Raw genomic sequence first — 55,779 nt, forward strand, 5'->3', positions numbered from 1 at the left:
GTTCCTGCATCTAAGTCAACATCTTCCCATGCGAGTGCGGATAATTCTCCGGGGCGTATGCCTGTGTAAAAGGCTACTGTCCATAAGTTTTTAGATTGTAAGTTGGTACAGGCTTCAATAAATCGACCAAATTCATCTTGGCTAAATGGATCTGGGGGCGTTCTCGACTTCTTTAATTTTTTAATGGAAGTCGTTGGATCTTTATCAATATACCCGTTTTCATAAGCAAACCGCAGAACACCTTTGATACAAACAATATAATCGTTTACGGTAGCAACTGTTCGGCCTTTTTTAATTACCTTCCTTTGACGCGCTGGCCTGTGATTACCTGTAAGTAACTCGTTTCTAAGAAAGAGTAAATTTTCCTGAGTTATTGCATCAATGTGCTTCTTTTCTCCTAAGATCATTGCACATGTATCTAATTTACAAATATAACGATTATATGTGTTAAGTGATATTTCTGGCTTTTTTAGTTCGAGCCATTTACTAAACATATCTTTGACGGTTATTTGTTTAACGGTTTTAGTTGAAAAATTTCCGGCATTTTTAGATTCAGGGAAACGATGATAATAATCAAATATGCCACTTCTTATTTCGTACTGAACAGATTGCCTTATTTCCCCTGCTTGCTTTCTATTTTTCGAGGTGTCAGGCAATCCAGTAGCTTCCCTGTATCGCTTACCTTGATATATGAACCAGATCCTGAGAAAACCACCATGGTTTTCAACACCGGTTGGGTACACGATACTTTTTGACATGTTAACTTTCCTTTTAGCAACAAGAGTTATTAAGACCCAGTAGCAGGAAAGAATGGAGCAGGCGTTTTTTTCCTTTCATAGCGAGGTTGTGATTTGTTTTGCATGGCTATCCATTTATTAATATTGGGTAAGTTATATGCAATTCCGCTATTGTCTTTTGGTGTGCCATCTGTAGCGACAAACAACCATTCTTTACCTTGTCTCCAAGACTTCTCTCTAAAGCTACGGATCTTGCGAATTGAGTAACCAGTACAAGCTGATAAAAGCTTTTCTGTTACCCATTCATTGGGCGCCACTACGATGAACTGCTTCGTATTTTGGTCACCATCTTCAAGATCTCTCATGCTGTTAAAAGACATAATTACCTCCACATATCTGCCGCATACAGATTTACAAATTAGATATCGTCGTTAACTGGTTTGATTAAATGCTGGTGGATAATAGACACATACTTAGCCTGATGGATTGCATCAGCTAATGCATTGTGTTGTTCTCCTTCAAATTCGAGTGTACGCTTAGGATCAATACCAGCATTACGGCCTAGCTCTACAATTGTTCTAACACAGCGATTGTTCCAATGTTTCCAGAACGGATCTAAACCGACAGCATCATATGCGTTACGCAAAATAACATTGTCAAAATCAACGCCATTACCCCACACCTGAACATCATCAGTTAGAACTCTCTCGGCAAAAAGATTTAGGTCGGCTAGTGATTCTTCTAACTCATAACTAACACCAACAATTTCCGATCTAGCTTCAGCGCTTTGCTTTATCCACCAAAGGACGGTATCAGCATCGATATGAAGACCTGCACGCTCGCAACTTCTTAAATCGACAACTTGGTAAAATGTAGGCCCAATCTCACCAGTTGAAGGTTCAAAAGCGACTGCACCAATAGAAACAATGGCTGCATTGTTATGTGTGCTCATTCCTTCTAGATCTACCATTAAGTGTTTATATTTCATTTTTAGTCCTTATTTATCCAAGCGGTATAGCTTTGCTATTTTGAATTGCTGCTCAGGTTTATTTCTTTGTAGGATATTAAGCTGGTGGCTCAATTCCTCTCCATTCGTTTTTGTTACTCGGTTAAAGTGCAAGCAACCACTGCCATCCTCAATAGTGAATAAAACAGGCTGCAAGTTATTAATACGCTCTAATTCTTTTTGCATTTCAGAATATTTATCAGCTAACTTAACTACCAAACTAATCAAGGTTAAGTTTTCCTGCTCCCTTGCATCAAGTAACTTATGCCATTCAGCATCGTCAGCGCAGAAGGCTTCAATTAATTTAGTGCTTTCTTCATTTGTTTGAGATATTTTCTCAACATACTCACACAGATCAATTAACTGGTCACTCCATACAGAACATTTTGCAATTTGATATCTACGGGTTAATAAAGCATCTGCTTTCAATTCTTTGGCTAATTCAAGCATCTTATTATTCATAATCACACTCTCTTAAACTCAATAACCCACACCCACGGATTACTTTCATAATTACAGTCAGGTTTACTAACTGAATCCCATAAGTGACGAAACCAACAAAACGCATCAGTACTACCGCCAGTTAACGCCCTTTCCAGCGGGTATCCCTCGGCTTTAAAATCATCGTCGCTAGCTGCTTGTAATCGCTCTACTCGAACATCAGTAATTTCTAGCGTGATACGTGAGTGGCAACGTTTCATTCTAACTGGGGACTGCCATTTAACAGGAACATCTGTCCCACAGGCAGTTCTATACCTAACAGCATTTGGCTTATCTGCTTTATAAACAAAAAACTCACCAGTACCACCAAGGCAGTCGCGTCGCACTTGTAATCCAGCAGTTTCGCGAACCCAAAGGCGATCACCAACTCCACCGTGTGGACAGGCTATACCAGCAATGCCAGCCCATACCCCTTCGTTATCCTGCATCATATCTTCGATATTAATCATGGACTGGCATATATTACTAGGCCACCAAGTACCACCGTTTTCATTTGGTCTTGGCTGTGGTTTCATGATTATACGAATTTGAGTTTTACGGCCATCAAGGATGGCGCGTACCATTTCAGCATTAAAAATAATTCCGCGCTCTTTCATATCAGCCACCTATGCGTGTAGCAGTTCTAATGCGCTCATAAACCTCACTAGCTTGGATCCGTTCATCACCAACATCACAGGCGCAGAAATATTCAAATGCAGCTTTTTCAGCTTCTTTATGTGCTCTGAGGAATTTTGCCTTTAGTTTTGCCACATCAGGCCTTAGCCACGAACAAGCAGGGCCATCTTCTGATTCAAAAATACCACCGATAAACCAACCATCACCTTGCGGTTTGCTCGGTACCCACCCTGAGATATCGCAATCACCATCTATAAAATAGCGTTTGAATGTTGGGTGGCTTTCATCAATATCGCCATCCATATAGACATTACAGATTTCAAGGCAATTGTTATCAAACCATTGTTTTAAATATTCACCGTCTTCACTTACAGGAATTTGAGAGTGAGCCCAGTAGCCAAGTTCATCGCGTTCTACTAATTCAGGTTTAATAGACATATGCACCCCCTACACAATAATTCTGTAAACTGAATTAACTGTTTGTATATAACCATCAGCAAGATAAGTATCGATATTAACTACTGGTGATGTATGTATTTGAGCGCCATTAAAGAAGCGTTTTTTTGTGTCATTGTAAACATGGCCATCAGCACCATGGGCGTTAACTGATTCGAGCAATATATCTGCATCAAATTTAATTTCATTAGACATAATTAATACTCCACACAAAATTTAGATAATAAGAGTCCGTCTCTTAATAAAGAGAATTAATTCCTTGGTGTTGGCTAAATAGTTACTCTGATTCTTCTTTGTATTTTAATAATTCGATTAATAGCTCGATGGTATCTATCATATAAAACATAAATAAAGAATTTACATGCCGATGACGAAAAGCTCTATCTCCATCACAATAAACTTCACTAGTTGGTTTTATTCCCTTGAACTCGAAGTTATCACTTAATTTAAAGACAATATCTAGCGTTGCTAATTCCATTAGGCTGACACGAAATCCATTTGATAAACTCTCACTTAATTCGCGTTGAACATAGCACAGCTCAGCGTCGTATTTAACAGATTCTAATTTCTTCTCAACTTTCCTTTGCAGTAAGTAGAAATTACAAGGATATAATCTCCCTCCAAAGCTGTCTGCTGGCGGCTCGTTGTTTATGTAGTTAATTAGGCGAGTTGTTATACCGTTCTTAGCATCATCAACATGGATTGTTTCTGTTTTTACTGAACCACAAACCTTAATTAAACATCTAACAAGCGCTTGGTGCTCTGGTTTGCGAGTGCTCGATACAATAAGAAAACCTTTTTTAACATGGTAAAGAGCAGTGATGATTTTTGTTTTAGTTAAAGCAACTTTAAGCATTTCCTCTATAGCTATTCGCTTTACTTCCGCTTCATTTAAGTCATTAGCGCCTTGCTCTTTCAATTTCTCAATACGCCTATTAACTTCAAATGCAATAGCCGCTTTAGGGATTATCTTTTCATCAATACGAAAAGTAATAATATAGCCACCTTCAATTGGTGTAACTAATTCACCTGTAATTTTATTCGGAATAAAACCATAGCTAATAGAATGTGACTCTAAAATATCAACAAAGAGTAATTCTTTTAAATGATTTTCTAAAACGTCAGCGCTGGGTAATTCAGCTTTAAAAATAACACAGCTAGTAATTGGAAAACGTTTCATTTGTTTTTTCCTCAAATATAATTAACTCCACACAATAAATAAGACCACTGACAAATAATGAATATATTTACCTAGTATGAACACTGAATATCAGTGGCCTTATGTATTATGAAAAAGGGCGGCACAACACCGCCAAAAACCACAAGGGTCAATCACTAGCAGTGGTAATACTATTTTCAGCTAAGATACGCTGATAAATTTCTTCACGATGTACAGCAACATCTTTTGGGGCTTCAATACCAATCCGCACTTGGTTACCATTAAGCCCCAAAACAGTCACTTTAATATCATCACCAATCATTAAAGTTTCACCGACTCGACGAGTTAAAATAAGCATTCCCATACTAAACACTCCACACAATTTATAAGGTTGCCTGAACTAACTTATCCACATCAGGCGGCTGTGGTATTCTTGGAAGCCCTACACAACCAAGAGAATTTTTTATGAGTAACTTAAAAGGCGTTATAGTTCATATTGAACACCGTATCGGTTGGGTTGCTATCCGTGATGAAATCGGCGAAATAACCATTGCTGAACTTATTGGTGGTTATGACGTCGAAAAAGGAAACATCATCACAGGCAATCTACATTCCGAAGGTGGCGAAACCTTTTATAATCTCTCTACAGATGAAGAGCTTGATGTTTACGTTGAATACATTCACCTCACGGAAGCTCAGGCCATTCTAGCTATTCAAAAGTGCGGTCGATAAACCGACGAAACATTGCACAATTTTTCAGAGTCCAGTTACATTGCTCGGCGGAGATTGTTTTCTCCGCTGGAATGTCTGGATTTAGCTCGCGTAATGTACGACCTCTTTTCGCTGCCCCTTCAAGCTGCTCAACCTTATTAAGTAATGCCTGTTTAACGTCTAGGCACTTGCATTTACCATTATCAGAATTGCACATGCCTAATACCCCACACATTTAAAATTCAGTCAAGCACTAACAGTAACTGCACACATATCCATGCACTCTGCAATTTCTTCGTCGAGCTTTTCGAGTTCAGCTTGCTTGTTATCACGGTCAGCTTGCAGTCTTTTAAGATGATTAATTAGTTTAGCCTTTGCCAGTATCCACTCGCGTACATCATCCTGCGACATTGGCACACTAAAAGTAACAATTGGTTCATTTGAATTGGTTTGCATGATATCCACCTAATGATTGTCTCGATGGAATAAATATAGCAATGAGTATTAATTATAGCAATAAGTATATTTTATTTGTTTTAATATGGACTGTATTTGATTGAAATTAAAGAGATTATTTTTTTATGTTTATAATAATACGAAAGGCTATCAGAATTTTTATAGAATAATTCTTGCAAATTTTACTTGAGAATATAAAGTATAAAACAATTTACTGTATAAATACACAGTAAATAACCAAAAGCTACAATGTTATATTCGAGAGGAATGAGACGATGGTGATAGTTTTGGTGAGAAATGGGGTTGGTAAGTATAGAGAGGTGCTTGTTAGTAAAAAAAAGAAAACAAGCTATCTCCTGAAATCACGAACAAGAAAGACAACTACACCGATAAATAGTGCAGAGGATAAATCAATCAATGGCACTCTATTATCATCAACTGACAGGAAGCCGTGACTACCGCCATCTAAAAATTTATATACAGAAATAGAATTGTTGACCTGTGCTATCACCAGATCCCCCGTTCCTGGCGTTATCTCTGTATCGACTATAGCAATACTCCCGTTAGGTGCCTCAGCGCACCCTGTATTGCGACTAAGGACATATGCACGGTAAGACGGCAATGGCTTGCCCATAGGGGATAAAACGAAATCGTCAGTCTCGCCAGTCTCATCCCAAACTGAAATGTTAAGAGATTTGTCTAACCTAAATTTTTGCTCGTTATTAGGCCCTTCCATTTCTCCAATGCCGTTCGCCAACCAATCAACATTCACGCCAAGCGCATTGGCTATATCAACCAATTTAACAGAGCCTTTAGCTTTCCCATTAACTAAACGCCAGATAGTAGGTTGAGCAACACCCGATGCTTCAGCTAAAGCACCCTGAGTCATATTGCCCCTATATTTCATAGCCTTTTGAAGGCGTTCAGACAGTGTCGTTTTCATGAATGCGAATTTATAGTCATGCGTATTAAAAATCAAATTCTTATTGCTATTGTATAAATTAATACTCATTGCTATTATTTGTCTCACGACAATACTAAAAGGGTTAAAAAATGAAAAACAAAGCAATTCAAAAAGCGATTGATATTGCTGGGGGGCAAAAAAAGCTAGCTGACTTATGCGGCGTTAGCCAACCAACAGTTTGGCGCTGGCTTCATGGAGGTGGCGTAGATGCAAGATTGGTTATGGCTATTGTGAAAGCCACCAACAATTCAGTTTTACCTCATGAGATAAGGCCAGACCTTTATGAGCTAATTGGCACAGGCAAACAATAGCAAAACCAACTAACTGAGTTAACTACCAACAAAACAACGGAATTGTAGATATGTGCAAACAAACATTAAAAGAAGTCGTAAAAGAAATGTGCAAGGCATTCCCTGGTGGTCGTTCAGCGATGGCGGGTGCTTTGGGTATTTCTGAAACTACTTTCAATAACAAGCTATATGAGAAAAACGGCTGTCGTTTCTTTGAAAATGATGAACTTGAAGCGATTGAGGAATTATCAGGCACTAAGTTGCTGGTGGAATATCACATGGATCGTCACTCGATGGTTCCTGCAACTAAAGTTGAGCCTGAGAATTTAGATACAGTCGAACTCTTTGAAATACGCATGAATCTTGGCGCTATGCAAGGTGCGTTATCTGTACTGATTCAAAATAGCATTTCTGATGGAGTTCTTACTGACGAGGAAATTAAGGCAATAGATCGCAAGTTGGCAAAGGTGTTTGGGTACGCTGCAGGGTTTATTGAGTCATTAAAAACGGTTTATGGGATTAAACAATGATGAGCATGTTCAGAAAGGGGGACGCCCCAGATATGCGGTCCGAGGCGTCGAGTGCTAATAACAACTTGTGTGGAGTAACTAGCATGAGCAGTGTAACGAATTTACGCGGTAGAACGCAAGTGAGAGTTTCTATCCGTGATGGTCGTTTTGTCTATGAACTAAAGGTACCAGAAGGACGGCAGGAGACCAACTACAAGTTTGTTGAGTGGTTGGTAGATGATTTTAATGCAAGTTGCGGGAGAGGGGATCATGTCCAATGAAAAGCATAAAAACCTTAATCGTTACTTCCGAGATAAGCGAGGCCGTATTGTCCATGTTGTTGAGTGGGACAAACCAAGGCAACGGGTTGTTTTCATGCTCGATGACTATGAGCATCCCTGTTTTGAGCCCCTCGAACAATTCAAAAAATATTACACAGAAGTTAAGTAGGTAACAGCATGAGCGTAAAACTATCAAGTTATGTATGGGATGGCTGCGCAAGTGCAGGTTTAAAGATAACCTCTGTTGCGATAATGGCCCGTCTCGCTGACTTTTCAAATGATGATGGTGTTTGTTGGCCATCAGTACCGACAATTGCCCGGCAAATAGGTGCGGGTGAAAGTACTGTGCGTACCGCTATTAAAAACTTAGAAAAAGCCGGTTGGTTATCAAGCGAAAAGCGCCGTAAAGGTAATCGTAACGCAAGTAATATCTATCAATTGAACGTTGATAAATTAGCTTCAGCGGCAATGGCTGCACTTTCTCAACCGCCAGTTTCTGACGTTTCAGATTCTGACGCATCAAAATCTGTTGCATCAAAATCTGTCCCGTCAGAATCAATCAAAAATAATCGTTTTGACCCGCCAGAATCTGGGGGCGATCCGTCAGTAACTTCAATACATGATCCATCAGTAACTAACTCTTCGTCGCAGAATTCTAGCGAATCCAGCGACCAGTCAAAAATTGATTTTTTAAATCGTTACCCAGAAGCGGTGATTTACAGCGCTAACTTCCAAAAATGGGGCTCAGCCAATGACCTCAAATGCGCCGAATGGTTATTTGACCGCAAGTGCGAGGTATTCAAAGACTTAGGGCTTAAAGCTCCTAAGGAGCCTAATTTTACCGATTGGGCTAACGAAGTTCGCCTGATGGTCAGTGTTGACGAGCATAGTCACAAAGAAATTTGCCAATTCTACAAGCGTGTTACCCAAGACGATTTCTGGAGGAAAAACGTTCAGTGCCCAAGAACACTGCGCAACCAGTGGGATGACCTCACATTGCGCCTTGCTGGTGAGCAAAAAGTTAAAGTCGATGCTGTTGAGCGTGATGAGGCATTTACACGGATCATCGGCTCCCGCTCAAAACCTCAAAATCGTATTGAAGAAATTGCAAGTGAGTTGGCTGGGAAATCGGGCGTTCGTCGCATGACTGATTTTGTAGGGCGCAAGGCATGGGCAGGCATTTGGCAACAGGCAGCAGAACAAGCAGCGAGAGAGGTGACAGCATGATGCGTAGTGAAACTAAAACAATTTATGGCGTTGACGTGCTAGGCATGATTGCCATGTTCAAGCAGCTACGTAAATGGCGCACGATTCGCAAGCTTCGTAACAGATGGAATCAATCCCGCCGTGATTTAGTGACTTGCAGGAAGTTTCGCCACTTAAATCATCATGTTGACCATTTTCAAGTTCAGCTGCGTTATAAGCATATGCGCGAGTATGTTAAATCCCACCAGCAGCGAGGTGCTATCTGATGAATAAATACATTCAAAGCCTCGAGGCGCTTAAAGCTAAACCACGACATAAGCTTAATGAAATTGGGGATCAGTGGTGTACACCCGATGAATTGTACTGGGGTATCAGCTCGATATATGGCTTATTCAAGCTTGATTTATTTACTGACGGTAAAAATACCAAAGCACCCAATTTTTATACAGCAGAAGATAATGCATTAACTCAAGACTGGTACGAAAGGTTGAAAGAGACTGGTGGTGCTGCTTTTGGTAACCCTCCATATTCACGTAGTTCATATCATGAAAAGCAAGCCATAACGGGCGTTAGTCATATTATGAGCCACGCTTTTGCAATGAGAGAAAAAGGTGGTCGCTATGTTTTTCTGTTGAAAGCAGCAACAAGTGAAAGTTGGTGGCCGAAAAATGCAGATCATGTCTGTTTTATTACTGGGCGTATTGGTTTTGACGTCCCTAAGTGGTTTAACCCAGCCGATGATAAGCAAAAACCATCTGGTGCAATGTTTGCTGGGGCAATAGTTGTTTTCGATAAAACATGGGATGGGAAACCATTTGATTATATCCAGCGTGAAGATCTAGAGGAGCGAGGCAGGATATTCATAGAGCAGGTTAGGTGGTTAGCTAAAAAAATGGGGGTGGCAGCGTGAGAGTCGACACTTACCAACAATGCATTGAAATAATTAAAGCGGGTCGTCAATTCGACGCCTTTAACACAAATCACCTCAAAAGCATGTGTGGGTACCACAAGTTATTATCCAGAAGAATGCTTGTCATCCTAATTGATCTTGGGTGTGTCAATTACCTTGGTGAAATGAAGAAGGACGGTAAGGGTCACGCAATAAGCCATTATCAAGTGACGCCATATGCTATCACCAAACTAAAACAGTCAATTGAGAAAGAGAGGAAAGAAAAAGAGCGCCAGAAAGCTATTAAAGCCAAGGCAAAGCTTAAAGCACAGCTTAAAGCGCAGCCACCAGCTAAGCCTAAAAAAGTAGACGAAATCAAGAAGTGCGAGCCTGAGCCTCAATTCGAGTGTGGCATTAAAGTTGTTGAAAAAGCTTACGTAGGCGATATGGGGAATCAATCACTTAAACAGTTAGATCAGTTACTGGCGGGGGTGAGGCCATGAGTGCAGATGATAATGTTATTCAATTCAAAGCGCCTAGTGATGCAATTCCCACTATCGACACGGAAGTAAAGGGAAGAAAAAGCAGACAGCAAATGTACTGTAAGCATCATTCACTAGTTATCGATGAAGAGCATAGAACAGTTGAATGCAACGATTGTGGCTGTGTTGTCGAGGCTTTTGATGTTCTGTTAGCTAGGGCGAATAATGCCGAGTCAGTAATCCGAGGTATGAGTGAATTATTAAATAAGCGTGACGAACTGCGCAAATCAGTCGATGGGCTTTTGAGGGAAGAAAAGAACACTAAAGCCAGATTGCGAAGCGCCAGAACAGATTTAATGTTTATTGAAAATAAAAAGCTTCAGCATGAGGGGAAGGTTGGATGAAAAATAAAATGCCAGAAATCCATCAATGCAAATGCGGCAGTGAAGATCTGCACATTCAAACCCTAGAATATCGCACTTGGTTTTATGTTTATTGTCATAGCTGCGGAAAAAAAAGCCCTGCAGTAAACGATAGAACTGAAGCTGTAAAATTATGGAATGAGGTGGTATCAAAATGAATTCTTCAATTACATTAATACTCCCATTCCCTCCAAGTGTTAATGCTTGCTGGCGGAACATAAACGGTAAAACGTTAATCAGTGCAAAGGGGCGTGCATTTCGGGCTAGTGCAATAGCTGCTATTTATACTCAATTAAGGCCAAGGCCTAGGGTAATTACTGAAAATGTATCCGTCATTGTGAAGATGTTCCCACCCACTTATCACAGAAGGGATATTGATAACTATCTAAAAGCACCATTTGACGCCATAACCCATGCCAATATTTGGAAAGACGATGAGCAAGTTAAGCATGTTGATATCACTTGGTGTGAGGTAGTTAAAGGTGGTCGATTTGAAATTGAGATAAGGCCCCTCAATGCAGAATTGGAGAAAATATCATGAGCCACCAATGGATATTAACTCCAATATTAATACCTGAGCTTAGCGCGGTGATATTTAGACCAGGAGCACATTTAAATACATTCAATGGAAGAATGTTGCTCATGACTTTACCTGAGGAGCTAAAGCATAAACCATCAGGCCTTATCTCTCTTTCTGACCAATACCTCAGCGGCGTAGCTGGTGATGAACGGGTATCAAAACCTGTATTAAATTTAACCATCGATCCCGAGCCACCAGCTAGTTTCATGAAAAAGCCAAAACTACTGCGCTGGACAAATGATAAATACCTACAGTGGGTTAAATCACAGCCGTGTTGTGTTTGTGGCGCCACAGTGGATGATGCTCACCATTTAATCGGTTACGGGCAAGGTGGAACAGGCACTAAAGCCCATGACTTGTTCACTATTCCATTGTGTCGTATTCACCACAGCGAGTTACATAAAGATCCAAATGGGTGGGAGCGGGAGCATGGAAGCCAAATTATTTTGTTATTTAAATTTCTAGATCGGTCTATCGGTCTGGGTGTTTTCGGTTAATGCGTTGTGCGGAACGCAGGAGACTTTTTGCATGAGAGATATTCAGTTGGTTTTACAAAAATGGGCAGGTTGGACGAGTGATAATCCGGGAATCGATTATTCCCATATTGCTGCGGGCTTTAAAGGCCTAATTGCAAACAAAGAACCAGCAAGAGAATCATGTAGTGATGATGATGGGATAATTATTGATAGTGTTATTGCGAAGCTACGGCAGGTAAGAAAAGAGGAAGAGCTAGAATTAATTGTTTTGCATTACCTTTATGGGGTGTCAAAACGCAATATTGCTAAGGAATGGAAAATGAGTGAGGGGCGAATTAGGCAAATGATGCAAGTTGCTGAAGGCTTTGTGGATGGTTGCTTAGCCATGCTGGGTGTAACCCTAGAAATGGACTCTGAGGTTATTAACAAAGTAAAAGCGATAGATAGTAAAAAAGTATTAGTGCGCTACGCAAATTCGATGTTATTGTGATAAGAGTGAATACGTTGTAACCGAACTTATAGAATGAAACCTTGCCATTTGTGCAGGGTTTTTGCGTTATAAGCAAATAGAACTTGCTGTTACCTTTGCTCAGAGTTACATGTGTAGTTATGCACAATAACTGACCAAAGGTTTAAAAATATCATGTTAAAACAGAGTGATATCACAGAAGAGGCAAAGATAGTTTTAGAGGTTGTTCCGCACTCCTGGTGGGCGACAATAGAAGAAATCTCAGGTTACACTGAATTAGCAAAATCACGCTGTCAGTTGATATTAACGCAACTAGCGATAGCGGGATTAATCAAAGAAAACATCGAAGAAAATACATTTCAAAATATCTAGTACTGTGAAAATGGGCGACTGTAAAAGTGTTGGTAGCACTCTTACAGTCATTCGCCCGTTCCGGTAGATCACGGACAAACTAAAGCCCACTGCTTATGTGCACAAAGCATGGTGGAGCTTATCAAAAAAGGTTTCCATGATCTATGAAAAATACTGTAAATTTAAACAGTGTCAATTTAGTCAATGATGACTCACTCAGCTACATAAAAACACTTCCCGATAATTGTATTGATTTAATCGCAACTGACCCGCCATACTTTCAAGTAAAAGCGTGTAGTTGGGATAATCAGTGGGAAAATGTCACTGCATATTTATCGTGGCTTGATGAAATACTTGCGGAATTTTGGCGCGTTCTGAAGCCAAACGGCAGCTTATATATGTTTTGTGGCTCAAAGCTGGCGGCTGATACGGAAATATTAGTGCGTGAGCGGTTCGACGTTTTAAATCACATCATATGGGCTAAACCATCAGGACCATGGCGACGACAAAACAAAGAAAGTCTGAGAAGTTATTTCCCAGCGACAGAGCGGATCTTGTTTGCTGAACACTATCAAAGCCCCTATAAGGGTAAAAGTAGTGGTTATCTTCAGCGGCGCAGAGAATTGAAAGAAAACACGCTGAGGCCATTAATTGAGTACTTTAAACAAGCAAGGGACTCATTAGGTATAACAGCTAAGGAAATACATCAGGCGACTGGAAAGCAAATGGCATCGCACTGGTTTGGGTATAGTCAATGGCAATTACCAAACGAATCAGACTACTTGAAGCTACAAGAGCTATTTAACAAAGTAGCGGTAAAACAGTTCAGCGACAATCCATTAAGCCGCCAGCACGCTGATTTAGTTAGTGAACAAAAACTACTAAGGCGCGAATATCATGAATTATCTCAGCAATACAAACTATTACGCCGTCCTTTCTCCGTGACCGTTGATGTTCCTTATACAGATGTGTGGGTATATCCACCTGTACAATACTACCCGGGCAAACATCCATGTGAAAAACCTTCAGCGATGATGGAACACATTATTAATAGTAGTAGCCGCGAGGGTGATGTAGTGGCTGATTTCTTCATGGGTTCTGGCGCCACAATAAAAGCGGCATTAAAACTTAATCGTCGTGTTATTGGGGTAGAGCTTGAAACTGAGCGATTTGAGCAAACTAAGTTAGAAATAGAGCAGAATACAGAGCGACAAAAGCTGTAGTGGCTTACAGCAGCCAGCCTGAGCTAAATCAGGCATCACTTCTTATTTTATCCCCTCAAATGAGGGCGAAAAAACAGAAATTCCCACAATCACAATTAACGGAACACTCCGAAGGGGGTGGATATGCGTATGCACGAAAAATACTCAAGCCCTTTTTCTTATGCTCTCGGAGTGATTACCACAGCGGCAGGGGCATTATCTCTAGATCAATGGGCGGTGCTCATCGGGATTATATGTACTGTCGCTACCTTCTTGGTGAATTGGTACTACAAACGGAAAGAATTCAAATTAAGAGAGGCTAACAGTGGCAAAAATACCAAATAAAATAAAAATTGCCGCTGCAGCTGGTGGTGGACTGATGGCTTTAACTGTTGCAATGGTTACAGAATTCGAGGGGTACGAGGCCAAACCTTACCGTGATGTAGTTGGAGTTCTTACCGTGTGTTACGGGCATACAGGCTCTGACATTATCCCCACAAAAACCTACACAAAAGCCGAGTGTGATGCTCTGTTAGAAAAAGACTTGGCAATTGTCGCTAAGGCCGTGAATCCTTTAATTAAGGTTGATATCCCTGATTACACAAGGGCTGCACTGTACTCATTTACATATAACGTCGGAACAGGCGCTTTCTCGCGCTCTACGTTACTTAAAAAACTTAATGCTGGTGACCAAGCTGGCGCATGTAATGAACTTAAACGTTGGATATATGCTGGGGGTGTCAAATGGAAAGGGTTAATGACAAGACGAGAAGTAGAAAAAGCCGTATGCCTTGGCGAGTTCGCTTATGCATATCCGCTTTCATTATCGGAATCCCCATCCACTTGGCAACTGGCGTATATGTACTCAGAGACGATACCTGCAGTATTGATAAGGTAAGCTTAGAAAAGCGCTGCCAAAAAGCTATCGACCACTATAAGGGTAGGCAGGTGAACTTATGAAGATAGATAATTCATTCTGGTTATTTATTATGGTTGTCGGTCTAGGCTGGTGGGCTGTCACTGAACATGAAAGCAATTCACTGTTGAAAGATGACAACTTTAAGAAAAGCAAAATCATTGCTACTCAGTCGCTTCAATTCAATCGGTTTAATCAAATAGCTACCACAGCTTATCGCCATGGCATTCAGGCAGAAGCCAAATCACAGGAGAAAGTCATTGAATATCGAGAAATACTCAAAAAAGAGCTTACTTGTGATTTGCCTGTGCCTCAGCCTATTGCTGATGGGTTGCTCAAGTATACCTACGAATTACGGTCAATGTACGCCGATCCCCAAAACGTTAACCGAGCCAGTACTAGTACCACTACCACCAGCACCAGCACCTTAACTTATTGCCAAGCGGTGCTATGGATTGACCCTTTATTATCAGCGTTAGATAAGGCCAATGAGCAATTAAAAGCTATTCGAGGGATTGAACGGAGTAGGGAGGAGTAATCTAGCCTCAATTCCTATTCAAAATATAATTAGAACCGAGTCAATATTAAATAAATTAACTATTCTCTATACCCTCCAAGCCTAGTATCATAAAGTTAAATTATGGTGATTTGTACTAGCTCAGGACGAGATTGACTCTCATAATCCCGTAGCTTCTTATTTGAGGACTTAATGTGGATCAATGTGGCAATTATTTTTTAGAGGATTTGCAAAGGTTAGGGCGCGGAGGCTTTGGGGAGGTTTATGAGGTTAATGTATACAACTTGCAAAAAACACACTCAAAAAGATACGCAAGAAAGTATTTCTCCCCATCACCAGAAAATAACAATACAAAGTTAAAAGAAATTGCTGATTTGAGGGAAAGGTTTTTAGTTGAGATCAAAACACAGTGTACTCTTAATCGAATTAATTATGATTCCATAGCGCCAATAGTGCTGTTCAGTACAGCTGGAGACAAACCTTATTTTGTTATGGAGAAAGCTGATTGTAACTTGGTCGAGGCTATTAAGGCTGGCATGTCAGCTGAAGATAAAATTAAGTCAGTGATACAAATAATTCTGGGCATTAAGACCATACATGACCATGAATACGTTCATAGAGACTTAAAGCCTGCAAATATTCTTCAATACAGTGATGGAAGATATAAAATCAGTGACTTTGGGTTAGTTAAGGATTTAAATCAGGTTAGAGCTGAAATAAAAACAAAATTTCAACCAAATGGAATGGGAACTGATGGATATAGAGCTCCAGAAATAACGGAAAGTGGTTTGTTTTCAGTCCAATCAGATATTTTTGCCATAGGGCAAGTTATTAGTGATATATATTCAAGTGATCGCACTGACAAACTAAAAAAAGTCATATCAAAGTGTAGGGAGCATTGGCCAGAAAATAGGTATGTAGATGCTAATGAATTGTTAGTTGATTTCTGTAAAGCTATGGGGGTAGCGCCGTGAATAGAATAATTGACATATCCTGTTTCAGTGAGGCAGCTAAGGGCAAGCTTGTAAATGAGGATTATTTCTTACCTCCTACATACGATTATGACTCAAATATTGTCTTTGCTATAGCAGATGGGGTTGGATCGACAGAGCATGCTGATTTAGCCTCAAAAAGTGCAATACAAGCAATCCAAAAGCTAATTGCGGAACCAAATTTCAATATAGATAAAGCGTTCATTTACGCTAAAGAAGCTATAAATAAGTTTGGTTTTAGTGTGGCAACTACACTAACAATTGTGCATATAGTAAACTCAGTGATCCACGTGGGTCATGTAGGTGATTGCCGACTTTATTTTAAAAATGAAAATAAATTAATCCAACTAACTAAAGATCATACAAAGTATCAAGAGCTATTAGACTCTGGTGAGCACAGTATGAGAAACCTTCGGAATCATAAGGAAAGGTTATCAACTATTCTTACAGCAGCTCTATCTAATGACATAGAATTGCAATATGACTCTTTTGATAAAAATATCTTGGATATTGCTGATAAGGAAAATGTTATATTAACTTTAATGTCAGATGGAGCATACAAACACTGGGAATCAAGACCTAGATTTTCGGAGAGAACAATGGGATTACCATCTGCATTCTCAGCTAGCTTAAGACGAAGAATTGAAAAAGATATTATTGATGATTACACGTTCTTAAGCATCAAAATAAGAATACATTCATAATATATTTGTTATTTGAATTATATATTTAAGCCATCAGTTAATAGCTGGTGGCTTTTTTGTTTGAGGCAATTACAGAAGCCATCAACAGATGGATGAGTTGTTACCAGATGATACCGATAAGTCAGCTGGGCCTCGCAAGTTACTTTAGGCTAAAGATTGCCTTGTGCGGGCTAAATTAGGTTAGTTGTAATAAAAAAATCCCCTTTTGCGAAAAGGGGAAAGGATTTATTTAGTTTATTGAACTAATTTTTGATTATGAATACCCAAATGTCGTAAGGGCGTGCGCATGATACCAACACAAGTTAAATAATCTAGGTATAAATTGTTACGAAATACGGAAAAGAATATTGAAAAACGCGTATGCAAATAAAAAAAAGCCTACACAGCGGTAGGCTAGGGCAATCGCTGAAAACCTGAGACAGCTAAATCTAAAGCTTTGTGGGCGCACAGTGAGGTAATGTATGGGCAGTCAAGGTTTTAATAATCCTAATCAATTCAGAGAACAACTGGACAAGCAACTAAATGATGGCGATACAAATGTTAAAGGGTATCAACCCAAGTGGTCTAGCAATTCCAAGTCACTCTCGCCACCAAAGAAACCTTAAACTCATTAGATTGATTAATTTTACGCATAATTCAAAAGGTACTCCTGAGGGGGTACCCTTACCACGAGGCGGCATGCGCGCGGAAAACGGCTCGTTTTCAATTTTTCATGCTGTCAGCAGCAGGTGATTTAACCTTTTGATTTAATTTGCAAATATCGACATTGAGGTGACAATTTTTAAAAAGAGTTGTCACCTCAATGTGTTATATCTATCTGATAATAAATAAAAATATCAGTTTTCACCTGACAGAGTGAGGTGTCAATGTCCAACATCAGCAATCTGGGGGACGCCTACAACTGGAGCGTGGCTAAGATTGCTGAAGCATTCGGCTTAAATCGCGGAACAGTTAAAAAGCGATTGCTCGATGCAAATACTCCCATTGCCAATATTGTGCGAGGCAATCCCGTTTATGCCTTGCGAGATATTGGACCGATACTTTTCGGTGCCGACCCCGATGTAAATACAAATAACCTTCAAGATCCCACACTGATGCCACCTAAAGAGCGAAAGGATTGGTATCAGTCTGAAAATGAAAGAATTAAGTTGGAAACTACGCTTAAACAACTGGTTCCCGTTGCCGATGTGCATTTGGAAATGGCGGTACTGGTTAAAGCAATAACCCAAGTTTTAGATACATGGCCCGATAAATTAGAGCGAGATAAAGGTTGGAATGCTGAACAGCTCACTGAGGTGCAAATCATTGTCGATGAATTACGGGATATTCTAGCTGCTCGCGTGATGGATGCGGAGGATTTTGACGAATGACAGTAAATTATGCCTCAGCATCAACAGTAAGAAAGGATGTTGCATCCTTACTAAAAGCGCCACGTAGAATGCCAATTGCTCAGGCAGTGAAAAAATACATGCGGGTGCCCATGGGTGAAGGCTCTTCCATTCCGTGGGATGACTCATTAACCCCCTATATTATTGAACCCATGAATTGCCTTTCAGATCGCCGCTATGATTCGGTGATATTTGTTGGTCCAGCTCGTACGGGGAAATCACTGGGGTTAATTGATGGTTGGATTGTTTATGTCATTGTGTGTGACCCTGCGGATTTTCTTCTCATTCAAATGACAGAAGAAAAAGCGCGAGAGCACTCTAAAAAGCGATTAGACAGAGCCTTTCGCTCTAGTCGTGAAGTGGCTAAAAGACTAAGCCCACACCGAAATGATAATAACGTCCATGACAAAACATTTAGGGCAGGAAATTACTTAAAAATTGGCTGGCCATCCGTCAATATCATGTCCTCTTCGGATTATCGTTTTGTTGCTTTAACGGATTATGACCGATTTCCCGAAGATGTTGACGGTGAAGGGGATGCTTATACGCTAGCTGCAAAGCGAACAACCACATTCATGTCCGCAGGGAAAACACTGGTTGAAAGCTCCCCTGGTCGAGAGATAACAGACAGTAAGTGGCGACGAAATACACCTCACGAAGCTCCGCCAACAACGGGCATTTTGTCACTTTATAATCGTGGCGATCGCCGCCGCTGGTATTGGCCATGCCCGCACTGTTCGGAATATTTTTTGCCCATTCGAGAAAATATGGTGGGTTTTAATGAGGGGGATGACCCAACAGTGGGCAGCAAAGCCGCTCGATTACAGTGTCCACACTGTCTGGGGCTCATTGAACCTGATCAGAAAAGAGCGCTAAATAATAAAGGTATTTGGCTCAAAGAGGGGCAGTCTATTGACCAAAATGGTGTTGTGACAGGTGAGCCAAGGGAGTCGCGTATTGCTTCATTTTGGATGGAAGGCCCCGCAGCCGCTTATCAAACATGGGAAAAGTTAGTTTATAACTTACTCAATGCGGAGCAAGAATACGAGCGAACTGGTAGTGAGGAAACACTAAAGTCTGTTATTAATACCGACTGGGGACAACCTTATTTACCAAAAATCAGTCAAGAGCAGCGAAGCGGCGATGATCTTAAAGCCCGAGCAGAGTATTGGGACTATGGCTCAGTGCCTAATGGCGTTCGTTTTCTTGTTGCAACTATTGACGTTCAGGGCGGTAAAAAGCGGCGTTTTGTCGTTCAGGTCACAGGCTATGGCACCAGAGGTGAGCGTTGGATAATTGACCGATTTGATATCACTCATTCATTAAGAACAAACGAAGATGGTGAATCACTGCCCATTAATCCTTCATCTTACGCGGAGGATTGGGATGTTCTCATTACGGATGTGCTCGATAAAACTTACCCAATTCACGATCATGACAACGTTGAAATGGGCGTCCATTGCATGGCAATAGATACCGGTGGGGAAGAAGGGGTAACTGATAACGCGTATAAATTTTGGCGACAATGTAAGAAGGAAGGGTTAGCGAGGCGGGTTTATTTATTTAAGGGGGATGGTAAAGCGAAAAGCAAGCTAATTACTAAATCCTACCCTGATAACACTAACCGTTCAGATCGCCGAGCAAAAGCGCGGGGTGATGTACCTATTCATTTATTACAAACCAATGAACTTAAGGATCGCATTTCTGCTCATCTTGGGCGAGACACCGTTGGCCCTAACTATATTCATTTCCCAGATTGGCTTGATAATTCTTTCTACGATGAATTGACGTATGAAGAGCGCGACAGTAATGGAAAATGGAGTAAACCAGGCAAAGGGGCTAACGAAGCTTTTGACTTGATGGTCTATGCGCATGCGTTGGTAATTTTGCTTGGTTACGAAAAAATCAAATGGGAGAACCCGCCTAAATGGGCTCGGTTGCCGGATATCAGTGATGTTAAACCATCTCGTCCAGCGCCTAATCAACCTCCTCAAAAATCAACACCAATTCAAACAGAAACACAAGAAACCACGCCTAGCGCAAGCTCGGCATGGGCTCCTGTGTCTGCAACTTCAGGGGGATGGGTATGACCCGTGAACAAATCAAAGAAATGCTAGATGCATATTTAAAAGCAGAAATGGAAATACTGCAGGGGAAGAGTATTACATTTAACGGGCAGTCAATGACAATGGAAAACCTTAGCGAGATCCGTAAGGGGCGAGAATATTGGGAGTATCGATATTCACAAAGTAGCGCCGCTAATCGCAAGTCACCTGGTTATAAATTAGCGAGGTTCTCATGAATATGTTGGAGAAGGCGATTGCGGTATTTTCACCGTCATGGGCGAGTCAACGAGCCAAGTCACGTTATGCCATTCAAGCTTATGAAGCCGCCAATCCTTCTCGACTTCATAAGGCGCGTCGAGAGAACCGAAATGCAAACCAATTAACGCAAGTTGGTGGTAAATCCTTACGTGAGCAAGCGCGATGGCTAGATAATAATCACGACCTTGTGATTGGTATTCTCGACAAAATGGAAGAGCGCATTGTTGGTAGCAAGGGGATTATTGTTGAACCACAGCCACTATCACTTACAGGGCAGATCCATGATGACCTCGCCAAGCAAATCAGAACGGCATGGTCTGAATGGTCCATTCGTCCAGAGGTGACAGGACAATTTACCCGTCCAATGCTTGAGCGTCTTTTGGTTCGAACATGGATCCGTGATGGTGAAGTTTTTGCTCAATTAGTCAGAGGAAATCAGAAAGGGCTTGATAAGCAAGCGGGTATTCCATTTTGGCTTGAAGCACTTGAGCCTGACTTCGTTCCGATTCATTTGGATGATACCGGGAAAAATATCCGACAGGGGATCCAATTAAATGATTGGGGCCGCCCACAAACTTACTTTGTTTATAAAAACTTGTTAACCGCAGGCCAGCAGATGGGGGAGCTTAAATCTATCCTGACGGAAAACATGCTGCACTTGAAATATGTGCGTCGATTACATCAACTGCGCGGTAATAGTTTATTTTCCGGCATCTTAATGCGTTTAAGTGCTCTAAAAGACTACGAAGATGCAGAGTTGACGGCCGCACGTATCGCCGCCTCTCTAGGGATGTACATCAAGAAAGGTGATGCAGGGACTTACGATGATGAGCGGGAATATGAGGACCGCACTATCGATATTGTTCCCGGGATTATTTTTGATGAATTACGGCCCGGTGAAGATGTTGGCATGATCAAGTCTGATAGGCCCAATCCAAACCTTGAAAACTTCCGGAATGGTCAACTTAGAGCAGTTGCAGCGGGAAGTCGCGGTAGTTATTCCAGTATCGCACGGGATTATAACGGGACATACAGCGCGCAGCGGCAAGAGCTGGTGGAATCATTTGAGGGGTATTACATCTTGCAAGATACCTTCTGTGGCTCAGTTAGCCGACCTGTTTATCGACAATGGTTACAGATGGCTATCGCTGCAGGCGTCATTGTGGTTCCGGCTGATGTTGACCGCAGCTCACTGTATAACGCGACTTACAGCGGACCAGTTATGCCGTGGATAGATCCACTTAAAGAGTCAGCGGCATGGAAAACACAAATTCGAGGAGGGGCGGCAACAGAGAGTGATTGGGTTCGCGCTAGAGGTGGTAACCCTGCAGAAGTTAAACGCCGCCGCAAAGCGGAAATTGATGAAAATGAACGGCTTGGATTGGTTTATGACACAGATCCCGCCAATGACAAAGGTAACGACAATGCAGACGATAAACACACATCTCATGCGACCAAAAAACAGCACGACGATGAGTAAACCGCTAATGTCGGCACCGGAGAAGAGCTGGTTTCAAATGAAAGCGACCAGTGAGACTTCAGCCGATATTTATATTTATGACGAAATTGGCATGTGGGGGATAAGCGCCCGGCGATTTACCGAAGATTTAATTTCCCTCGGTAATATCAACCACATCAACCTTCATATTCATTCGCCCGGCGGTGAAGTTTTTGAGGGCATCGCTATTTATAACCAACTGAAAAACCACAATGCCACGATTACGGTTTATATCGATGGATTAGCGGCTTCTATGGCGTCAGTTATTGCCATGGTGGGTGATGAAATCATTATGCCAACCAATGCCATGATGATGATCCATAAACCTTGGGGCGTGTCGTGGGGTGATGCTAATGATATGCGCGATTACGCTGATCTACTCGACAAGGTTGAAAACGTCTTAATCCCTGCCTACATGGAGAAAACAGGGAAAACCAAAGAAGAAATTGAAGCCATGCTCGGTGAAGAGACATGGTTAACGGCAGAAGAGTGTGTGGAACACGGTTTTGCTAATACTGTGATTGAGCCGGTTAAAGCCATGGCCAGTCTTTCATCTAAACGCATTGAGGAATTTAAATCCATGCCGAACTCATTAAAAAATACGTTAAAAAACAGTCTCGCTAATCCGCGAAACACAACAACACCAAGCGCACCGGTGGCAGAGCCTGCACCACAATCACAAAATCCAACTAATACACAACAGCCAGATACGGCAAGCATTCAAGCGCAAGCACGACAAGCTGAACAAACGCGTATGAATGACATTAAAGATTTATTTGCGATGTTTGGCGGTAAGCATGACAGCGTCATGGTTGAGTGTCTGACAGATATCAACTGCACCGTCGAGCAGGCAAAAGACAAAATTTTAGATTTGGTTGCTAAAGAAGCGACACCAACAAATAAAAATAATTACGGTGCTCATATTTATGCAAATAACGGCAATATCGTAGGTGATAGCGTCCGTGCATCATTGATGGCACGTGCGGGTTATGATGAAACCCAAGCCGATAACCCATATAACTGCATGACGTTACGTGAATTGGCGCGTATGTCATTAGCTGATCGCGGCGTGGGTGTTGCGAGTTACAATCCAATGCAAATGATTGCGATGGCTTTTACGCATACAACCTCTGATTTCGGTAATATTCTCCTCGATGTTGCCAATAAATCCATTTTACAGGGATGGAATGAAGCAGAGGAAACTTTTGATTTGTGGACGAAGAAAGGCCAACTCAGTGACTTTAAAACCGCAACGCGTGTCGGGATGGGGGGCTTCAATTCACTTCGCACAGTTCGTGAAGGGGCAGAATATAAATACGTAACGACCAGCGACAAAAAAGAGACGATTGCACTGGCGACTTATGGAGAGTTGTTTAGCATTTCTCGTCAAGCCATTATTAATGACGACATGTCCATGCTAACCGATATCCCAATGAAATTGGGGCGTGCAGCAAAAGCGACGATTGGTGATTTGGTTTACGTTATTTTAACCAAAAATGAAAAAATGCGGTCCGATAACAAACCCCTCTTTAGTGCTGATCATGGCAACACGATCAAGGGAGGGATGGATGTTGATACTATTGGTAACGGTAGAACCGCTATGCGTAAGCAAAAAGAAGGTGAACGTACGTTAAATATTCGCCCTGCCTTTATGCTTGTGCCGACCGCGTTAGAAATCGCCGCCATTCAGGTAGTAGGTTCAGGCAGCGTAAAAGGCGCAGATGTGAACGCTAATATTATTAACCCAATCCGTAATATCGCTGAAATCATCACAGAGCCCCGTCTGGATATCAACAGTGATACCACTTGGTATATGACCTCAGCAAAAGGTACTGATACCATTGAAGTTGCTTATTTAAATGGTGTTGATACGCCTTACATCGACCAGCAAGAAGGTTTCACTTCTGACGGTGTAACCACTAAAGTCCGCATCGATGCAGGCGTTGCCCCTGTTGATTATCGCGGTCTGGTGCGTGTCGAAGCGGCATAATTCGTATTAAAAATACAATACTCTCGCCCTAACGGGCTTTTTTTATACCTAAAATCTGGCTCTTCGGGGCCAGAAGGAGAAGTTATGGCTAAGAATTATCAACAACAGGGGCTAACTGTTGAAGTTATCAATACAGGCACAACCGCTATTCTCAGTGGAGATTTGGTCATGGTGGGCGCATTGGCTTGTGTCGCAGCGACAAATATTGAACCTGGGGAGACGGGTGATGGTTTTGCAGAGGGTGTCTTTTTACTAAAGAAAAAGGCAGGCGTTGCATTAACCGCAGGTCAAGCGGTGACAGGTGATAAAGGGATTGTTGCGGATAAAGGTGGCGTTCCTGTTGGTATTACATGGGGGGCGGCTGAAGCGGGTGCGGAGTTAGTACCCGTAAAGCTTAATATTTTTCCAGCAGCCGTGGCAGCAGGCGGTTAATTTATGAGTGCGTTTGAACGGTTTGCAGAACGCATGGACGCACTCACTGCAAAGCGAATGGGGAAGCCCATCATAATTAACGGTGTTGGTTATATTGGGGTGGAATCTCATTTCTTACCTGACTTCGGCCCTGTTACGGGGGATGGGCTTTCTTATGTCATTTTTTCTGATACGTACAAGCCCGGGAAGAATGACAGTGTCATCGCAGATGGTCTCCATTATAAAGCCACTCGCCGACAAAGATTCAACGGTAAGTGGATGATTTTTTTAGAGGTTGATGACGATGAAGGGGAAGGATGAAGCGGTTCGTAATCTTGGCATTATCGTTGATAAAGTGACGCCGATTGCCACGGCACAGGCAATAAATCGGATTGCGGCAAGAGCCGTTAGCCGCAGTGTCAAACAAGTTTCCAAAGAAGTCAAAATCCAACAAAAGATCATCCGTAAGCGTGTAAGGCTTAAGAAAGCCAGTGTAAAGCAAGGCACCCCTAAAGCGCGGATCACAGTAAACAGAGGTAATTTACCTGCGATTGTGCTCGGCACGGCGCGTGTTCAATTATCTCGTCGTCGGGGAGTCGATAGGCGGCATGGCAGTGTTTTAAAAGTGGGTAAATTCACCTTTAAAGGTGCGTTTATTCAGCAGCTAAAAAATGGTAAATGGCATGTCATGCAACGGCTTAGCTTAAGCCGTTACCCGATTGATGTTGTCAAAATTCCCGTATCCAAACCGTTAACAGAGGCCTTTGAAGAGCACGCTATTAAAGTTCGTGAGGAGGATATGAGCAAAGAAATGCAATACGCCTTGAATAACCAATTACGGCTTTATTTTAAGGGGGGATAATGATTAAGCACACCAAGATCCGCCAGTTGGTGATTGAGGGACTCAAGACTAGCCTCCCAAAATTATCAACTTATGACGGGCGACCCGTTAACTTTGATGAAAGTGAGCTGCCTGTCGTCGCTGTTTATTTAACAGAGCCCCACCCTGATCCACGGTACCTTGATAGCAACCAATGGACCGCCATCCTTCATATCGAGCTTTTTTTAAAAGCCGCCAAAACTGACTCTGATTTAGATAACTGGGTGGAAGAAAAGCTATATCCAGCTATCGAAAGCATGAGCAGTTTAGGTGATGTATTAACCGATATGACCCCGAAAGGGTTTGATTATGATCGCGATGATGAAATGGCGTTATGGGCTTCGGTTGATATCACCTACCAAATTGAATATGACATGTAAGGAATTTTACGATGGCAAAAGTACCAAATCCATTAGCTCCCACCAAGGGGGCAGGTACCACACTTTGGGTCTATACCGGCACGGGTGACCCAACCCAAGATCCCTTTAGCGAAACGGGCTTTATTCGATTAGCTAAAATTAAGTCACTGGAGCCGGGAGAAATCACGGCGGCAAGTGAAGATGATAGCTATCTTGATGATCCTGATGGGGACTGGGAAAACACTACTCAAGGTGAGAAATCCTCAGGTGAAACCAGTATTACTCTTGCTTGGTTACCGGGCGAGGAGGGGCAAAAAGACCTGATTGAGTGGTTTGATGAAGGCTTGCCGCGCTTTTACAAAATTTCGTACCCGAATGGCACGCTGGATTTATTTAAAGGCTGGATTAGCGCCTTAGGTAAATCCATTCCGATCAAAGAAACCATGACGCGTACGGTAAAAATTAAAAATACCGGTCGCCCAACAATGGCGGAAGAAATTACACCGAAGCCTGCGACTAGAACGGCTGCGCAACCTAAAGAATAATCAACTGACTAACCTAATGAATAGCCACAGAAATGTGGCTTTTTTTATATGCATTTCACTCTGTGCACCACATGCACACACACTTAAAACATCGAACCGTTATTTAGGAATGAGCCTTTGAGGAAGTCAGTTATAGCTGATACTGCTTCGATGGGCTGATCTCCTATGTGGCAAGGGTTCATTACTAAGTAAGGACAGTATCATGACTAAATTAACAGTCATCAATAATGTTATATCTGAACAACCAACTATGACTAGCTTGGAAATGGTTGACTATATCAATGCTGACAGAAAGGCAAAGGCTGAAGCGGAAGGTTTAAAATTCCCATGCAAGGAATATAAAAAGCTTTCACATAAAAACTTTATGGCAAAAGCGCCAAGGGTTTTAGGTGAAAGTCAATCAGCTAAATTTTTAGCCGATTACATTGATAGCAAAGGTCGGTCATACCCGTGCTTTAAATTCCCAAAACGAGAAGCTTGTCTAATGGCTATGAGTTATAGCTATGAACTTCAAGCGCAAGTATTCGATCACATGACTGAGCTAGAAGCTGAATCAGGGTTTGGATTTACCATCCAGCAACTACAACACATGTTAGCTGTGGCAAGGAAAGCTTCTGATGAAGATTCAAGTGATGCTGGTCGGCGATTACGTAAGCGCCAAGATGATTTGGTTATTTTAAATCGAGCGGAAAAACTAATAGGTGATATCAGTCAGATGGCATTGGGTTTAGTCGGTGGCGGTAAGCTTCTAAGCCATGGAAAATAAATCTAATTACACCTCCTCAATTTTGAGGGTATTGATTTTACAGTTAAATAGGTCGCTCAGCGGCCTATTTTATTATTAACGAAAAGGTATCGATATGTTTTTAAAGAAAAAAGAAATCACTATTGGTGAAGAAAATGTTGTTCTCTATGAGCTATCCGCCCTGCAACGTGCAGATTACTTTGACTTTCTAGCTAAAAAAGAGAAAGAAACTGAAGGGCTTGAAGGTGCTGAAAAAGATGCTAAATCAATGCGCTCAATGGTAGAAAGCCAAGCATGGCTGGTTTCTCGCTCACGTTGGCATGAAGACCGCGATCGTGACATTGATGATCTCTACGACGAAATCGCGCAAACATGGAGCATGGATGCATTAAGCGAAGCGGTTCGCGCCATCTCGGAAATCAGCGGCATGTCGAGTTCTGAGGGTGATGACGATGAAGCGGAAGACGGTGAGCTTATCACGTTGGAAAAGTAGCCAGCCGTGAGCGTATTTTTGCTTTGCGACTTGCGCGTGAATTTGGGCGTCCAGATTGGCGTCGAATGCTAAGTGAAATGAGTGCCTCCGAGTTTAGTGATTGGGTGACACACTTCAGCAAGACGCCTTTTATGCCTCAACTTGTTGATATTGAATTTGCTGCCTTGCATACCTCTCTTTATATGGCGATGAGTGGCACGAAAACCGAGTTGACCGATTTTATGTTGCTAACCGATGTTGAGGCTGACGAGGGAGGAATGTCAGATGAGGCCATTCAGTTAGCCAGTGAGGGGATATCAGGAGGGGTGCGATATGAGCAACCAAATAGCGGATCTTGAGATTAAAATTGGCGCGAATACAACCGAATTTCTTGAAAAAGCAGGTCGGGTTCAGCGTGAACTTAACGATCAGGAACGCAAAGAGCAAGCCTCAATTAAGCGGCAGCAAGACTTTTTAGCCAAACAAGCGGCGAAGGCAGAAGCAGCGCTGACACGTTCACGGTCACAACTCAAACAGTTTGAAAAAGAGTCTATTTCAGCAGAGCAAAAATTAGCCAGCGAACGGAAGCGAGCTAATGATGAAATGGATACTGCCCACCAAAAAATACAAGGACTCATTCAGGCTGAAGCACAACGGGCGCAAAATGCACGAAGCCAAGAGGTACTTGCTGAGCAATATTATGCACAGTTAGATGCAATTAAAGCGAATGGTAAGGGACTGGAAGATCTGAGCGCAATTAAGCGCAAGATGAACAAGGACATGCAGCAGGGGTTATTGCATGCCAAAGATTATCAAGCGCTTACCTCACAAGCGATTGGTACATCGAAATCCATTACACAGGCAGAAAATAGCGCGGCACAAGCCAAGCAGCGCTTTATTAATAAGTTAAAAGAACAGGTTACACAGCAAAACCTGTCACGTACTGAAATGCTGCGATTGCAAGCAGCACAGCTTGGGGTATCGAGTTCAGCAGATATTTATATTCGTAAGCTGGAAAAACAAAATAGTGTCATGAAAGGGGTTACTTTAACCTCTGGACAGTATCGTCAGGCCATGCGCCAGTTGCCTATGCAAATGACTGATATTGTCACTTCTTTGGCTTCTGGCATGCCACCATGGTTGGTGGCCATTCAGCAAGGTGGTCAAATTAAAGACTCTTTTGGTGGGTTTGGTAATTCACTGAAAGCCATTACATCTTTAATTACACCTTGGAAAGTCGCCATGGTGGGTGGGGCTGGTGTACTAACAGCTTTTGGTATTGCGGCATACCAAGGGTCTAAAGAGCTTAGCGAGTACAATAAGCAACTTATTTTAACCGGTAATTATGCGGCTAAAACGCAGGGTGAACTCAATGCCTTGGCTAAATCCCTTTCGGGTGAGGGGATCACTCAGTACAAAATGGCTGATGCGCTGGCACAAGTAGTCGGTTCAGGTTCATTTACGGGGCCACAGGTAGACATGGTTGCTGGTGTAGCCGCGAAAATGGAGAAGGCCACAGGTCAATCTATTGATGAAACGATTAAACAGTTTCAGCGCCTTAAAGATCAACCTGTTCAAGCTGTCATGGATCTGGACAAATCCCTTCATTTTTTGACAGCAACACAACTTGAGCAAATAACTACGCTAGAGGAGCAAGGGAGGAAGACTGAGGCAACCAAATTAGCATGGGAGCTTTTTTCTACCTCAATGAATGAGCGAACTAAGCAAATAAGTGAAAATTTAGGGACGCTAGAAACTGCATGGAGATGGGTGGGGGAAGCCGCTCAAAATGCATGGAATCAAATGCTCAATGTAGGTCGTTCAGTTTCTGTACAAGATAAATTAGACGCAAAAGTTAAGCAATTAGCTGCGATTAAAAAAGAACTTGAACTAGCCGAAAAAGGGGGAGTACCAGATACAACTGGTTATGGGGTTGGAAGAAATTCAGAGTCTTTTTTAAATCAAAATGCCACGAGAAACTTAGAAGCAAACAGAGCTTTAGTTAAAAATCTAACATCAGAGATTAAAACTCTGCAAAATCAAGTAGCTAATGAAGAGTCATTTAAAGCAGGTACAAATGCTATTACTGCGTTTAATGAGAAAATGAAGAAGCAACTTGAAGCAGACTTAGCATTAAAGAAGAAATATGAAACCGCAGAAGAAAAACACCAAAGCGAACTGAGAAAAATTAGGAATAATGAATATGCCTCTCAAGCTGCAAAAGATGAGGCTATTAAACGAGAAAAAGAACGGTACCAAAAGGAACTAGACCGTAAAACGCCAAAAGGTAAGGCCTATAAGCCGGATATGGGAACCCGGCATGATGAATCTGCGCAAGCAGAGGTTACATCTCTTCAGGCACAGTTAAGGCTTCTTGAACAGCATTCCTCAGCAACAGATTTTCTTAGTCAGCAACGTAAAAACTTACAGCTAGAGTTAGCTAAATTTGAAGTTTTAGAAGAGGCTCGAAAGACTCGTAAATTATCTCTTGATGAACAATCTTTATTGAAAAATAAAGAAAGTATTCTTGCGAATAAAAAGCAGTTAGCGGATTTGGGTGACAAAATTGCGAAGCAAGAGCACCTAAATAAACTGCAGGATCAGGCTGATAAATATGTTAAACAGCAGGAAGCAAGACAAAAAGCAATAACTGATTCATTGGGTAAGTCTACTATAGAGCTTCAGCGTGCCTTGGAAATTGAACAGCTTCGTTCTGTTTATGGGGATACACCACAATGGGACAAAGTTAAATCAGCTAAGCAAGCCACTTTTAATAAGGAGGATGCAGCAAAAACGGATTGGGCATCTGGTGCCAGTACGGCTTGGGGTAATTATCGAGATGCTGCATTAGATGCTAATGCACAAATCCAAAATGTAACCTCAGCTACACTCAATGGTTTTAGTTCTCAGTTGGCGGAAACGTTAACGGGTGGTGAAGCTAATTTTAGAGATTTCACACGCTCTATATTAAAAATGTTAGCTGAAATTGCTATTAAAATGACGATTGTTAAAGGGTTTGAAGCCTTTGGTTTTGGTAGCGTGACACCGAATGCTAATGGTGGTGTGTATAATACTCCTGGTCTAAGTGCTTATAGTGGTCAGATTGTTTCTAAACCAACTTTATTCCCCTTTGCTCGCGGTGCTGGACTTATGGGGGAGGCGGGTCCAGAGGCGATATTACCTTTGCGCCGTGGTATTGATGGAAAACTAGGTGTTATTGCTGCGAATACTAAGCAAAATTCTGGTGATTTCTATCAAACCAATCATGTCACTATTCAGAATGATGGTTCAAATGGTGAGATTGGGCCTCAAGCGCTTAAGGTAGTTTATGAAGCGGGTAAAAAAGGAGCTGAAGATTATATGAGAAAACAACGTCGTGATGGTGGCTCATTTTCTTCATAAAGTAAATTTAAAGCCTCCAGAGTGAAGGCTAAATAATGGAGGTTTAATGGAAACGTTTAATTGGCCAGTTAAGCCGAGGATGAAAACGGATTCTTCACCCCGAACAAGATCCGTGCGTTTTGGTGATGGTTATGAGCAACGTAAAGTTGATGGATTGAATGCACATCTTGAAAAATTCAGTGTTAATTTATCGCTTGTTCCCGAAAAAGCAGACCAAGCACTGGAATTTTTGAAGCGACACGGTGGTGTAAAATCGTTTTTATTTCAACCCATAAAAAGCCAACCTGCAGTTGTAGTTGTTTGCAGAAAGTGGTCTTCAGATAGCGGTAATGTCCGTAAAACAATTAGTGCGGAATTTGAGCAGGTCATTTTCTAAGGTTTGATCGCTTTCTCTTTTGCTTCAATGCGCTAATATAATGCCAATTATCATAGTTAGAGGTCATTATGAAAGGATTTGGGCTATTTCTTTTGGCTATTGGCATAATTGGCGCTATAGCTTCTTTCGCAATGGATGTTACTGTAGCAACTGGATATGGTGGAAGGGTTAATAATATTGGTTTAATGACAGACAAGCAGAATTACATTTTAATTAGCTGCTTTATTATTTTGTGTGGTTTATTGGTAACTATTTTTGGTAAAAAATCTTCAGTAACAAAAAAATGTCCATTTTGCGCGGAATTTATTAATACTGATGCTATAAAATGTAAACATTGTGGTAGTGATATAAAAGTAGCAAAGGCGAGTCCTTCAAGTGTTGATTATTCATTTTCTTTATTAAATTATAATATAGATGAATTAATTGGCATAAAAAATGGAAGGGAAGTAATTAATGACTATGGGGTGAAGAAGTTAGCATTTGAAATAAAAAAGCATAATCCCAGAGTTACTCCCGCCATGCTAAAGTTAAAATATAATGATGATATTCATGATGTTGCAGAAAAACTACCCACAAGAATTCAAAGTGATTTTATTAAAAAAATATTAAATCTTATAGGTAATTAATAAAAGTTTTTCATAGTGATAGTGACATAACCACCCTCGGGTGGTTTTTTTGTAGGTAAATAAAATGCAAAACATCCCACCTGAGTTACTTATTGCAGTTACTGAAATTGAAGGTGACTCTGAAATAATATTATATGAAATAGATTTAACCAATATCGGTGGTGTCCGCTATCGGTTTCATGATGGTGCGAATGAATTATTAAAACCGATTACTTGGCAAGGGCAACAATATGAGCCTTATCCTATTGTTGGTGAAGGATTTGGATTTAATGGTAAAGGCCCATCAAACCGTCCAACTATTTCATTATCAAATTTATTTGGTTTGGTTTATGGCATTGCTAGTCGATTAAATTCTGGTATAGGTGGCATAGTGATCCGCAGGAAAACGGACGCCAAGTTTCTCGATGCGGAGAATTTTGCTGGTGGTAATAAAAATGCGGATCCGACTCAAGAGCAAGTTAGCCGCTGGGTAATTGAGCAATTGACCTCGATAAATGCAGAAACAGCGACTTTCGAGTTAGCCGCTCCAACTGAAACCGATGGGGCGACATTGCCAGCTCGAGTCATTCTTTCTGATGTGTGTAATTTTGCTTATCGGGGTGAGGAGTGCGGCTATAAAGGTGAGCCAGTAGCAGATGAACTTGGGAACCCAACCCAAGATACAACAAAAGACAAGTGCGGAAAGCGGTTATCTGATTGTAAATTAAGAAATAATACACATCGAATAGGCTGCTTCCTCTCCTCATCTCGCCTTAGTCAATAAGGACCCCTATGTTAGAACAAACTATTCTGAAACATGCTAAAAGCATGGTGCCACATGAGTCGTGCGGTCTTGTGATTATTCAAGAGGGTACTGAGGTTTATATTCCTTGTGAAAATCAGCATGCCGACCCTGATAATTATTTCTCGATTGCAGTTGAAAACTACATTCAAGCCGAGCGTTTAGGTGATGTGGTTGCTATTGTTCACAGCCATCCGAACGGAAAACCTTATTTGAGTTCAGCAGATAGAGCTCACCAGCTCAAAACACATCTACCTTGGTGGTTGGTGTGTAATGAAAAAATAATCAAGTTTGAGTGTGTGCCAAAGTTATTAGGCCGTGAGTTTATTCATGGCTCTACAGATTGTTATGGCTTGTTTCGTGATGCTTATCATCTATCCGGCCATTCATTGCCGGATTTTGATCGCGAAGACAATTGGTGGCGGCAAGGTAAAGAGCTCTATTTAGATAATTTGACTGAAAATGGCTTTAAGCAAGTCAAAAGAGATACCCAACCCGGTGACATTATTCTGTGTTGTTACGCCAGTTCTCGCGCAAATCATGCCGCAATCTACCTCGGTGATCAGACAATCCTGCACCACGTCCCTAATCAATTAAGCAAACGTGAGGTTTATAACGAAAGATGGCAAAAAATGACTCACTCGATTTGGCGTTACCGCAGTTGGCAACCATCCGATTTTATGGGGATCTGCAACGATTTGGCCGTCGATTCGATTTAAATATAAAAACCGCAGCCGAAGGGCTTCATGCCTTATTCCTTCAAATCCCCAATCTTAAACAACAATTCCGCGAAGGTTGGTATCAGATCCGTATAAGTGGCTCTGATGTTAAGCCTGATGAACTTCATCAACGTATTTATGAACCGCTAATACCCAATGCGGTTATCCATATTGTACCGCGTATTGAAGGGGCTAAGTCTGGTGGTGTTTTTCAGTTTGTGGCAGGTGCCGCTATTTTGGGGCTGGGGTGGTGGGGGCCTGCTTGGATATCGGCGACAGCCGCAACCATGATGATGTCAGCAGGTGCCGCAATGATGTTGGGCGGCGTTGCTCAGATGCTGACTCCACTTCCTAAGCGAGCCAGCTTATCTCGTTCTGAAGAAGAAAAAGGGAACACCTATTTCAGCAATCTAGACAATTCAGTGGCTCAAGGGATGGCGGTACCTATCGCGTACGGTGAAATCATGTGTGGATCGCGGGTAATTTCTCAGTCTGTCGAAATTATGGATGACAGTGAAAGCAAAGATATTGACGTAGGCAAACACGGTGGTAGTGGGGAGACTTAATCATGGGTAAAGGTGGAGGTAAGCAACGTACACCGTACGAAGCACCTAACGATTTAACATCAAGGCAAAAACTGTCTATCGTTGACCTTGTAAGCGAAGGACCCATTGAGGGGCCTGTGGGTGATTTAAAGGGCGTGTATCTTAATAATACCCCTGTGATTGACTCGTCTGGTAATAGTAACGTTAATGGCATGACGGCTCAGTGGGTCTCTGGAACATTGGAGCAGCCAGCATTAGAGGGGTTTTCTTCATCCTCAAGTGAAACTCCTGTGGGGATTGAAATAAAAAAAAGCACCCCAGTTACACGAACAATTACCTCGAGGAATATTGATCGCCTCCGCTTAACGTTTGGAACCCAAACATTGGTCGAGGTTAAGGATAACGGAGATAGAGTCCCCACTGCAGTAGAATTACAAATCCAAGTACAGCGTAATGGCGCATGGGTGACAGAGAAAAATCTTACAATTCGAGGAAAGCGTAGTAATTCACCTTATTTAACTGCAGTTATTATTGATAATTTACCATCTCCACCATTTAGCATTCGTATGGTTCGCATTACACCGGATAGTAATAGCGATAAACTACAAAATAATACGATATGGTCAAGCTATACCGAGATCACTGATATTAATCAAACCTATCCGGGTTCAGCGGTTGCGGGGTTGACGTTTGAAAGTGAGCAGTTTGGTAATCAATACCCTTCTCGCAGTTACCTCATTAGGGGGCGTATTGTTCAGGTGCCTGATAACTATAACCCCGAAACACGAGAGTACAGTGGTATCTGGAGTGGAACATTTAAGCCTGCTTACACAAATAATCCCGCGTGGGTTTTATATGACTTATTGACAAACCCCCGTGCTGGACTGGGTAAGCGGTTAAAGCTGTCGGAAATTGATAAATTTGCACTTTATGTTATTGGTCAGTATTGCGATCAGAGGGTGCCTGATGGTTTTGGGGGGACAGAGCCCCGCGTTACCTGCAATGCTTACATTACTGATATTCGTAAAGCTTATGACTTTTTTCAAGATCTCTGTTCACAAATGCGAGTAATGTTTGCATGGAATGGGCAAATGCTCACTTTCATCCAAGATCGCCCGAGTGATGTTGTTTGGCCTTACACAAACGCCAATGTGGTTGCAGGTCGATTTAATTACAGTTTTAGCCCTGCAAAAGCCCGCCATAATATCATTGAAGTGCGCTTCATTGATCCTGAAAATGGTTGGAAAACCAGCATAGAACAGGTAACGGATGATGCACTGGTAGCTCAATTCGGTCCTAACGTCTTACGCCTTGATGCTTTTGGGTGTACGAGCCGAGGTCAAGCAAGGCGCTATGGTTTGTGGGTGTTAATGACTGAAAAGTTAGAAACACAAACAGTAGAATTTGACGTGGGGGCGGAAGGGTTGCGCCACACTCCCGGTGACATTATTGAAATCATGGATAATGACTGGGTTGGTGGTGAGGATCCCATTAGTGGCCGTCTCATTGGCATTAATGCCACTCAAAAAGTTTTAACTTTAGACAGGGAGATCACCCCGCCCAAATCAGGCTCAATATTTATTACCTTGATGAATGGTACTGGCAAATATGAGCGTGTGAAAATTACGGGATACTTATCCAATAACCAAATCAAAGTTGAGGCGGTACCAAAAGGATTAAAAGCAAAAACCATTTGGGGAATTAATCCGCCTGATTTGGCTCGTCGTTTATTTAGGGCGATAACGATTTCTGATAAGGGTGATGGCACCTACGGTGTTATTGCAGTTCAGCATGTTCCCGAAAAAGAGGCGATTGTTGATCAGGGTGTAAAATTTGAACCGTTGCCCGATACGCCATTGGGTGGCTACATCCCCCCAGTTGAAAACCTTTCCGTTGAAGTCAGTGCGGATAGTGATAATTGGCAAGTGGAAGCTAACTGGACAACTGCAACGGCAGTTCGTGGTGTTGATTTTATTCTCAAATTAACCCAAGCAGGGCGTATTGTGGGTACCGCTAAAACCCAAGAAAACCGTTATCGTATTGGTAATTTACCTCAAGGGAATTACCTGCTCTCTGTCGCACCACAAAATAAAGATGGGCAAAAGGGCGAACAAGCCTCGGTCTCATTTGATATTAACCCACCGCCACCGCCGTCTTATATCGATGTTGAACCGGGCTTTTTCAGTTTAGGGATTATCCCACATGTGGGTGGGCAAAATGCGCTGCGCCTGCAATATGAATTCTGGTTTTCTGAAAAGCAGATCGTCAATATCAATGAAGTTGAGTTGCTAGCTGAATACCTTGGTAATGGCACGATGTGGGTTATTCAGGGAAGAAAACTTAAAGCTGGTCAGACATATTACGTTTATGTCAGAACCGTGAACCCAGTTGGCAAATCGCAGTTTGTTGAAGCTAACGGAAAGCCAGAGGATCGGGCTGATGAAATATTGGAAGTTATCGGTGATAAGTTCCTCAGCACCGAAGCTGGGCAGCAAATGCAGGAGCAAATCGACTTCAATCAAGGGAATGTTCAACTGCAACTTGAGCAAGCAGCCGAAGCGACACTTAACAACACAATGATGTTAAATCAAGTCTCATGGCGCTTATTCGAAGAAGAGGGCACGCGTAAATCTGAAATATTCCGACTTGAACAAGTGAGAGTATCAGACCAGGAGGCGCTAGCACGCTGGCAGCAGCAAGTTAAAACCGACTACGAGCAAACCTCATCCGCTGTTCTAAAAGTGCAAGAGTCATTATCAACACTTGAGGAGTCAACAGCGAAAGATATTTCACAGGTTAAAGCTGAGATTAAACAAGTTGATGACAAATTAGGACCGATGGATGCCCGTATTACGGATCAGTCAGAGGCGATTGCTAAAATCGATGAGACACAGACGAAGCATATTGAAACAGCAGAATCCCGATTTAATGATAATGAAGCGTTAATTAATCAACTGGCACGCACAATTGCCAATGCTGAAAGCTCACTAGCGGAAATGGGGATGCAGCTGACAGCGGAATATGGCAATCAATCGGTTGAGCAATTAAGAATAAAAGCGTCTATTACTCGACTCGATACTGTTACAGCTAACAAATTCCAATCATTTGCACAGTCTATTGAGCGGCTTAATTCCCAATACGGAGAGACTCAAGCGGCGATTGAGAAAATGGCAAAAACGGAGGTGGACTATCAAGGTAATGCTTCTTCTGTTATTTCGTTTAAAACTGCGGTGATGTACAACGGCCAATATTATGATGCCAAAATGCTAATAGGGGCTAGCGTTAAAAACGGGCAAGTCGTGACTCAAATTGGTTTTAGTGCCGATACCTTCGGTATTTTTAATCCATCCAGCGGCAAGTTAGATCCGGCATTTGTCGTTATTAACGGGCAAGTGGTTATTAGCGAAGCACTGATTAACAAAGCTATGATTGGCAGTATTGTTGTTCAAACTGACATGCGCTCACCTAACTATGTGCCGGGCAAATCTGGAATGCGTATTGATATGCAAAACAGTGTGTTTGAGACAAACAGTAATAAGGGGGATTACTCCGTTATTCGAAACAGTAAAGGCGACTACTTTAAGTATAAAAACATCTACATCATAGAGTTAGGGTGGTTCTTATGATTGATAGTTTGTATGGCTTGAAAATTCGGAATTTAGACGGCAGTGAGTTTGTGTTCAATGAACGAACCGCTCCAGCGACAAACCTTTGGACTCGTTACGTTAGGGCGAATGATGGCCTCTCCCCTGATGGGGGGTGGCTAACATCAAAATGGACGTGTCCGAACGAAATTCCAGAAGGATATGGATTTCAGGTGGTTTCTTTAACAGCAGCGGAAGTCACGTTTACACAAAGCGGGGATAGGCGTTATGTATCGGGGACTCAAGATAAGATCGCCTATAGCTCGGATGGTCGAAAAGTCACGGTAATGGGGTTTAGTGATACGCATAATTTTAATTATACAAAAATTATCGCGTTTCCGACTATCGCATCACAAAAAGCCGCGAGTGGTTTTGGGCTAAAAGTCATGGGGAGTTCTATCTTTCTGGAAAATACGCCACCCCTTGGTTATGCCTATGCTACTCATAAAGCCAAGGTCTACATTACGGATGCCTTTAACATTGAAAGCACCTTCCCCGGGCTAACAATTGAAAATGCCGTGTTTTTCTTTTACACCGACGATAACAAATCGTTTATCCGTTTGGAGCCTTCAAACGTACAAAGCTGGGAAAAGTTAAAGTGGTGGCGTTATGTTAGCCGAAATCGAAACAGTACCAATATTACCGCCTATTCGCCCGCGTGGTATTGGGTTGTTGCATTTACGAATGTGCAACCCGCCCAACTGGATACACCCGGCTTTGGTTTGAAAATTCGTAATCTAGAAGGGAAAGTCACGTTTAACTCTCAAATGGGCGTAATGACTCGGCCTATTACCGTTCCCGGCAATCAAATACCGCTAGGTTCAGGTATTAACGTTGATCCCATTCGTCGGCCCATGTACACACCGACAAAGGTCGGGGAGATATTCAGCAGCGATGGTGGTTTAGGCTGGTGGCGAGACTTAAATATCGGTAATTTAGGAGAGTCTCAAATCAGTTTATTTCAAACCAGTACCTCTCAACAGCGTGGTTATCACGGCAATCAAACGATAGCCCGAACCGCAACACCCGCTATTTTTCTAGACGCTGCAGATTATTTTCCTTTTCCATAGGTAACCATATGAAACAAATGAAATATGCGATATTCGCAGGAATGGTCGTGCTTATTGCTGCGTGCAAATCTCCTGTAACAGTTACGCACGAAGTATGTGAAGGATTATTTGTGGTCACACAATCAGACAAAAATGAGTTCAAACAACATCACTGTATGAAGTAATAAACGAATATCAATAAGCCGCGCAAGCGGTTTTTTTACGTTCAAAATTCAAGGAAACACCATGATTTATGAAATTGGCACTATCTCAACAAAGGCTAACGACCCGAAAATCACAGGTAAAAACACGTTATGGAAAAACAGCGTGACGAAAGTCTCTGTGGGGCAAATTATCCTTATCCAGTCGGGCAATACGATATATCAAAACAGCATTCGCTCGGTGGAAAGCGATACACAAATGACGTTAAGCTTTCCCGTTCCAGTGGCGCTAACAGATGTGAAATACGTTATTTCAATCACGATGATTGGTTCAGTATCAGACGGTGTTAACAAAGCAACAGCGATGGTTACTGAAAGCTATCAACTGATGATGATAATGAACCGACTCATGACCGAATCCGGTGTGATTAAAGTGGTGTTACCTGATGGCACTGAAATGCAACTGAGAACGGAGAAAGAAAGGGATAGGCTGCTAGATGGGAAGTTTGATAAAAATGGTGGGGATATTAAAGGGAATGTTACTGCTGAAGGTGATGTTGCTTCCAAAATGGGGACGTACTTAGTTAAGCTTGAGACCCGTGGAAATAAAACCTCAATAGTATCATCAAAGGACTATGAGAGGTTTAATATTCACACTCTTCAAGAAAAGAGTGGCGCATTAATGCATGTTGGTGATTTTGGATGGGCCGGTGTTGGTGATTCAGTTAATTTAAGTGAATCCGAGTTTATCTCAAAATTAAAGTCTGGAATACCAAGTCAAATAACCAGAAATGATTATGCAAGTAGTAACTTTCATTTTCAGTATAGTGCTATCGCGTATTTCAGAGCGTACAGTATATTTACTACAATATCAGCAAGTCAAAATGGGGCGGGCGTTAAGGTTATTGGTGGCGATGCATCACAACAGCACGTATACAACTTACTAACTGACAAAAACACCACTAAAGACTCCAACGGAAACTTAAAAGCCGCATCCCCGGTGGTAAAACTCTTCTCTGATGACATTGAGTTAAACGAAGAATCTGAAGGCGTTGAAATGGAGCATCTTGGTGTTGGCCATTACCTCATTAAAGGGGTTGTGGGTTTTAATGCCGATGGTGCATGGGGTATCAATAACGGCTTTGTCATTCCTCAAGACCATAACGGTAAAAACATGGTTCTCATTGATTACGAGGTGAGACCTGATGGTGATATTGAAGTTTTTGTTTTCCACCAACAGAACGCAGATATGCCAGAACGTTTCCAGAACAAGCGCATTAAGCACTTTGATGAAGAAGGCGTGCCTGTTTACTTCGAAAACTACGAACCTTGTGACGTACCTGAATCCCGCTGGATAGACATGCGTGTCGAAATGCCACCTAACTCACTCTACAATCAAAAGCAAGCTGAAGCACAGAGACTCGCTAAGCTAGAAGCAGAGCGATTAGCACAAGAAGAAGCTAAACGTGTAGCAGAGGAAGCGGAAAGGGCAGAGCAGGAAGCAGCAACACAGATAGAAGAGCAATAAAAACCAATGCGCCAGCTCGAGTGGTTGGCGCATCTAGATCACTTATCAAAATATTCCACTTCGGCTTCTTGGGTTTCAGGAAGCCAATCACCATCGATAAATATCTCTTCCAGTGTTTCTTCAATATATGTTTTCTTATCATTCTTCCCAAGACCGTCAATAGATACATTATCTTGAGTCCCCCAGTTTATATCGATATTTAGATCTGGATATTTGGCACTTAATCTTTTGGATATTTCATTTCTTAATGCTTCAAAAGTACCTGTAGGTAACTGACCTTTTTTATTGCGGTTAAAGCGGATCTTGATAGTAACCATAAAACACTCCTTCGCAGGTTAATTAACTGGATTTATATACAGTAAAATATAACTGTAATTATATACAGTAAATTACAATCAAAGATCAAGAAGTATCGCTCAACTAATGAAAAATCATGGGGCATAAATGGGGCATGGAATTGCTAATTAGTGCATGTATGTGCGAGGTGTTATTTTTAAAAAGTCTTGTTACTTATTGATTTTAATAGACTGTGCGTGAATGTGCGTACTACTGAAATAATGACTCAACACACTATAAACGTATTGAGCCAATTTATTTACCTTTTGATTTATAAAGGGAATTTTAATTTTCTGTTTCTATGCAGTAGGAATACATGACCTACTGCGATTGGATAAACAACAATAAATATTTTGGTATGAACTATACCTGATTGCGTATGTGATGGTCTAGGCTATCTGCGTTAACTCGAGAGTAAAAACCTAATAAATATAAAGTAAAAGACTGTAAAGTCGAAAAATTCAAGAACTCTCCGCTGTTACTAAATAAAAACTTTCGGTAGCATTCATAGTATTGATATATGTTTAATATACCCGTAATCCTTCAAGTTGCAGCGCTTTTCGTTGAGGTGTAAGTGACAGCACTAGGCTAGCCGAGTTACATAGTTTATCTATGCTCCCCCGTCTATCTTCGCTTGTCGCCTACCTGCAACTCGAATTATTTGGGGTATATATAGGTTAAGGTTTTCCTGTATTTTGACTTTAGTTTAGCGATGGAGCGAGTGAATATGAAAGGTTGGTTATCGGCAGTACCTGTAACAATGTTGCTGGTTTCCAGCACAGTATGGGCGGATTCCTTACAGGCACAGCGGGAGCGTTATCAAGCAATTAAGGTTGCATGGGATGCCAATAAAATGGATGAAGTCGAGCGCTTGCTGCCGACCTTGCATGATTATCCACTTTACCCTTATCTCGCTTATCGTGAGCTAACTCAAGACTTAGATATTGTATCACCTCGCCAAGTTCAGGAGTTTATTAATACTTACCCGACGCTACCCGTTGCTAAAAACTTAAAAACTCGATTTGTGAATGAGTTAGCCCGTCGTCAAGAGTGGAAATCATTGCTGGAGTTTAGCCCTGAAGCCCCAAAACCTGCAGAAGCACAATGTAATTTTTATTTTGCTAATTGGGCTGTGGGAAATAAACAAGTTGCATGGCAAGGGGCAGAAAAAGCCTGGTTAAATGGCCGTTCAATGCCGAGTGCTTGTGATAAGTTATTTAATGAATGGGAAAAAGCGGGTTATTTAACCCCTGAAATGACTCTTGAGCGCATTAATTTAGCCATAAAAGAGGGTAATACTTCGATTGCGAGTTATTTAGCTAAACGTTTACCACCAAGTTATAAAACGATTGGTGATGCGTTAGTGAAATTACAAAATGACCCAGCCTCAGTTGTGACATTCGCCAAAACGATGACGCCAACGGATTTTACTCGCCAAGCCACCATCGCGGCTTTTAGTCGTTATGCACGTCAATCCCCTGATGCGGCTCGTACGGTACTTAATAGCATAAGTTCTGCACAAAAAATGAACATGGCAGAAAAGCAATTACTTAAAGACAGTATTGCTTGGCAATATATGGGAGATGTGACCCCTGAACAGGCTCAATGGCGTGATGAGACCATTCAAGAAAGCAATTCATCTTCATTGAGAGAGCGTCGTGTTCGTTTGGCATTAGGGGCTGGCGATAAGAAAGGTGTCGCTTCATGGTTAAATCGCTTGCCAGCGGAAGTGAAAAATAAAGAAGAGTGGCAATATTGGCAGGCCATCACGTTAATTGATGCAGGTAAAAAAGCAGAAGGTGAGACGTTACTTCGCCAATTAACTGAAAAACGCGGTTTCTACCCAATGGTTGCAGCACAAGTTTTAGAAGTAGATTACCCTGTATACGTTAAAACGGCTGTTAAACCAGACTCAAGCGTCAGTCAACTCCCAGAAGTTCAGCGAGTTAGAGAGTTAATGTATTGGGAGCTAGACAACCTTGCTCGTTCTGAATGGGTGAGTTTAGTGGCATCGCTACCTGCCAACCAGCAAGAGCAATTAGCGCGTTATGCGTTTGATAATAAGTGGGCGGATCTCAGCGTGCAGGCGACTATCACTGCTAAACTTTGGGATCACCTAGAAGAACGTTTCCCATTAGCGTGGGATAAAGAATTCAATTTATATACCAAATCGAAAGATATTCAAAAGAGCTATGCAATGGCAATCGCTCGCCAAGAAAGTGCGTGGAATCCACAAGCTCGCTCACCTGTCGGAGCGACAGGTTTGATGCAATTGATGCCAGCAACAGCAAAACATACCGCGCAAAAACAAGGTATTAACTACGTAAATGCTAGTCAATTAACTAATCCTACGACCAATATTGAGCTGGGAACAGCATATTTGGAAGATGTTTATCAGCAGTTTGGTAATAACCGCATTTTAGCCAGTGCGGCTTATAATGCAGGCCCATCTCGTGTGACTCGTTGGTTAGGTAATAGTGGTGGGCGTATTGATGCGGTCGCCTTTGTGGAAAGTATTCCGTTCTCAGAAACTCGCGGCTATGTGAAAAACGTGTTGTCATATGACTTATTCTATCGGCACTTTATGGGGCAGAAAAATAGTAAGGTGTTGCTTTCTAATGAGTGGAATATGAAATACTAATTCGCGTCATCCTTCGCACTGTAGCGGTGTTGGCTGCACTCGCTAGCCCTAGTCACATACTTATGTATGTGACTAGGGCCTAGCTCTTTTGCCGCCTTGCTACAGCACGAATGCTTTAGCGTGTTGGTGGGTATGGGAAATGTTTATTTCTAACTTTCCACATCGGTCGATTAGATATTATTCAAACTATCTAAAGCGTTATTAGCTAACTAAATGAAATTTGGTTATTTTTTGTATTATTGAAGCTTGAAAAGCGTTTGGTTGATGATTTCTAATAAGAGTGTGTTATTATTTGTACTAGTTAAATAGTATGGGTGGATAAACGATGACAGCAAATCAACACCAAGATCCGGCTCTAACAGCCGATGAGAACGCTGACTGGCTGCGCTTTGTGAATTTATTACAATTGGCATTTGAACAAGATATTCATCTGCCAGTTCTTCAGTTATTACTCACGCCAGATGAGCGTACAGCGTTAGCGACTCGCGTTAAAATTGTGCAAGAACTGATGCGCGGCGAAATGAGCCAAAGAGAACTGAAAAATGAGCTAGGCGTGGGAATTGCGACTATTACGCGCGGGTCAAATAGTTTGAAGTCAGCGCCTATTCCTGTGAAGGAGTGGTTGGAGCAACAACTCCTCTAAAATATTCGTCATACTTCGTACTGTGACGTTGTTGACTGCTCTCAGCTACTCGGGTCACATACTTATGTATGCTCCTATTCGTCATACTTCGTACTGTGACGTTGTTGACTGCTCTCGGCTACTCGGGTCACATACTTATGTATGCTCCCCGAGCTATCCTCGTTGGTCGCCTAGTCACAACACGAATTATTTAGAATATAAATACGCGTCATATTTCAAATTGTAGGGGTGTTGGCTGCGTTTGCTAACCCTAGTCACATACTTGTGTATGCTCCTAGGGCTTAGCGCCACTTGCCGCCTACCTACAATTCGAACTATTTAGCGTATTGGTATTGGTCATATTTCAAATAAATAGGCATAAAAAAAGTATGGTTTCCCATACTTTAGTGTGAAAAGAGTGGTGTTTAATCGCACATGCAATTTTAATTATTTTAAGTATAATTAATCTTCTACTTGGTTTAGCTCTTTATAAATTTCATGCTTAATGGGAACCAAGGCCAATATCAAGGCTTGTTGGTAAACACTGGTGCGAGTTAATACCCCGTCAGTGAAAAAACCAATGGCACCACCTTGTTGTTTGATATTATCGATGCCTGTTAAAAAGGCCATTTCATCACCGAGTTCACGGCCTTCACGAATACCCGCCAGAATTTTTTCTGGGATCATAATACTGGCAGAGCGAGACTCACCGCGTATTTGCTTATGCTCAATCACTATCCAAGCAAATGTCATATCGTCTTCGATACCCGCTTCAATACCAACCCAAAAATCCGCTTCAGGGCGAACTTGCCGAGAGGCCATGACGCGCTGTCTAGCCCCAGTACGGGTTTCATTATTACCGATAGGTTGCTGTGGAACGCTGCTATCGACATTAATATCTTCAATTTGATAACTGCCAGCCCCAAAAACAGCATCGAAAGCAAGATGGATCGCTTTAATTTTGGCAGGATTAGTCGTTGCAGCTATAACTTGGTACATTAATTATTTTCCTTTGAACACATACTTCGAAAAGTAATAACGGAACACATCTATGTTACAGGTTTATCTTGTTCGCCATGGCGAAACTGAATGGAATTTAGCTCGTCGCATCCAGGGACAATCCGATAGCCCTCTGACCGCCACTGGACGACTGCAAGCAAGGCAGGTGGCTGAGAGGATAAAGTCAGAAGGCATTACCCATATTATCACTAGTGATATGGGACGCACACTGGAAACTGCACAAATAATTGCAAGTGTATGCGGGTGTGAAATTACCACAGAACCGCGTCTACGTGAACTAAATATGGGCGTTCTAGAGCAAAGAGCAATAGAGTCGTTAACGCCAGAGGAAGAACAGTGGCGTAAAAGCTTAATTGATGGCACTCGTGGAGGACGAATTCCAGAGGGTGAATCGATGGAGGAGCTGTATACACGCATGTTTGCAGCACTAAATAGTTGTTTAGATTTGCCTGAAGGGAGTCGCCCACTGATTGTTAGTCATGGTATTGCGTTAAGTACGTTAATTAGCCGTATTATGGGGGTTCCTGCCTATTCAGAACGCCGCTTGCGTTTACGTAATTGTTCACTATCTCGTGTTGATTACCAAAACAGCCCATGGTTGGCGAATGGTTGGATAGTTGAAACAGCTGGTGAGGTGACACACTTGTCGCAGCCTGCTCTCGATGAACAGCAAGGTTAACGATTTAGAAAAAGGAGTTTCAACAAACTGAAACTCCTCTACTTTAAGGTGTTGCGGTCGAACCTGTTTTGATTGGGACATAATAATCAAAGGTATCGATATGTGTTTTTGGGTCATCATTTTCTGGGGTGATATGACGTAAATCGATATTTTTTAATCGATAATGTTCGATGTCATAACCAGGACGACGCGTTAAATTCAGCTTAGGCAGATATACACCATAAATTTGGTATAAAAACTCTTGTAATGCATCTCGAGTTGGTGTGCCGTTGAACGAAAATTTAACATAATGGCCACTTGGCAACGTTAAACTTGTGTATTGGTCAGTGTTAAAACTTGCATCTTCGGGTCTTACCGCAGTGGTATAAAACACCGTTTGTTCATCTTCTTTTTCTGGATTATGAATGGCATGGTGCAAGCCAAAAACTTCTGACGCAATAGTCGTCGTATTATCCAAATAGTAGTGCCAAAATGTCTGGCGCATTTGCGAACAGGCCGTTGACCACTCTTCTAACGCATAAGAACAACTTTGTTCCAAGCCAACCAGCTCTTGCGCTGGCATTTGCAAGAATTCATGTTCAATATTCGTGTGATTATCTAAAATAATCGGTGGGCAAATTCCTGCTGCACACCATTCTTCACTTCGGCGGTAAAAAGCAGGGGTTAGGTTAAATTGCTTTTTAAAGGCTCGAGTAAAAGTTTGTTGCGAATCAAAACGATACTGTAACGCAATATCAAGAATTGGTCGGCTTGTTAGCCGCAATGCCACAGCTGCACGAGAAAGCCTTCTGGCTCGAATATAAGCACCAATCGCTTGGTCAGTCACCTCTTTGAACATTCGTTGTAAATGCCATTTAGAGTAGCCAGCTTTTGCTGCAACATTATCCAGTGAGAGTGGTTTGTCTAGGTTGTCATCTATCCAGCGAAGCAAGTCGCGAATAATATTAGTTTGATCCATGTATATCCCCAGCCAATGCGACTTATAGAACAGATATAATCTATCAATGAATTGCTATTCTATATCAAGTTATCTTTTTCGTTTATAGTAAATGAGTTGTATTTGATAATTAGTTAAGAAAGTGAATAATAAGTCTCGTTTTACTACGAAGTTTTACCGATTTTTAGTTGAATAGGGAATTCAGTATGCGTCGTTCCAGATTAAAAAATATCGTACTTGCAGCATTATTATCAGTGTTGCCGGGCATCACATTTGCTGAAGAAATTGGTTCAGTCGATACTGTTTTTAAAATTTTCGGCCCTGACCATAAAATTGTCGTTGAAGCATTTGATGACCCCGATGTTGAGAATGTGACTTGTTATTTAAGCCGTTCAAAAACAGGGGGAATCAAAGGTGGCTTAGGTTTAGCAGAAGATACTTCTGATGCTGCAATTTCATGCCAGCAAGTTGGGCCGATTGAGTTAAATGACCGTGTCAAACGCAAACCAACGAAAGGGCAGGTTGTTTTTCAAAAACGAACATCTTTAGTTTTCAAGAAATTGCAAGTTGTACGCTTTTATGATCCTAAGCGTAATGCATTAATTTATTTGACTTATTCAGATAAGATGATCGATGGTTCTCCAAAGAATGCGCTGAGCGCAGTACCGATTATGCCTTGGTGATCACAAAATAGTTGAGCCGCTATACTCGCAATAAAAATCACTCGCAAATAAAAAATCCGTTGCCTGAAAGACAACGGATTTCGATAACCAGTAAATAATTAGCTTTCTAATTATTCGTCTAAATCACCACAGAAACGATAGCCTTCACCGTGGATAGTAGCGATAATTTCTGGTGTGTCAGGTGTCGATTCAAAATGTTTACGAATACGACGGATCGTTACGTCAACAGTTCTGTCGTGTGGTTTTAATTCACGGCCAGTCATTTTTTTCAGCAGGTCTGCACGAGTCTGAATTTTTCCTGGGTTTTCACAGAAATGCAGCATCGCACGGAATTCACTACGGGGTAATTTGTAGTGCTCACCGGCAGGGCTGACTAATGAACGGCTGTTGATGTCTAATTCCCAACCATTAAACTTATAGCTTTCCACTAAACGACGCTCTTCCGTACCACCCGCTAAATTCATTGTACGGGACAGTAAATTGCGTGCACGAATAGTCAGTTCGCGTGGGTTAAATGGTTTAGTGATATAGTCATCAGCACCAATTTCAAGGCCAAGGATTTTATCGACTTCGTTATCACGTCCTGTTAGGAACATTAACGCAATGCTTTCTTGTTCACGAAGCTCACGAGCAAGTAATAAACCGTTTTTTCCTGGTAAATTAATATCCATGATGACTAAATTGATGTCGTGCTCAGAGAGAACGTTATTCATCTCTTCGCCATCAGTTGCCTCATGAACCACATAGCCTTCCGCTTCAAAGATGCTTTTAAGCGTATTGCGTGTGACAATTTCATCTTCAACAATCAAAATGTGTGGGGTCTGCATAGTTGCTACCTAAAGTATTAAAATAAAAATACTGAACTCACAAGCCGTTTCCAGTTAGGTGGTTATTGATATTGTTCTCTGGAAAAAACGTTTATGAGTATAAATTTGTTTTGAAATTCAACAGTGACATTATGTTGCCATTTTAGGCAAAAGACTTTAACTGCAAGTCAAAATGTAAGCACTTTCCCAATATTGTACTGTTAACAGCAATATAACAGCTAATACTGCATTTACCACCTAAAAAACTAACTTTTGTTGATACATATCAAAATCAATTGTAGCACGTTAACAAAAATTGTTAGGCAGATAATTATATAAATTAATGCGGTGTTTAGGAATCAGATAGCGTCTAAAAAAGGGGAGTAGTTGATGCATAGGGTATGCTTCGGCTTGGTATCAATGAATATAGTCTTCAATGAGTTAAATATACCATTATAAATAATGTTTAATTTGTGACTTACCTCCAATTTCGAAATGTTATTTTGCTACAGAAAAAGGTGAAAAATTTATCTTGCTAGAGATAACGGGGTGTAAATATTTAGTTTGTGATTTTTTGTTTCATTTAATTAGGAAAAATACTTATTTTATTTTGCTGTGACTATTTTTTAACAATTTCATAGCATTTGTTTGTAATTTAAACGAATGAAAAAATCATAAAATTAAGTATCAATACTGACTTGTGTAATGGTGCCTATGTATTGATGAACATGGGGCAAATGATAAGAAATATAGCTGCTAAATGCATTGATTAAGTGGGTCATTGTTGTTCATATTTTCATTTTGATTTTCTTCACAAGAAATCGCTAAAGGCTATCTGTTTTGCCTATTTAATAGGCAATTTCATTTCTGGCTAGGTAAAAAATTATTTAACTTAAAATTTAAGTTTTTTTGGTTTTTAATACCATCATTGGTGTGATAGGTATCTTTTTGTGAATGTGTTTTTCGCGCTGATAGATAATTTATCAAATAAAAAAAGAGTTTTAAAAGGGATGTTTTGCAAATAAATTTGACAAAATATACCAATTGCTTTAACCGTATAGGGAGAAACTTAAAAGAATCTAAGAGACAGACAGAATCTATGCGTAATATCAGCCTGACTATTATTATTACCACCACCACCGTAACCACAGGAAACGGGGCGGGCTGACGCATCCAAAAAATAAAAATGAAAAAGCCCGCATACTTAACCGATGCGGGCTTTTTTTTGGTGTTAATTCAGGAGAGAAATACCATGCGTGTGCTTAAATTTGGCGGTACTTCGGTTGCAAATGACGAACGAGTACTGAATGTTGCCGACATCGCTGAAAGTAAACTAGCAGATGGACAAGTGGCTTTGGTGTTATCCGCGCCAGCAAAAATCACTAACCATCTGGTTGCTATGATTGAAAAAACGGTTGCAGGACAAGATGTCATCACGCATGTTAATGATGCTGAAATGATTTTTGCTAACCTTTTAAAAGGATTAAAAGAAAAACAACCCGGTTTTGAATATGACCGTTTAAAAAAATTGACAGAGCAAGAATTCGCACAAATCAAACAAGTACTGCATGGTATTACTCTTCTCGGACAATGTCCTGACAGCATTAACGCAGCCATTATCTGCCGTGGCGAGAAACTCTCTATCGCCATTATGGAGTCGGTGCTAAAAGCACGCGGCCATAATGTGACTGTAATTAACCCTGTAGAGAGCTTACTCGCGAAAGGCCATTACCTTGAGTCTACCGTTGATATAAATGAGTCAACAAAACGCATTGCTGATTTAAATATACCGAAAGATCATTTTGTCTTAATGGCGGGCTTCACTGCAGGTAATGACAAAGGTGAATTAGTGGTATTAGGTCGTAATGGGTCTGATTATTCAGCTGCAGTTTTAGCGGCATGCTTACGGGCTGATTGTTGTGAAATCTGGACTGATGTAGATGGGGTTTATACTTGTGACCCGCGTTTAGTACCCGATGCACGCTTGTTGAAAGGTATGTCATATCAGGAGGCCATGGAGTTATCCTACTTTGGTGCCAAAGTTCTCCATCCTCGTACCATCGCCCCAATTGCTCAATTCCAAATCCCTTGCCTGATAAAAAATACCACTAACTTAAGCGCTCCGGGGACTTTAATTGGTGATGGCCAAACTGACGATAGCACACCAGTGAAAGGGATCACCAACCTGAATAACATGGCGATGATTAACGTATCTGGCCCCGGTATGAAGGGAATGGTGGGTATGGCTGCACGCATTTTCTCAGTCATGTCTCGTAAAGGGATCTCGGTCGTCCTGATCACGCAGTCTTCATCAGAATACAGTATTAGCTTTTGTGTCCCGCAAAATGAATTAGTGAGAGCACGTGCCGCACTGGAAGAAGAGTTTTACTTAGAGCTGAAAGATGGCGTACTTGATCCTCTGGATGTAATGGAACAATTGGCGATTATTTCAGTTGTGGGTGACGGCATGCGCACGTTGAAAGGCATTTCCGCGCGTTTCTTCTCCGCTTTAACTCGCGGTAACATAAACATTGTCGCTATCGCACAGGGGTCTTCCGAACGCTCTATTTCCGCCGTTATTGCCAATGAGTCAGCCACAACAGCGGTACGTTTATGTCACCAAATGCTATTTAATGCGGAACAAGTTATCGAGGCCTTTATCATTGGTGTTGGTGGCGTTGGTAATGCATTAATTGAGCAAATTCACCGCCAGCAACAATGGTTAAAACAAAAGCATATTGATTTGCGTGTATGTGGTATTGCTAATTCACGGGCAATGTTAACGGATATGCAAGGGATTGATTTAGATAACTGGAAAGCGGAGCTAGCGGAAGCGAAAGAGCCATTTAGTTTAAGCCGTTTAATTCGCTTAGAGCGTGAATACCATTTCTTGAACCCTGTCATTATTGACTGCACATCAAATCAGGAAATTGCAGAGCAGTATGTCAATTTCTTGAAAGATGGTTTTAATGTGGTCACACCAAATAAAAAAGCCAATACTTTGTCGATGGATTACTACCATCAGTTACGTGCGGCAAGTGAAACATCGAAACGTAAATTCCTCTATGACACTAACGTAGGCGCGGGCTTGCCGGTTATTGAGAACCTGCAAAATTTATTGAATGCAGGGGATGAACTGGTTCATTTCAGCGGAATTTTATCCGGTTCTTTATCATTCATCTTTGGTAAGTTAGACGAAGGCATGTCTTTATCCGAAGCCACAACACTCGCTAAAGAAAAAGGTTTTACGGAGCCAGACCCTCGTGATGATTTATCGGGTATGGATGTGGCGCGTAAATTGTTAATTTTAGCCCGTGAAGCAGGTTATGACTTAGAGTTACAAGATATTGAAATTGAACCTGTTTTACCAACGGATTTTGACAGTAGTGGCGCAGTGCCTGAATTTATGGCACGCCTACCACAATTGGATGAACAATTTGCGCAACGTATAAAAGCCGCAGAAGCAGAACAAAAAGTGTTACGCTATGTTGGATTGATTGAAGAAGGACGCTGTCAGGTTAAGATTGTTGCCGTAGATGGTAATGACCCTCTCTTCAAAGTTAAAAATGGCGAAAACGCACTAGCTTTCTATACACGCTATTACCAACCAATTCCTTTAGTATTAAGAGGTTATGGCGCAGGTAATGATGTTACTGCGGCTGGTGTATTTGCGGATATGCTGCGTACCCTTTCATGGAAATTGGGAGTTTAATAAGTGATTAAAGTTTATGCACCGGCTTCAATTGGTAATGTGAGCGTCGGGTTTGATGTCCTAGGGGCAGCAGTTTCGCCTGCAGACGGTTCACTATTAGGTGATTGTGTAACAGTTGAAGCGGCAGACACCTTTTCGTTGACGAATAAAGGCAAATTCGTTGCTAAACTTCCGAAAAAGAATGAGCACAATATTGTTTACCAATGTTGGCAGCTGTTTTGTGAGCGTCTTGGTCAGCCATTAAATGTTGCGATGACGCTTGAAAAAAATATGCCAATTGGTTCAGGGCTCGGTTCTAGTGCCTGCTCTGTTGTCGCCGCATTGATGGCGCTAAACGAATTTGCAGAGAAACCATTTGATGATACCCAACTGCTTGGCATGATGGGGGAACTGGAAGGGCGTATTTCTGGTAGTGTGCATTATGATAATGTCGCACCGTGTTTTTTAGGTGGTTTACAACTGATTATCGAGCAAAATGGTATTATTTCACAGCCTGTACCTGCATTTGAAAATTGGTATTGGGTTATGGCCTATCCAGGAATTAAAGTATCAACAGCGGAAGCACGTGCGATCCTGCCTGATAGCTACCCACGTCACGACATTGTAAACCATGGTCGATACTTATCAGGGTTCATTCATGCATGTCATACAAACCAGCCGTTACTTGCAGCAACGATGATCCAAGATGTTGTTGCTGAGCCTTATCGTACACAACTATTACCGGGTTTTGCGGCAGCGCGCCAGAACGCAAAAGAAATAGGTGCATTGGCGTGTGGTATCTCTGGCTCTGGGCCAACACTATTTGCTATTTGCGATGAGAAACATATCGCTGAAAATATGGCGAGCTACTTGCAACAACATTATATTCAGAATGATGAAGGCTTTGTGCATATCTGCCGTTTGGATCTGGCCGGGGCAAGGACAATAGGGTAAATAATGAAACTGTATAATTTAAAAGATAACAATGAACAAGTAAGTTTTGCGCAAGCGGTTAAGCAAGGGTTAGGGAAGCAACAAGGCTTATTCTTTCCCCAAGATCTGCCTGAATTTAGTGCGGCTGAAATCGACGAATTATTAAAATTAGATTTTGTCACACGTAGCAGCCGTATTTTAAGTGCTTTTATTGGTGATGAAATTCCATCAGAAGAGCTAGCAGCGAGAGTTAAAGCCGCATTTGCTTTTCCTGCGCCAGTTTCTAAAGTTGAAGATGATGTTGCAACGTTGGAGCTATATCATGGGCCAACCCTCGCATTTAAAGACTTCGGTGGCCGCTTTATGGCTCAGGCGTTAGGTCAAGTCGCTGGTGAGCAACCTGTGACCATTTTGACGGCAACTTCAGGGGATACCGGAGCGGCAGTCGCTCACGCATTCTATCGTCTTAATAACGTGCAAGTTGTTATTCTCTATCCAGAAGGGAAAATCAGCCCGCTGCAAGAAAAACTCTTTTGTACACTGGGTGAAAATATTCATACGGTTGCGATTAAAGATGACTTCGATGCGTGTCAGGCATTAGTAAAACAGTCATTTGATGACGAAGAGTTGAAAAAGGCGCTGTACTTAAATTCAGCGAACTCGATCAATATCAGTCGTTTACTTGCTCAGATCTGCTATTACTTTGAAGCGGTCGCGCAGATCCCAGCAGAAAAACGCGATCAACTAGTGATCTCGGTTCCGAGTGGGAACTTTGGGGATCTTACGGCAGGTTTATTAGCCAAAGCAATGGGCTTACCTGTCAAACGCTTTATTGCAGCGACTAACGTAAATGATACTGTGCCGCGTTACCTTGTTGATGGACAATGGAAACCAAAGCAAACTGTGGCTACATTATCGAATGCCATGGATGTTAGTCAGCCGAACAACTGGCCTCGTATTGAGGAGTTATTCCGCCGTAAAGGTTGGTCCCTTGATGAATTAGGCCATGGGGTTGTGAGTGATGAAGTGACTAAAGAAACAGTACGTGAATTAGATAAAAAAGGATATTTATCTGAGCCACATGCTGCGGTTGCTTATCGTGTGCTGCGTGACCAGTTGCAAGAAGGCGAATACGGGCTGTTTTTAGGTACGGCACATCCAGCTAAGTTTAAGGAAAGTGTTGAAGAGATCCTTAATAAGGCCATACCTTTACCAAAAGAGTTAGCTGAGCGTGCAGAGCTACCGCTACTTTCACACTTTTTACCATCTGACTTTACCCAATTACGCACATTTTTAATGAAATTAGCACCTAAGCAATAAAGAATATGTGGATACGAAAAACGGAAGCAGAAGCTTCCGTTTTTAATGATAAGACCATTTATTGTTAAGGTAATTATATGGTTTCATATTGCCACATCACTTATTCACAGCTAATGAATTTGCCTATTAGAGTGTACTGATGCCGTCGAGGCCATCTCTACCACCATCTGAACCACCGCGTCCCCCTTTACCGCCTTGGCTGCCATTGCCACCATTGCCGCCATTTCCACCTCCAGAACCATTTCCACCATTGCCGCCATTCCCACCATTACTTCCCCCATTCCCCCCGTTTCCTCCATTCCCATTCATTGTGCCATTGCCGCCATTACCACCATTGCCGGTTCCATCACCATTTCCCCCATGGCCACCGTCACCACCGGTAACACTACCATGGCCACCATTTCCACCGTTACCATTACTGCCAGCTTCTGCATTTCCACCGTTACTACCGTTGCCGTTATTTGAACCTGTTCCGCCATTTCCACCATTTTGACCATCACCACCTTGCCCGGCCTGACCACCTAATCCACCTTGACCATGACTTCCATTTTGGCCATGATTTCCGTTTTGCCCATGGCTTGCAAAGCTAAGGATCTTAGAATAATAATATTGACCATTTAATATCGAACATATTTTATTATTAACGTCATTAATAATAAGTTCATTTTTTAATGAACAGTTAGATGTAGTATTAAATAAGGAATGAGAATAACTTGAGATGGAATAAGAGCTAATTAATAACAGACTTAATGAAATGCAAACCTTATGATTCATGTATTTCTCCTTTCCCCCTCCAAAAAGAAGGGGGAGAAATTTAATATTGAGATAAATTAATGACCATGTCCGCCATTGCCGCCGTTACCACCATTGCCACCATGACCACCGTTGCCACCATTACCACCATTACCACCGTTTCCACCATTATGTAGTGAATATTCGGCAGAAAAAGTCATTATATTTTTTGATGATAATTGAGACTCTAAGGAAGTTGCAGATGCTAGTGTTGAAAATAATAATGATGCGATAATAATAGATGCTTTGTACATAATAAATCCTCATTGAAAAGTTTAAATGAATGTGTACTGCAAGTGAATTGTAATTCACAGATTCGAATAATCAATAAAGGATTTATTTATTTAGGTAATAAAAAATGTAATAGGGTAAATCATTATAATAAGCTTTAAACTTACTATAATGATTTTCCGATTAAAATAGACTTTTGTTTTATTTAATTGAACTAAATAATTTTATTTAAAACTAATTATTTGTTATCTTTTGATATTTTCATAATTTCATTTTGAATTGGTGCCGAAGAGCTATTTTTATTGAAACTTAGCATAGTAATAGCCTTCTCACTTTCATTCATATCGGAAAATAATTTAGCCGTTTTTACTATCGGTTTTTTATAGTTAGGTGATTGCTTTTGATGGCGGCTGATCATATTCAGTATTACTGGAGATGTGTTATTTTGAGTAAAATTCAATGCAGTAGCAGCTTGAGTATGTTCATCTAATTGAAGAAATGACTGAGGTGAGTTAATTATATTCTTGCCAGAAATACCCGCTTGCTTCAAATGGTTATTAATCGATTTTAGATTGGAATAAGAGGTATTATTTTCAGTGAAACTGAGAGCAGTTGCTGCATTATAATGAATTTCTTTTTCTGTTTGAGCTGCTGCTACATGTGTTGTTACAGCAGAAATCGCTAAAGCAAAAATAATTTTTTTCATTGTGAATCCTTATTAAGTTAAATAATTTATCTTATAACTATAATAAGG

Annotated in this window: 69 protein-coding genes, 1 pseudogene and 1 other annotated feature (1 of these 71 only partly in view); of the genes and pseudogenes, 51 read left to right on the top strand and 19 right to left on the bottom strand. The window is 41.5% G+C overall.

Features of this window, described 5'->3' with window-relative positions; genetic code table 11:
• The 9 genes from FVA69_RS02915 to csrA all read right to left on the bottom strand — a co-directional run.
• Positions 1-758, bottom strand: partial view of a site-specific integrase gene (locus tag FVA69_RS02915; RefSeq protein ID WP_164528375.1) — the 5' portion only. 541 nt of this gene lie to the left of the window's left edge; only the first 758 of its 1,299 coding nucleotides appear in the window; its start codon is at positions 756-758; its stop codon lies off the left edge, out of view.
• 29 nt (positions 759-787) lie between these two features.
• A complete protein-coding gene (gene xisR / locus FVA69_RS02920) occupies positions 788-1,117 on the bottom strand; it encodes an excisionase family protein (RefSeq protein ID WP_164528376.1) in 330 nt (109 codons plus the stop codon).
• 38 nt (positions 1,118-1,155) lie between these two features.
• Positions 1,156-1,725, bottom strand: a complete 570-nt coding sequence (locus FVA69_RS02925) for a 3'-5' exonuclease (RefSeq protein WP_094961256.1) — start codon at positions 1,723-1,725, stop codon at positions 1,156-1,158.
• 9 nt (positions 1,726-1,734) lie between these two features.
• A complete protein-coding gene (locus tag FVA69_RS02930) occupies positions 1,735-2,205 on the bottom strand; it encodes a hypothetical protein (RefSeq protein ID WP_164528377.1) in 471 nt (156 codons plus the stop codon).
• Positions 2,206-2,207: 2 nt separating this feature from the next.
• Positions 2,208-2,840, bottom strand: coding sequence for a hypothetical protein (locus FVA69_RS02935; protein ID WP_164528378.1), 633 nt, complete (start codon positions 2,838-2,840; stop codon positions 2,208-2,210).
• 1 nt (position 2,841) lies between these two features.
• On the bottom strand, positions 2,842-3,297 hold the full coding sequence (locus FVA69_RS02940; RefSeq protein WP_164528379.1) for a hypothetical protein: 456 nt from the start codon (positions 3,295-3,297) through the stop codon (positions 2,842-2,844).
• A gap of 9 nt (positions 3,298-3,306) precedes the next feature.
• A complete protein-coding gene (locus FVA69_RS02945; protein WP_141240686.1) occupies positions 3,307-3,510 on the bottom strand; it encodes a hypothetical protein in 204 nt (67 codons plus the stop codon).
• Between the two features lie 82 nt (positions 3,511-3,592).
• Entirely contained in the window at positions 3,593-4,495 is a 903-nt protein-coding gene (rdgC, locus tag FVA69_RS02950; protein ID WP_164528380.1) for a recombination-associated protein RdgC, read from the bottom strand.
• 148 nt (positions 4,496-4,643) lie between these two features.
• A complete protein-coding gene (gene csrA / locus FVA69_RS02955) occupies positions 4,644-4,832 on the bottom strand; it encodes a carbon storage regulator CsrA (protein ID WP_123382619.1) in 189 nt (62 codons plus the stop codon).
• A 107-nt stretch (positions 4,833-4,939) separates the two neighbouring features.
• Between csrA and FVA69_RS02960 the strand changes: the two genes are divergently transcribed.
• Positions 4,940-5,206: a hypothetical protein gene (locus tag FVA69_RS02960; RefSeq protein WP_164528381.1), complete on the top strand. Its 267-nt coding sequence runs from the start codon at positions 4,940-4,942 to the stop codon at positions 5,204-5,206.
• Here FVA69_RS02960 and FVA69_RS02965 read toward each other — a convergent pair.
• From FVA69_RS02965 to FVA69_RS02975, 3 genes are all read right to left on the bottom strand, one after another.
• On the bottom strand, positions 5,184-5,402 hold the full coding sequence (locus FVA69_RS02965) for a hypothetical protein (protein WP_164528382.1): 219 nt from the start codon (positions 5,400-5,402) through the stop codon (positions 5,184-5,186). The genes FVA69_RS02960 and FVA69_RS02965 overlap by 23 nt on opposite strands.
• A gap of 29 nt (positions 5,403-5,431) precedes the next feature.
• Positions 5,432-5,641 (bottom strand): hypothetical protein, encoded by a 210-nt coding sequence (locus FVA69_RS02970; RefSeq protein WP_164528383.1) that lies wholly within the window; start codon positions 5,639-5,641, stop codon positions 5,432-5,434.
• A gap of 349 nt (positions 5,642-5,990) precedes the next feature.
• A complete protein-coding gene (locus tag FVA69_RS02975; protein WP_238789279.1) occupies positions 5,991-6,530 on the bottom strand; it encodes a helix-turn-helix domain-containing protein in 540 nt (179 codons plus the stop codon).
• A gap of 164 nt (positions 6,531-6,694) precedes the next feature.
• On the opposite strand from FVA69_RS02975, the gene FVA69_RS02980 reads away from it, so the two are divergent.
• From FVA69_RS02980 to FVA69_RS03185, 42 genes and pseudogenes are all read left to right on the top strand, one after another.
• Positions 6,695-6,916, top strand: a complete 222-nt coding sequence (locus tag FVA69_RS02980; protein ID WP_164528385.1) for a helix-turn-helix domain-containing protein — start codon at positions 6,695-6,697, stop codon at positions 6,914-6,916.
• Between the two features lie 50 nt (positions 6,917-6,966).
• The gene (locus FVA69_RS02985) at positions 6,967-7,425 is read left to right on the top strand and encodes a YmfL family putative regulatory protein (protein WP_164528386.1); all 459 of its coding nucleotides are present in this window, start codon (positions 6,967-6,969) and stop codon (positions 7,423-7,425) included.
• 83 nt (positions 7,426-7,508) lie between these two features.
• Positions 7,509-7,685 carry a hypothetical protein gene (locus FVA69_RS21600; protein ID WP_164528387.1) on the top strand — a complete coding sequence of 59 codons (177 nt, stop codon included), beginning with the start codon at positions 7,509-7,511 and terminating at the stop codon, positions 7,683-7,685.
• Positions 7,675-7,854 carry a DUF4222 domain-containing protein gene (locus FVA69_RS02995; RefSeq protein ID WP_071548505.1) on the top strand — a complete coding sequence of 60 codons (180 nt, stop codon included), beginning with the start codon at positions 7,675-7,677 and terminating at the stop codon, positions 7,852-7,854. The genes FVA69_RS21600 and FVA69_RS02995 overlap by 11 nt, the downstream gene beginning before the upstream one ends.
• A gap of 8 nt (positions 7,855-7,862) precedes the next feature.
• Positions 7,863-8,912, top strand: coding sequence for a helix-turn-helix domain-containing protein (locus FVA69_RS03000; protein WP_164528388.1), 1,050 nt, complete (start codon positions 7,863-7,865; stop codon positions 8,910-8,912).
• On the top strand, positions 8,909-9,157 hold the full coding sequence (locus tag FVA69_RS21605) for a hypothetical protein (RefSeq protein WP_238789280.1): 249 nt from the start codon (positions 8,909-8,911) through the stop codon (positions 9,155-9,157). Before FVA69_RS03000 ends, FVA69_RS21605 begins: the two co-directional genes overlap by 4 nt.
• A complete protein-coding gene (locus tag FVA69_RS03010; protein ID WP_164528389.1) occupies positions 9,157-9,801 on the top strand; it encodes a phage N-6-adenine-methyltransferase in 645 nt (214 codons plus the stop codon). Before FVA69_RS21605 ends, FVA69_RS03010 begins: the two co-directional genes overlap by 1 nt.
• Positions 9,798-10,283 (top strand): hypothetical protein, encoded by a 486-nt coding sequence (locus FVA69_RS03015; RefSeq protein ID WP_164528390.1) that lies wholly within the window; start codon positions 9,798-9,800, stop codon positions 10,281-10,283. Before FVA69_RS03010 ends, FVA69_RS03015 begins: the two co-directional genes overlap by 4 nt.
• Positions 10,280-10,666, top strand: a complete 387-nt coding sequence (locus tag FVA69_RS03020) for a hypothetical protein (RefSeq protein ID WP_096863812.1) — start codon at positions 10,280-10,282, stop codon at positions 10,664-10,666. Before FVA69_RS03015 ends, FVA69_RS03020 begins: the two co-directional genes overlap by 4 nt.
• On the top strand, positions 10,663-10,842 hold the full coding sequence (locus tag FVA69_RS21610; RefSeq protein ID WP_164528391.1) for a hypothetical protein: 180 nt from the start codon (positions 10,663-10,665) through the stop codon (positions 10,840-10,842). The genes FVA69_RS03020 and FVA69_RS21610 overlap by 4 nt, the downstream gene beginning before the upstream one ends.
• Positions 10,839-11,225, top strand: coding sequence for a RusA family crossover junction endodeoxyribonuclease (locus FVA69_RS03030; protein ID WP_164528392.1), 387 nt, complete (start codon positions 10,839-10,841; stop codon positions 11,223-11,225). Before FVA69_RS21610 ends, FVA69_RS03030 begins: the two co-directional genes overlap by 4 nt.
• A 197-nt stretch (positions 11,226-11,422) precedes the next feature.
• Positions 11,423-11,761 (top strand): annotated as a pseudogene (locus FVA69_RS21335) (DUF968 domain-containing protein); the annotation flags it as partial.
• Between the two features lie 31 nt (positions 11,762-11,792).
• Positions 11,793-12,230: an antiterminator Q family protein gene (locus FVA69_RS03040; RefSeq protein ID WP_164528394.1), complete on the top strand. Its 438-nt coding sequence runs from the start codon at positions 11,793-11,795 to the stop codon at positions 12,228-12,230.
• 153 nt (positions 12,231-12,383) lie between these two features.
• On the top strand, positions 12,384-12,581 hold the full coding sequence (locus FVA69_RS03045) for a TrmB family transcriptional regulator (RefSeq protein ID WP_164528395.1): 198 nt from the start codon (positions 12,384-12,386) through the stop codon (positions 12,579-12,581).
• A gap of 143 nt (positions 12,582-12,724) precedes the next feature.
• Positions 12,725-13,783: a DNA-methyltransferase gene (locus FVA69_RS03050; protein WP_164528396.1), complete on the top strand. Its 1,059-nt coding sequence runs from the start codon at positions 12,725-12,727 to the stop codon at positions 13,781-13,783.
• Between the two features lie 123 nt (positions 13,784-13,906).
• Positions 13,907-14,107: a phage holin family protein gene (locus tag FVA69_RS03055; protein ID WP_109913315.1), complete on the top strand. Its 201-nt coding sequence runs from the start codon at positions 13,907-13,909 to the stop codon at positions 14,105-14,107.
• Positions 14,088-14,660: a lysozyme gene (locus tag FVA69_RS03060; protein WP_164528397.1), complete on the top strand. Its 573-nt coding sequence runs from the start codon at positions 14,088-14,090 to the stop codon at positions 14,658-14,660. The genes FVA69_RS03055 and FVA69_RS03060 overlap by 20 nt, the downstream gene beginning before the upstream one ends.
• Positions 14,661-14,718: 58 nt before the next feature.
• A complete protein-coding gene (locus FVA69_RS03065; protein WP_164528398.1) occupies positions 14,719-15,216 on the top strand; it encodes a hypothetical protein in 498 nt (165 codons plus the stop codon).
• Between the two features lie 173 nt (positions 15,217-15,389).
• Entirely contained in the window at positions 15,390-16,169 is a 780-nt protein-coding gene (locus FVA69_RS03070; RefSeq protein WP_164528399.1) for a protein kinase domain-containing protein, read from the top strand.
• On the top strand, positions 16,166-16,891 hold the full coding sequence (locus tag FVA69_RS03075; protein ID WP_164528400.1) for a PP2C family protein-serine/threonine phosphatase: 726 nt from the start codon (positions 16,166-16,168) through the stop codon (positions 16,889-16,891). The genes FVA69_RS03070 and FVA69_RS03075 overlap by 4 nt, the downstream gene beginning before the upstream one ends.
• Positions 16,892-17,757: 866 nt before the next feature.
• Positions 17,758-18,261, top strand: coding sequence for a DUF1441 family protein (locus tag FVA69_RS03080; RefSeq protein ID WP_110591874.1), 504 nt, complete (start codon positions 17,758-17,760; stop codon positions 18,259-18,261).
• Positions 18,258-20,369: a phage terminase large subunit family protein gene (locus FVA69_RS03085; protein WP_164528401.1), complete on the top strand. Its 2,112-nt coding sequence runs from the start codon at positions 18,258-18,260 to the stop codon at positions 20,367-20,369. The genes FVA69_RS03080 and FVA69_RS03085 overlap by 4 nt, the downstream gene beginning before the upstream one ends.
• Positions 20,366-20,581: a hypothetical protein gene (locus tag FVA69_RS03090; RefSeq protein ID WP_094963137.1), complete on the top strand. Its 216-nt coding sequence runs from the start codon at positions 20,366-20,368 to the stop codon at positions 20,579-20,581. Before FVA69_RS03085 ends, FVA69_RS03090 begins: the two co-directional genes overlap by 4 nt.
• Positions 20,578-22,083 (top strand): phage portal protein, encoded by a 1,506-nt coding sequence (locus FVA69_RS03095; protein WP_110591871.1) that lies wholly within the window; start codon positions 20,578-20,580, stop codon positions 22,081-22,083. The genes FVA69_RS03090 and FVA69_RS03095 overlap by 4 nt, the downstream gene beginning before the upstream one ends.
• Positions 22,028-24,091, top strand: a complete 2,064-nt coding sequence (locus tag FVA69_RS03100) for a ClpP-like prohead protease/major capsid protein fusion protein (protein WP_425288262.1) — start codon at positions 22,028-22,030, stop codon at positions 24,089-24,091. Before FVA69_RS03095 ends, FVA69_RS03100 begins: the two co-directional genes overlap by 56 nt.
• Positions 24,092-24,175: 84 nt before the next feature.
• The gene (locus FVA69_RS03105; protein ID WP_094963140.1) at positions 24,176-24,523 is read left to right on the top strand and encodes a DUF2190 family protein; all 348 of its coding nucleotides are present in this window, start codon (positions 24,176-24,178) and stop codon (positions 24,521-24,523) included.
• Positions 24,524-24,526: 3 nt separating this feature from the next.
• Positions 24,527-24,823 carry an ATP-binding protein gene (locus tag FVA69_RS03110; RefSeq protein ID WP_164528402.1) on the top strand — a complete coding sequence of 99 codons (297 nt, stop codon included), beginning with the start codon at positions 24,527-24,529 and terminating at the stop codon, positions 24,821-24,823.
• A complete protein-coding gene (locus tag FVA69_RS03115; protein WP_172412309.1) occupies positions 24,801-25,364 on the top strand; it encodes a phage tail protein in 564 nt (187 codons plus the stop codon). Before FVA69_RS03110 ends, FVA69_RS03115 begins: the two co-directional genes overlap by 23 nt.
• Positions 25,364-25,762, top strand: a complete 399-nt coding sequence (gene gpU / locus FVA69_RS03120; RefSeq protein WP_164528403.1) for a phage tail terminator protein — start codon at positions 25,364-25,366, stop codon at positions 25,760-25,762. Before FVA69_RS03115 ends, gpU begins: the two co-directional genes overlap by 1 nt.
• 11 nt (positions 25,763-25,773) lie before the next feature.
• Positions 25,774-26,286, top strand: a complete 513-nt coding sequence (locus tag FVA69_RS03125; RefSeq protein ID WP_164528404.1) for a phage tail tube protein — start codon at positions 25,774-25,776, stop codon at positions 26,284-26,286.
• Positions 26,287-26,488: 202 nt separating this feature from the next.
• Positions 26,489-27,052 (top strand): Rha family transcriptional regulator, encoded by a 564-nt coding sequence (locus tag FVA69_RS03130; RefSeq protein ID WP_202983393.1) that lies wholly within the window; start codon positions 26,489-26,491, stop codon positions 27,050-27,052.
• Between the two features lie 94 nt (positions 27,053-27,146).
• A complete protein-coding gene (gene gpG / locus FVA69_RS03135; RefSeq protein ID WP_164528405.1) occupies positions 27,147-27,524 on the top strand; it encodes a phage tail assembly chaperone G in 378 nt (125 codons plus the stop codon).
• A gap of 65 nt (positions 27,525-27,589) precedes the next feature.
• Positions 27,590-27,862: a phage tail assembly protein T gene (locus tag FVA69_RS03140; protein WP_238789309.1), complete on the top strand. Its 273-nt coding sequence runs from the start codon at positions 27,590-27,592 to the stop codon at positions 27,860-27,862.
• Positions 27,837-30,905, top strand: coding sequence for a phage tail tape measure protein (locus FVA69_RS03145; RefSeq protein WP_164528407.1), 3,069 nt, complete (start codon positions 27,837-27,839; stop codon positions 30,903-30,905). The genes FVA69_RS03140 and FVA69_RS03145 overlap by 26 nt, the downstream gene beginning before the upstream one ends.
• 46 nt (positions 30,906-30,951) lie before the next feature.
• Positions 30,952-31,281: a phage tail protein gene (locus tag FVA69_RS03150; RefSeq protein ID WP_164528408.1), complete on the top strand. Its 330-nt coding sequence runs from the start codon at positions 30,952-30,954 to the stop codon at positions 31,279-31,281.
• A 68-nt stretch (positions 31,282-31,349) separates the two neighbouring features.
• Positions 31,350-31,907 carry a zinc ribbon domain-containing protein gene (locus FVA69_RS03155; RefSeq protein WP_164528409.1) on the top strand — a complete coding sequence of 186 codons (558 nt, stop codon included), beginning with the start codon at positions 31,350-31,352 and terminating at the stop codon, positions 31,905-31,907.
• 64 nt (positions 31,908-31,971) lie between these two features.
• Positions 31,972-32,670: a phage minor tail protein L gene (locus FVA69_RS03160; protein WP_164528410.1), complete on the top strand. Its 699-nt coding sequence runs from the start codon at positions 31,972-31,974 to the stop codon at positions 32,668-32,670.
• Positions 32,671-32,678: 8 nt separating this feature from the next.
• Complete coding sequence (locus tag FVA69_RS03165; RefSeq protein ID WP_164528411.1) at positions 32,679-33,407, top strand: C40 family peptidase; 729 nt, start codon at positions 32,679-32,681, stop codon at positions 33,405-33,407.
• Positions 33,311-33,973 (top strand): tail assembly protein, encoded by a 663-nt coding sequence (locus FVA69_RS03170; protein WP_164528412.1) that lies wholly within the window; start codon positions 33,311-33,313, stop codon positions 33,971-33,973. Before FVA69_RS03165 ends, FVA69_RS03170 begins: the two co-directional genes overlap by 97 nt.
• A 2-nt stretch (positions 33,974-33,975) precedes the next feature.
• Positions 33,976-37,578: a TipJ family phage tail tip protein gene (gene gpJ / locus FVA69_RS03175; RefSeq protein ID WP_164528413.1), complete on the top strand. Its 3,603-nt coding sequence runs from the start codon at positions 33,976-33,978 to the stop codon at positions 37,576-37,578.
• The gene (locus FVA69_RS03180) at positions 37,575-38,666 is read left to right on the top strand and encodes a hypothetical protein (protein WP_164528414.1); all 1,092 of its coding nucleotides are present in this window, start codon (positions 37,575-37,577) and stop codon (positions 38,664-38,666) included. The genes gpJ and FVA69_RS03180 overlap by 4 nt, the downstream gene beginning before the upstream one ends.
• Before the next feature lie 225 nt (positions 38,667-38,891).
• Complete coding sequence (locus FVA69_RS03185; protein ID WP_238789281.1) at positions 38,892-40,334, top strand: hypothetical protein; 1,443 nt, start codon at positions 38,892-38,894, stop codon at positions 40,332-40,334.
• Positions 40,335-40,372: 38 nt separating this feature from the next.
• On the opposite strand, the gene FVA69_RS03190 is transcribed toward FVA69_RS03185, so the two are convergent.
• Positions 40,373-40,651: a DinI-like family protein gene (locus FVA69_RS03190; RefSeq protein ID WP_164528415.1), complete on the bottom strand. Its 279-nt coding sequence runs from the start codon at positions 40,649-40,651 to the stop codon at positions 40,373-40,375.
• A 746-nt stretch (positions 40,652-41,397) separates the two neighbouring features.
• Here FVA69_RS03190 and sltY point away from each other — a divergent pair.
• Together sltY and trpR are read left to right on the top strand one after the other, a co-directional pair.
• Complete coding sequence (sltY, locus tag FVA69_RS03195) at positions 41,398-43,311, top strand: murein transglycosylase (protein WP_164528416.1); 1,914 nt, start codon at positions 41,398-41,400, stop codon at positions 43,309-43,311.
• Positions 43,312-43,636: 325 nt separating this feature from the next.
• Entirely contained in the window at positions 43,637-43,954 is a 318-nt protein-coding gene (gene trpR / locus FVA69_RS03200) for a trp operon repressor (protein WP_004914745.1), read from the top strand.
• A 441-nt stretch (positions 43,955-44,395) separates the two neighbouring features.
• Here trpR and yjjX read toward each other — a convergent pair whose 3' ends face one another.
• Positions 44,396-44,932, bottom strand: a complete 537-nt coding sequence (gene yjjX, locus FVA69_RS03205; protein ID WP_004914743.1) for an inosine/xanthosine triphosphatase — start codon at positions 44,930-44,932, stop codon at positions 44,396-44,398.
• A 52-nt stretch (positions 44,933-44,984) separates the two neighbouring features.
• On the opposite strand from yjjX, the gene gpmB reads away from it, so the two are divergent.
• Positions 44,985-45,632 (top strand): 2,3-diphosphoglycerate-dependent phosphoglycerate mutase GpmB, encoded by a 648-nt coding sequence (gene gpmB / locus FVA69_RS03210; RefSeq protein WP_102138956.1) that lies wholly within the window; start codon positions 44,985-44,987, stop codon positions 45,630-45,632.
• Between the two features lie 43 nt (positions 45,633-45,675).
• Here the strand turns inward: gpmB and robA are convergent, their stop codons facing one another.
• Positions 45,676-46,590 (bottom strand): MDR efflux pump AcrAB transcriptional activator RobA, encoded by a 915-nt coding sequence (gene robA / locus FVA69_RS03215; protein ID WP_004914738.1) that lies wholly within the window; start codon positions 46,588-46,590, stop codon positions 45,676-45,678.
• Between the two features lie 185 nt (positions 46,591-46,775).
• On the opposite strand from robA, the gene creA reads away from it, so the two are divergent.
• Positions 46,776-47,252: a protein CreA gene (creA, locus tag FVA69_RS03220; RefSeq protein ID WP_004914737.1), complete on the top strand. Its 477-nt coding sequence runs from the start codon at positions 46,776-46,778 to the stop codon at positions 47,250-47,252.
• A 110-nt stretch (positions 47,253-47,362) separates the two neighbouring features.
• Here the strand turns inward: creA and arcA are convergent, their stop codons facing one another.
• The gene (gene arcA, locus FVA69_RS03225; RefSeq protein ID WP_004905684.1) at positions 47,363-48,079 is read right to left on the bottom strand and encodes a two-component system response regulator ArcA; all 717 of its coding nucleotides are present in this window, start codon (positions 48,077-48,079) and stop codon (positions 47,363-47,365) included.
• A 1,078-nt stretch (positions 48,080-49,157) separates the two neighbouring features.
• Between arcA and thrL the strand changes: the two genes are divergently transcribed.
• The 4 genes from thrL (at position 49,158) to thrC (ending at position 54,002) form a co-directional block, all read left to right on the top strand.
• Positions 49,158-49,226: a thr operon leader peptide gene (gene thrL, locus FVA69_RS21810; protein WP_071548816.1), complete on the top strand. Its 69-nt coding sequence runs from the start codon at positions 49,158-49,160 to the stop codon at positions 49,224-49,226.
• Positions 49,165-49,286: a sequence feature (Thr leader region), on the top strand. It overlaps the preceding gene by 62 nt.
• A gap of 24 nt (positions 49,287-49,310) precedes the next feature.
• Positions 49,311-51,770: a bifunctional aspartate kinase/homoserine dehydrogenase I gene (gene thrA / locus FVA69_RS03235; protein WP_109911987.1), complete on the top strand. Its 2,460-nt coding sequence runs from the start codon at positions 49,311-49,313 to the stop codon at positions 51,768-51,770.
• Between the two features lie 3 nt (positions 51,771-51,773).
• Complete coding sequence (gene thrB, locus FVA69_RS03240; protein WP_109911848.1) at positions 51,774-52,703, top strand: homoserine kinase; 930 nt, start codon at positions 51,774-51,776, stop codon at positions 52,701-52,703.
• Between the two features lie 3 nt (positions 52,704-52,706).
• Positions 52,707-54,002, top strand: a complete 1,296-nt coding sequence (gene thrC, locus FVA69_RS03245) for a threonine synthase (protein ID WP_109911849.1) — start codon at positions 52,707-52,709, stop codon at positions 54,000-54,002.
• A 126-nt stretch (positions 54,003-54,128) separates the two neighbouring features.
• Here the strand turns inward: thrC and FVA69_RS03250 are convergent, their stop codons facing one another.
• The 3 genes from FVA69_RS03250 to FVA69_RS03260 form a co-directional block, all read right to left on the bottom strand.
• Positions 54,129-54,776: a hypothetical protein gene (locus tag FVA69_RS03250; protein WP_004914728.1), complete on the bottom strand. Its 648-nt coding sequence runs from the start codon at positions 54,774-54,776 to the stop codon at positions 54,129-54,131.
• Between the two features lie 56 nt (positions 54,777-54,832).
• Positions 54,833-55,048, bottom strand: a complete 216-nt coding sequence (locus FVA69_RS03255; RefSeq protein WP_004914725.1) for a hypothetical protein — start codon at positions 55,046-55,048, stop codon at positions 54,833-54,835.
• Positions 55,049-55,263: 215 nt separating this feature from the next.
• Positions 55,264-55,731 (bottom strand): hypothetical protein, encoded by a 468-nt coding sequence (locus tag FVA69_RS03260; RefSeq protein ID WP_123382507.1) that lies wholly within the window; start codon positions 55,729-55,731, stop codon positions 55,264-55,266.
• Positions 55,732-55,779: the final 48 nt, after the last annotated feature.

Origin of the sequence: Providencia sp. PROV004, assembly GCF_011045615.1 — a bacterium.
GTDB classification, from domain to species: domain Bacteria; phylum Pseudomonadota; class Gammaproteobacteria; order Enterobacterales; family Enterobacteriaceae; genus Providencia; species Providencia rettgeri.

Excerpts from the sequence above, each read along its gene's own strand:
- FVA69_RS03115 (WP_172412309.1), top strand. The coding sequence starts at position 24,801 with ATGACGATGAAGGGGAAGGATGAAGCGGTTCGTAATCTTGGCATTATC.
- xisR (WP_164528376.1), bottom strand. The coding sequence starts at position 1,117 with ATGTCTTTTAACAGCATGAGAGATCTTGAAGATGGTGACCAAAATACG.
- FVA69_RS21600 (WP_164528387.1), top strand. The coding sequence starts at position 7,509 with ATGAGCAGTGTAACGAATTTACGCGGTAGAACGCAAGTGAGAGTTTCT.
- yjjX (WP_004914743.1), bottom strand. The coding sequence starts at position 44,932 with ATGTACCAAGTTATAGCTGCAACGACTAATCCTGCCAAAATTAAAGCG.
- FVA69_RS03045 (WP_164528395.1), top strand. The coding sequence starts at position 12,384 with ATGTTAAAACAGAGTGATATCACAGAAGAGGCAAAGATAGTTTTAGAG.
- gpmB (WP_102138956.1), top strand. The coding sequence starts at position 44,985 with ATGTTACAGGTTTATCTTGTTCGCCATGGCGAAACTGAATGGAATTTA.
- FVA69_RS03085 (WP_164528401.1), top strand. The coding sequence starts at position 18,258 with ATGACAGTAAATTATGCCTCAGCATCAACAGTAAGAAAGGATGTTGCA.
- FVA69_RS03125 (WP_164528404.1), top strand. The coding sequence starts at position 25,774 with ATGGCAAAAGTACCAAATCCATTAGCTCCCACCAAGGGGGCAGGTACC.
- FVA69_RS03190 (WP_164528415.1), bottom strand. The coding sequence starts at position 40,651 with ATGGTTACTATCAAGATCCGCTTTAACCGCAATAAAAAAGGTCAGTTA.
- FVA69_RS03030 (WP_164528392.1), top strand. The coding sequence starts at position 10,839 with ATGAATTCTTCAATTACATTAATACTCCCATTCCCTCCAAGTGTTAAT.
- FVA69_RS03055 (WP_109913315.1), top strand. The coding sequence starts at position 13,907 with ATGCGTATGCACGAAAAATACTCAAGCCCTTTTTCTTATGCTCTCGGA.
- FVA69_RS03050 (WP_164528396.1), top strand. The coding sequence starts at position 12,725 with ATGAAAAATACTGTAAATTTAAACAGTGTCAATTTAGTCAATGATGAC.
- FVA69_RS02965 (WP_164528382.1), bottom strand. The coding sequence starts at position 5,402 with ATGTGCAATTCTGATAATGGTAAATGCAAGTGCCTAGACGTTAAACAG.
- trpR (WP_004914745.1), top strand. The coding sequence starts at position 43,637 with ATGACAGCAAATCAACACCAAGATCCGGCTCTAACAGCCGATGAGAAC.
- arcA (WP_004905684.1), bottom strand. The coding sequence starts at position 48,079 with ATGCAGACCCCACACATTTTGATTGTTGAAGATGAAATTGTCACACGC.
- FVA69_RS02930 (WP_164528377.1), bottom strand. The coding sequence starts at position 2,205 with ATGAATAATAAGATGCTTGAATTAGCCAAAGAATTGAAAGCAGATGCT.
- FVA69_RS02975 (WP_238789279.1), bottom strand. The coding sequence starts at position 6,530 with ATGACTCAGGGTGCTTTAGCTGAAGCATCGGGTGTTGCTCAACCTACT.
- FVA69_RS03140 (WP_238789309.1), top strand. The coding sequence starts at position 27,590 with ATGCTAAGTGAAATGAGTGCCTCCGAGTTTAGTGATTGGGTGACACAC.
- sltY (WP_164528416.1), top strand. The coding sequence starts at position 41,398 with ATGAAAGGTTGGTTATCGGCAGTACCTGTAACAATGTTGCTGGTTTCC.
- robA (WP_004914738.1), bottom strand. The coding sequence starts at position 46,590 with ATGGATCAAACTAATATTATTCGCGACTTGCTTCGCTGGATAGATGAC.
- FVA69_RS03165 (WP_164528411.1), top strand. The coding sequence starts at position 32,679 with ATGTTAGAACAAACTATTCTGAAACATGCTAAAAGCATGGTGCCACAT.
- FVA69_RS02945 (WP_141240686.1), bottom strand. The coding sequence starts at position 3,510 with ATGTCTAATGAAATTAAATTTGATGCAGATATATTGCTCGAATCAGTT.
- FVA69_RS02980 (WP_164528385.1), top strand. The coding sequence starts at position 6,695 with ATGAAAAACAAAGCAATTCAAAAAGCGATTGATATTGCTGGGGGGCAA.
- thrA (WP_109911987.1), top strand. The coding sequence starts at position 49,311 with ATGCGTGTGCTTAAATTTGGCGGTACTTCGGTTGCAAATGACGAACGA.
- FVA69_RS02935 (WP_164528378.1), bottom strand. The coding sequence starts at position 2,840 with ATGAAAGAGCGCGGAATTATTTTTAATGCTGAAATGGTACGCGCCATC.
- FVA69_RS02960 (WP_164528381.1), top strand. The coding sequence starts at position 4,940 with ATGAGTAACTTAAAAGGCGTTATAGTTCATATTGAACACCGTATCGGT.
- FVA69_RS02970 (WP_164528383.1), bottom strand. The coding sequence starts at position 5,641 with ATGCAAACCAATTCAAATGAACCAATTGTTACTTTTAGTGTGCCAATG.
- FVA69_RS03260 (WP_123382507.1), bottom strand. The coding sequence starts at position 55,731 with ATGAAAAAAATTATTTTTGCTTTAGCGATTTCTGCTGTAACAACACAT.
- thrC (WP_109911849.1), top strand. The coding sequence starts at position 52,707 with ATGAAACTGTATAATTTAAAAGATAACAATGAACAAGTAAGTTTTGCG.
- gpJ (WP_164528413.1), top strand. The coding sequence starts at position 33,976 with ATGGGTAAAGGTGGAGGTAAGCAACGTACACCGTACGAAGCACCTAAC.
- FVA69_RS02995 (WP_071548505.1), top strand. The coding sequence starts at position 7,675 with ATGTCCAATGAAAAGCATAAAAACCTTAATCGTTACTTCCGAGATAAG.
- FVA69_RS03150 (WP_164528408.1), top strand. The coding sequence starts at position 30,952 with ATGGAAACGTTTAATTGGCCAGTTAAGCCGAGGATGAAAACGGATTCT.
- csrA (WP_123382619.1), bottom strand. The coding sequence starts at position 4,832 with ATGCTTATTTTAACTCGTCGAGTCGGTGAAACTTTAATGATTGGTGAT.
- FVA69_RS03130 (WP_202983393.1), top strand. The coding sequence starts at position 26,489 with ATGACTAAATTAACAGTCATCAATAATGTTATATCTGAACAACCAACT.
- FVA69_RS03095 (WP_110591871.1), top strand. The coding sequence starts at position 20,578 with ATGAATATGTTGGAGAAGGCGATTGCGGTATTTTCACCGTCATGGGCG.
- FVA69_RS21605 (WP_238789280.1), top strand. The coding sequence starts at position 8,909 with ATGATGCGTAGTGAAACTAAAACAATTTATGGCGTTGACGTGCTAGGC.
- creA (WP_004914737.1), top strand. The coding sequence starts at position 46,776 with ATGCGTCGTTCCAGATTAAAAAATATCGTACTTGCAGCATTATTATCA.
- FVA69_RS03160 (WP_164528410.1), top strand. The coding sequence starts at position 31,972 with ATGCAAAACATCCCACCTGAGTTACTTATTGCAGTTACTGAAATTGAA.
- FVA69_RS21610 (WP_164528391.1), top strand. The coding sequence starts at position 10,663 with ATGAAAAATAAAATGCCAGAAATCCATCAATGCAAATGCGGCAGTGAA.
- gpU (WP_164528403.1), top strand. The coding sequence starts at position 25,364 with ATGATTAAGCACACCAAGATCCGCCAGTTGGTGATTGAGGGACTCAAG.
- FVA69_RS03110 (WP_164528402.1), top strand. The coding sequence starts at position 24,527 with ATGAGTGCGTTTGAACGGTTTGCAGAACGCATGGACGCACTCACTGCA.
- FVA69_RS03255 (WP_004914725.1), bottom strand. The coding sequence starts at position 55,048 with ATGTACAAAGCATCTATTATTATCGCATCATTATTATTTTCAACACTA.
- FVA69_RS03185 (WP_238789281.1), top strand. The coding sequence starts at position 38,892 with ATGATTTATGAAATTGGCACTATCTCAACAAAGGCTAACGACCCGAAA.
- FVA69_RS02985 (WP_164528386.1), top strand. The coding sequence starts at position 6,967 with ATGTGCAAACAAACATTAAAAGAAGTCGTAAAAGAAATGTGCAAGGCA.
- FVA69_RS03080 (WP_110591874.1), top strand. The coding sequence starts at position 17,758 with ATGTCCAACATCAGCAATCTGGGGGACGCCTACAACTGGAGCGTGGCT.
- FVA69_RS03020 (WP_096863812.1), top strand. The coding sequence starts at position 10,280 with ATGAGTGCAGATGATAATGTTATTCAATTCAAAGCGCCTAGTGATGCA.
- FVA69_RS03105 (WP_094963140.1), top strand. The coding sequence starts at position 24,176 with ATGGCTAAGAATTATCAACAACAGGGGCTAACTGTTGAAGTTATCAAT.
- FVA69_RS02925 (WP_094961256.1), bottom strand. The coding sequence starts at position 1,725 with ATGAAATATAAACACTTAATGGTAGATCTAGAAGGAATGAGCACACAT.
- FVA69_RS03250 (WP_004914728.1), bottom strand. The coding sequence starts at position 54,776 with ATGAATCATAAGGTTTGCATTTCATTAAGTCTGTTATTAATTAGCTCT.
- FVA69_RS03100 (WP_425288262.1), top strand. The coding sequence starts at position 22,028 with ATGCAGACGATAAACACACATCTCATGCGACCAAAAAACAGCACGACG.
- FVA69_RS03180 (WP_164528414.1), top strand. The coding sequence starts at position 37,575 with ATGATTGATAGTTTGTATGGCTTGAAAATTCGGAATTTAGACGGCAGT.
- FVA69_RS03010 (WP_164528389.1), top strand. The coding sequence starts at position 9,157 with ATGAATAAATACATTCAAAGCCTCGAGGCGCTTAAAGCTAAACCACGA.
- FVA69_RS03090 (WP_094963137.1), top strand. The coding sequence starts at position 20,366 with ATGACCCGTGAACAAATCAAAGAAATGCTAGATGCATATTTAAAAGCA.
- FVA69_RS03000 (WP_164528388.1), top strand. The coding sequence starts at position 7,863 with ATGAGCGTAAAACTATCAAGTTATGTATGGGATGGCTGCGCAAGTGCA.
- FVA69_RS03155 (WP_164528409.1), top strand. The coding sequence starts at position 31,350 with ATGAAAGGATTTGGGCTATTTCTTTTGGCTATTGGCATAATTGGCGCT.
- gpG (WP_164528405.1), top strand. The coding sequence starts at position 27,147 with ATGTTTTTAAAGAAAAAAGAAATCACTATTGGTGAAGAAAATGTTGTT.
- FVA69_RS03170 (WP_164528412.1), top strand. The coding sequence starts at position 33,311 with ATGGCAAAAAATGACTCACTCGATTTGGCGTTACCGCAGTTGGCAACC.
- rdgC (WP_164528380.1), bottom strand. The coding sequence starts at position 4,495 with ATGAAACGTTTTCCAATTACTAGCTGTGTTATTTTTAAAGCTGAATTA.
- FVA69_RS03065 (WP_164528398.1), top strand. The coding sequence starts at position 14,719 with ATGAAGATAGATAATTCATTCTGGTTATTTATTATGGTTGTCGGTCTA.
- FVA69_RS03145 (WP_164528407.1), top strand. The coding sequence starts at position 27,837 with ATGAGCAACCAAATAGCGGATCTTGAGATTAAAATTGGCGCGAATACA.
- FVA69_RS02940 (WP_164528379.1), bottom strand. The coding sequence starts at position 3,297 with ATGTCTATTAAACCTGAATTAGTAGAACGCGATGAACTTGGCTACTGG.
- FVA69_RS03040 (WP_164528394.1), top strand. The coding sequence starts at position 11,793 with ATGAGAGATATTCAGTTGGTTTTACAAAAATGGGCAGGTTGGACGAGT.